Here is a 57671-nt window from a genome sequence, read left to right as displayed (position 1 = left end):
TAACCGGGTTTAAAAAACGTTCTCCCGGCTGGCACAGGCCGAACAATTCAACGGCTTTACCAATATTGCAACGGCCATTGGCAGTCTGGGCGCCAATCACTAAGGCCTGGCTGCCCGCTCGTAGCTGAAACATACTTCTTTGGTACTCTCGCAACAGTAAAGTGAGATTAATCTGAAAGCGAAGTTTACCCTGGGCTACCCGCTACTGTCACGATCCGGATTGCGGATGATCACGACGCCATAACGCCCATTCATTGATCACCTCACCATTCGGCAATTTACACTCGGTGCGCACACCCTGCGGACTCTGAACCGGCACCCGCTGCCCTCCCTTTTGCTGGCAGTACACCGCCGCCGGATTGGCTTTGCCGATCTGCGGCGGCAATGGCGCATCGGGTTTTGGTGCGGAACAAGCGACCACTAAAAACGGCATACCCCATAAAACATAGCGCATCATTTTTTTCCTTAGGCTCAAGCGAAATCGCTATTCAGCATAACCTCAAGCCGGAGCTATCTCCATGATTTCTTCATTCTTACTGCACTTTTGACCATTAGAGTGAGCCTTGTTCTCACCCATGACCAAGAGAACATCATTCCGTAATCAATGAGTTTTTGCCCCGTCTTTATCAACGGGGCTTTTTTTATTTTCTCCTGTAAATTTCAGTTGCTCCCGCGCCGCGATATATCAAATACCCTGCTTTCATGATTTAATGTCGCGCAATACGCGCGGGATGAGGTATCGGGTAAAAAATAAAGAAAAAAACGTTACTCGTCTCGATTAAGCTTATTTACCCCTATGGATAGCTTGAGAAAAATCTGATTTTCCTCTATCTCTTATACAATTCATTTCTGGCGAATATCGCCGGTGAAGGAGTTTTCGTGAGAAAGACAACCATCATTATGCTGATTGTGGCAATTGTCGTCGTGGCCGGAACGCAATTGGGCTGGTGGTAATTCCAGACACATTGCTATTTCAGCGCAGAACTCAACCAAACGAATGATGGCGTCATCTGCACAGATTTCTACAGTCTCATTTATTTGGGCAGGCGCTTGCGAAACGGGCAGAACGTTTACCCTGCACGCAGGCGAAAGTGGCTGGTGATATCGACATCAACCTGACGCTGCATACGGGCTACGTTAAATTTTTCCCGCAGAAAGTGGTGCTGGCCGAGGGGATTGAGGACCTCGAAACCGCACGCATTCTGGAAGAGTATGACTGCGATGTTGCGCAGGGATATCTATTTTCACGTCCGCTGTCACCCGACGAGATCCCGGACTGGCTGCCCGACAGTACACGAAGCGCAGCGCCGATGATCATCAAATTCATTAATCTTCCCACAGAAAAATTTGCGTTAGCTCTGAATCCGGTAACAGGCTATAAAGTGCGCAAGTGACGGATATACGCTTTAACAATCTCAAAAAAACATTCGCTGGCAGTTTTGGTGTCGAAACTGCCGCTTTTTATTGCCCTTCCCCAACTTCAACCAGCACCTGAAAACAGGTACTCTTTTTCTCTGCAATTAATTTGCCGGAACCAAAATATATCGCATAAAAAACAGTAAATTAATTCAGTGCGTACGCAGAAGCATGCTAATGGCATCCTGTTCAGATAATCCATAACCTTTCACACAGACCTCCATCGCTTCATTCTGTGTCTGATTAAGCAGCGTCTCATTACCATTGGTGTGTAGGTTTCCTGAAACGATATCTCCCATCTCAACATCATATTTTCCCAGCAGCTCTGCGATGGCAAACTCGCCTTTATCATCGCGAATCACAAGAAAGCCAATGCGGTGTTCGTGGTGGACGACAGTACCTTTCATAAGAACAATCCTTTCGCAGTAAGAGAGTTTCAGAGTAGCTGAATCCAGCCCGACAGAAAACGATCTGGCGCGTATTTGGCACTTCTCAGTACAGCGTAGCAACAGGTTTATGATCCCGGCCACAACTCTTTTAGGTGGATCTGTAGTTTCAGCGGAAATATTCCCCTGCAATTCCCCTTGCAGCTTCAACAATAATAAAAATATCTATACTATGTGTGGTTATACTGAAATATAAATATACCCGTCATACTTCAAGTTGCGGTGTGTTGGTTATGTTCACTCATCCGAATTACTTAGCTGAGTAAGCTTATCGGGATTTACTCCCGAATTATTTGGGGTATATACAGTTAATTTACTGCCGTGCGCTTTTTAGCTCCGTAAGTGAAATTATCTTTTATCCCTGAAAAAAGATAATGACTAAACCGAAATTATTTTATGCACTATTTTGTCAGTACATAAGCAACAGGAAAAGGGAGTGACCACGTCCCGGTAGACAGTTTCTGTCCTCACGACGGGGTCAGTTCAATGCTGGCGTGACTTTTATTTCTACAATACTTCTTCAGGATTGCAACGTTGCCAGACGGGCAGCGAAACCGACAAAAATTAAACCAATCAGCGAATTTCCCAGACGGGTTAAGCGTTTTTTTGTCTTCACCCATTGCGTCACATACGAGCCTGTCACAATCAGGAAGCTGAAATAGCAGAAGCTGATTATTTCCAGCGTGCTGGCGAGAATAAAAAATGACACACCGGGCCGCGCATAATGGATATCGATAAACTGCACAAAGAACGAAACATAAAACAGAATCGCTTTCGGGTTAGTCAGGCTCAGCACCAACGAGCGTTTTAAAATATCGCCTTTGTGTGCATCGTCATCATTTTGCGGGTGCACAGGCTGCACAAAGGTACTGTAGAGCATTTTGCCGCCAAGCCAGAGCAAATAAATCGCGCCGAGATAACGCACGATATTGAACAATACCGGTGTTGTTTTAATCAGCGTGGCGACACCAGCATATGCGAGAAACATCAGCACAGCATCACCAATAAAAACACCTGCCGCAGCGGTATAACCGTTGCGTAATCCGCCAGCGATACTGGTTTTCAGCACAAAAAAGGTGTTCGGCCCGGGCACCAGAATGATAAAAATCGCGCCGATAAAATAAGTCCAGTAACTGATAACACCAAATTCCGCAAACACACTCACTTCCTTAGAGCTAACGCTACAACCACAATAAAATTCGTGACATATGCTACAAGGGGCGCCGCAGAAACGAAAGCGTTACGATGCTCCTCGTGGGCGATAAGCCCTGGGAAGGTCGTTAAATACCACTCGGGAACATCTTCAGGAAACATCAGTCGGGGAAAATAGTCACCCTGAATCATCTGGCATCCGTTAGTCTTTCACCCACTTCGCGCGCCAAAATAGTACGAAACAACCTATTGTCATCGCACAAAATACCTTCAGCCCATCCCCTTTCATTTTCATTGTTGATTACTGGTGTTTTATACAGTATAAATAGTGCGCTTTTAATTCACACACAGGAATGGTTAATGTTCGTTGAACTGGTCTATGACAAACGCAATGTTGAAGGGCTTCCCGGTGCCAGGGAAATCATCCTGGATGAACTTACCCGGCGTGTTCATCGTCTGTTTCCTGATGCCGATGTCCGGGTAAAACCCATGCAGGCCAACGGGCTGAACAGCGATGCCAGTAAAAACGACAGGGAAAAGCTGAACCGGATGCTCGAGGAAATGTTTGAAGAAGCTGATATGTGGCTGGTGGCGCAGTAAGGCAGCGCCACCGTGGATGACACCCTCTGAAGTTTGCGCCGAAATATGCCGGCTGCCAGAAAGTGCAGCCGGGCTGAAATGTTATGCCTGAAGTACACCAGGAGAAACCGTCAGCAAAGATTCCTTTCACATCCTGGAGTCTCTTCCTGCGTTCCCCTTCTACTCTTTTTCCTCAAAACGCATCGCCAGCCAGTGTGCCTGCTGCTGCATCACCAGCACCTGATGGCCCTGCTCGCGCCACTGAATATCGCCCTGGTTAAGGCAGCGTCTGAGCCGCTCCAGTGACGCCACCTGAAAACAGAGCGCCACCATTTTCGCCGGTGCCTGCGCAGCGACAGGCGGTAGCGCGAACTCCAGGCTTGCCTGTTGATGCGTGATAATACGCAGGCAACAGCTCCCTGAATCAAGCACATAGCCACCGTTGTCCTCCGCACGAGCCTCTATACTGAATAACTGGCGATACAGCGCCAGTGTCTGTTCAGGCTGAGGCGAAGCAATAACGAACGCGGACAGTGCCTGCACGCCATTAGGATGTACTTGCCAGGCGGGCTGCCAAATGGCTTGCGGCGTCTGATGTTCGCAGAAAAAACTGAAACCGTATGCCACGGCGCTGGCGCGGATCCGCGAGATACAGAATCGGGCTTCAGTCTGACTGCCGTCCGGCAGTATCACCGGGCGGAAGAAGTGGGTTGGAGGTTCGCCATCGAGTTGGCATTGCTGGAGATGCCGCCATACCGCATGCGCATCCCCGGTTTTCCAGACCAGCCCGGCAAGGCCTGGCGCAACGTTCCATAAACCTCGCGAGTCTGTCTGCCTGGCAGGCTCATAACCTAAAAGTTCCAGATAGTTATCGGCAAATATGGCCAGATGGTTGCTGGAGCCCATCGAATGGTGTCCCCGCGTGCTGAGCTGAAACCCCATCCGCTGGAACAGGCATTGCGCCTGATCCAGTTCTTCATCGACATTAATTACCGCGTGATCGATAACCGGTGTAATCGGCATGGCGTATTCCTTCTGTTCTTTTTATTGATCCTGTCAGGCGGCACGACCGCCAAAATAGAGCTCGCGCATACGGGGGTCGTCCAGCAGATCCCGCGCGCTGCCCTCCATCGCCACTTTTCCCAGCGCCAGTACATAAGCCCGGTCGGAAATGTGCAGTGCCTCCATGGCATTCTGCTCAACCATCAAAATGGTCACTTTTTCCTGGCGGCGGATGGTTTGTATGGCGCTAAACACTTCCGTCAGCATTTTCGGCGATAGCCCGGCCGACGGTTCATCAAGCAGCAGTACCGCAGGTTCAGGCATCAGAGCCCTGGCCAGCGCGAGAATTTGTCTCTCACCGCCAGAAAGCGCGGACGCGGGTGATTGCCACTTTTTATGTAACACCGGGTAATGTTCCGCCAGTTGCGCCATCCGCTGCTTACGCTGTCCGGGCGGTAAAAACTGTCCCCCGGTTTGCAGATTTTCTGCCACGGTCAGATTGTTGAAGACGTTGTCCAGTTGTGGGACAAAACCGAGTGCACATTCACGGATTTTCCGGTGTACCGGAATTTTTGCCGTTTCCCGTCCATCAATTTCGACCCGCCCTTGACGCGGGGAGACAAAACCGGCAATCGATTTCAGCAAGGTGGACTTGCCGCAGCCATTTGGTCCCAGCAGCGTCACAATTTCCGCCTGTTCAACGTGCAATGAAATACCATGCAGAATATCAATCCCAGGGGTATAACCGGCGACCACGTTTTCAAGGGTAATCATACGGCCTCCTGCAATGTTGCGGTGCTGTGCCCCAGGTAAGCCTCCAGCACCTGTTGGTTCTGCGCCAACTCGTCCGGGCGGCAACTGGCGACAATCTGCCCGCGATCCAGCACAATGCAGCGCTGGCACAAGGTGTTGATAAAGTGCATATCGTGTTCAATGACCAAAAGTGAAATGCCCTGATGGCTCAGGTTGACCAGCGTTTCGACCAGCTCCTGGCGTAATTTTGGGTGCACGCCGGCCATGGGCTCATCCAGCATCAGAAGCGTCGGTTTGCCCATCAGTGCACAGGCAATGCCCAGTAATTTTTTCTGTCCTCCGGAAAGCGCCGCAGCAGGCAAGTCTTTAACTTTGGTTAACAATAATATATCCAGTAATTCGCGGGCGCGGGCTCTGTCTTCCTGTTCGGCTTTACGCCCGGAGGCCAGCCCCAGCAGGCCGTTGAATAACCCGTGCTGACGAGTACCCGCCGTCATCACGACTTCCATAACGCTCATCTTTTCCGGCATGACGGGAAGCTGGAAGGTACGCGCAATGCCTGCCTGGATGATCCGGTGGCTGGGCTGACTAGCAATGGAGCGACCATCAAATGTAATGCTGCCGCCATCCGGTCGGGTAAACCCGGAAATGGTATTGAGCAGCGTGCTTTTACCGGAACCATTCGGCCCAAGCAGGCCAAGGATTTCGCCCTTCTCCAGCGTAAATGACACGGATGTTAGTACCTGGTTGCCGCCAAAGGCTTTGCTGACGTCAGCCACTTCAAGCAAACGGCTCATGATAAAGTCCTTAATTTTTCCGGTAACAGGCCGCCAGGCCGGGTGAGCAGACACAGTAATAAAGCCAGACCAACCAATCCCAGGCGCAAAGCGCCAGCCAGATCGGAACTGATATGGAAATAGTCTTTTGCGAAGGGGATAAAGTTATACAGCCCTTCCACCAGCAATACGCCCAACAGCACACCGCGCACATTGCCAATACCGCCGATCATCACCATGCTCCAGATAAGAAAGGTTTCCGACGAGAGCAAATAATCCGGGCTGACATAGTCGGTGTACCAGGCCAGTAACATGCCAGCCAGACAACACATTACCGCGCTACTCATTAACGCCCGGCATTTCAGCCACGGCAGCGCATAGCCCATGCAGATCGCTAATTGAGGTTGCTCGCGCATCAGCCGCAGCGCCCGGCCAAACCGGCTGGCGCCGATCCGCAGGCTGGCGAGCGTGGCGACGATCACGCTGAGCAGGATAATGACTGCGAAGATACGCGTATCGGTGACGATATCACCGGTTGACCAGGGCGCGGACAGCCCGCCAATTCCCTGCGCGCCGCCCGTCAGACGATCTTCATTGACGACCGCAATACGGATGATTTCAGCCAGCGCCAGCGTGGCAATGCCCCAGTAATCCGCCGTGAGCTGGCGGCCCAGCAACGTCATCAGCGCGCTGATAGCAATGGCACACAGTAACCCGGCCGGGATCACCAGCCACAGCGGTAACCCCAAATTGCTTCCCAGACCTATGGCATAAGCGCCGGTTCCGACAAACACGATATGACCGAAATTCAACAAACCGGCGTAACCTGCCTGTAAATTCAGGGCAAGCGCGACGATGGCATATATCCCGGCAAGGCAAAGAATATGCAGTAAAAACTCAGACACGGCGGATCTCCCGGTTAAACAGGCCATACGGACGCAGTAACAACGCCAGCAGCAGAATTACAAAAGATGAGGCATTTACCCAGGTCACCGGGATAAACAATAAGTCGCCGCCGAACAGCCAGCTCCAGTCGATGTTGGTAACGAGGGTTTCGGTTGCTGCGATAAGGAGTGCGCCAAAAATGGCGCCCATTGGGTTTCCCAGCCCGCCGAGAATGGCGGCAGCGAGTACCGGCAACATCAGATCATTGCCCTGGTTAACCCATGCGCTGGCGTTCATTGCCAGCATGCTGCCGCCCACGGCAGCCAACATTCCGGCAACCAGATTGACGGAGTGGATAATGGCGCTGGCATTTAACCCGGAGGCTGCCGCCAGATCCCGGTTACTGGCCAGCGCACGGATAGCGCGGCCTTGCGGCGTGCGAAATAGCAGCAGGCTGAACATCACCACCAGCGAAATCGTGATGCCAAGACTCCAGAGCTCGTCGGAGGAGATACGCGTGTCACCAGCCTGCAACAGTGCGCTAACTGGCAGGGAATAATTCACCGGGGCCGATCCCTCAACCCCAAGAACCAGTGCAATGAGCACCATCGATACCGCCAGTGAGCCAATCATGGCGTTAGCGGTGCCGCTTTTCAGCAGCGGCTGGTACACCCAGTGATGCAACATCATGGACAGCATGCCGCAGACCATTGCCGAAAACACGATTGCCAGAGACAACGGCATGCCAAGACGAAGCCCGGCTGCGGTAATAAATGAACCGACCATGGCATATTGCATATGGGCGATGTTGGCGAACCGTACCAGCCCGTATACCAGGCTTAATCCCAGCGCGACCTGCGACAAATCCGCAGTGCGAATCAATGTATCAATCAAAAACTGCAGCATGGTTTTTCCCCGATGATGTAGCATGAACTGGCAAGATAAAACGGCTCGTTACCGGGGAACCGGTTCGCCATTAAACGCTTTCACTTTCAGGTATGGCTGAGATTGACGCTGGTTATCGGCATCCAGATTTAATGTGCCGGTAATGCCCGTAAAGCCAGGCGCAACGGTTTTCATTGCCGCGATCATGGCTGCCGGATCGGCACTGTGCGCTTTATCAATCGCTGCCGCCGCCAGCATCACGCTATCCCAGGCATAGCTGCCGTACACGGAGCGAGGCTTCTCATGGAATTTTTTCTGGTACAGCTCAGCATAATTTGCGCCGTTACCGCTCGCCGCTTTCTGGTCAATACCCGCGACTTCCATACCAACCTGCCCGTTCGTGTACTGCGCCGGGGAACCTTCAATGGCCATGGTTAAATACATGCCATACCAGGGTGTTTTATTCAGCCCCAGTTCCCAGGCCTCACGGTTCAGCACAATGGCGTCCTGCCCGTAACTGGTATAAACATAGGCTTGTGGATGAGCGCGGGAGATTTGCTCCAACTCGCGGCGATAAGAAGGCTGACCGCTGGTATAGAGCACTTTGGCGACCACTTTGCCACCCGCTTTTTCAAACGCTTTGGTGAACTGTTCCGCCATTCCCTGACCATAAGCACCATCCGGGGCGATAAAGGCCACTTTGCTGTAACCAAGCTGGCGCACATCTTCTGCTGAGAAGCTCGCGGAAAGGGAATCCAGGCCAATAACACTCCAGGAGGTAGCGCCAATTTTGCGGATATCAGTGCTGGTGCCGGAAATATTGATGTGCAACAGATTGTTCTTCACCAGATATTGCCCAACCGGAATAGTGACGCTGGAGGAAAAACTGCCCACCACTAAAGGTACATGGTTAACCTGAGTTAACTTACGTACGGCGTTCAGGCCTGTTACCGGGCTTTCGGCGGAATCTTCCACGATCACATGTAATGGCTGACCATTAACGCCGCCCTGGGCATTTACCTGTTCAACCGCCAGTTCAATACCACGCCGTTGATCTTCACCAATGCTGGCGCTGGTGCCAGTTAAGGGTAAAATTGCACCAATATTCACATCGGCTTGCGCCGTGTGCGCCAGACCTAACAACGCCATACCTGCCAGTGTTGACAACGTCATGCCCTGCCCAAAACGATTTTTCATGCTGGTTCTCCGGTTTGCTGTGACCGGCTTCTGAGGCCGGTGTTTTGTCGCCTGCGCAAACGTGCACAAGCCTGCCTGGTAATGCCGAATAAGTGCGCACTAAAGTGAATATATAAGTGCATACACTTGTGCATTAAGCAAAGACGATGCCAGGGAACAGGACGTTCCCGACATCAACTGCTTATTTCAGGGACGACAAAGGCAAATTCGTGAATAAATACAATGGAATCGGTAATATTTAAGATCGCACAACGAAACTTTCATTTTCCTTTTTCATCGTGGTTTATAAAATCGTCTGCGTGCAAAAGTGAATACACATTGTGTCATTTTGGTGCAACGTTGCCGTAAAATGGTGCGTAAAAATTTCAAGACAATAAATAATATTAAAACTACTTATAAATCAATTAGTTTAAAATAACATGCAAGTGTATTCACTTTTGTGTTGAGTTGTTTTTTTCGCTGTGCTATCAATAAAAATATTACGTGAAATAACCCACACAGCATTTTTATTTCGTGGCAGGTGTGCGGTAAATTAAGGGGATAATGTGGTTGCCATTAAAAAGAAATCCCGTAGCGCTGACAGCGTGGAAAAGGTCTACGAAAAAGTGAAAGGCCTGGCGATTGATTACCACTTTCGTCCCGGCGAACGGGTGAATGAAGTTGAGCTTGCGGCACAGTTGGGCGTCTCGCGCACCCCGGTGCGGGAAGCGCTGAACCGACTGGCAAAAGACGGCTTTATGAACTTTGTACCCAACCGGGGTTTTTACTCTCGTGACCTGACGCCGGAAGGTGTCCGCGAGCTGTATGAAGTGCGAATGGTGATAGAGCAATCAACCTTTCGTTTCGCCTGCCTGCGGGCAACAGATGAAGAGATCGCTGCGACCACGGCTATCTGGGAGGAAGTGAGCCAGCATCGCCCGGCGCAAACCGAACAGGACTGGGCGAAGATCGCAGAAATCGATGAGCGTTTCCACATGGAAATAGCCCGTATTTCCCATAACAGTCGGCTCTATGAAATGCTCGATAGCCTGAATTCGCTCAGCCGTTTTTTCCGGCGTATCGATCTCGAAACGCCCGTGCGCAGGAACAATGCCTATGACGAACATGTCGAAATTATCGCGGCATTACGTCAGCGGGATATAGAAAAAGGCGTGGTGCTGATTGAGCAGCATATTTCATTGAGTGCCGGGCATGCGGTCGAAGTGACAAAAGAAGGACTTGCCAGGATCTATTTTGGCAAGCCCTGAACCGATCTTTTCGTTAAGGTCAAAACGATCTACCAGAGGGCATTACGCGTTCCGGTAATCCATTCACAGCGTCATGCTACGGCATTGCGCCGGGAAAATGCAGAGGAAATATGCCCCAAATTCCCGAAGAGATTATTCAACAGGCGATTATCTGGCGACGTGAGATCCACGCGCACCCGGAGATTGGCCTACAAGAGTTTCATACTTCCGCAAAAATCAGCAGCCTGCTGCGCGAATATGATCTTGAAGTACATACCGGCATTGCGGGCACTGGCGTGATTGGTGTTCTTCGCAATGGCGAGGGGCCGGCAATAGCCCTTCGCGCGGATATTGATGCATTACCCATCCAGGAAAACAACGTTGTTGCCTGGTACTCAGCATCGCCCGGCACGATGCACGCCTGTGGACATGACGGGCATACCGCCATTCTACTGGGTGCGGCGCGCTATCTCAGCCAGACCAGAGCATTTAACGGTACGGTGTACTTTATCTTTCAACCTGCGGAAGAGAATGCCGGCGGCGGGCGTTTGATGGTGGAAGAAGGGATCTTTACGCGCTTTCCCGTTTCTGCGGTTTATGCGCTGCACAACTGGCCGGGGCTGCCAGTGGGGGAAGTGGCCGTTAGCGCAGGCCCAATGATGGCTTCGCAGGACAATTTTTTTATCACGCTGACTGGCGTGGGATGCCATGCGGCGATGCCGGAAAAAGGTGCCGACCCGGTGCTGGCCGGTGCACACCTGATTACCGCGTTGCAAACAATCACGACGCGCCGCCTCTCTCCGCTGGACAGCGCCGTGATCAGCGTGACGCAACTGCAGGCCGGAGAAGCAATAAATGTCGTCCCGCAGACAATGCTATTGTCCGGTACACTGCGTTGTCTGAGCCAGGCCGCCCGAGCGCGTTGCCAGACCCTGATGGCGGAGTATGTTGAACAGCTCACCGGGCCGTTTGGCGTCAGCGGCAGCATTCGCTGGGAATACGGGTACCCGGTAACTGTTAACCATGAGCAACAGGCGAAAATTCTGGCAGATGCCGCCCACCACGTCCCCGGGATCACGCAGGTCCACACACAGTTATCGCCATCAATGGCGGCAGAAGATTTCGCCTATTTTCTGGAAGCCTGTCCGGGCGCTTATCTGTGGCTGGGGGCCGATGGCCCCACGCCTGGCCCGGCATTACATAACCCATATTACGATTTTAATGACCAGCTTATCGCGCCTGGCATCGGTTTGTGGGTATCGCTGGTGGAGAGTTCATTGAGCCCTGTTTCCGTTATTTCCGAGGATTAACTATGAGCCATATCCATTTTATTGGTGCCGGTCAAATGACCGAAGCAATTCTGCGCGCCGCCTTAAAACGCGGCACATTAAACCCGGATGAGGTCAGCTTATCGGATATTGATCCAGCGCGAATTGAAACGCTGAAAGCGCGCTATCAGTTGAGCAATACACAAGATTTGCCCGACGCGCTGGCTGCCGCGGATCACATCGTGATCGGGGTCCGTCCGCAGGATGATATTGCTGGTGTCGCACAACTGATTAAGCAACATGCAGCGCCACAGGCGTCGGTCATTTCTATTATTGCTGGCGTAACGCTGGCCCAATTGTCTTTGATGTTGGGCGAGTTGCGTCCGATTACACGTATTATCCCGAATACGCTGACGGATACCGGGCTGGGCTACAGCGGCGTGGCATGTAATGCTTATGTCAACCGTGCGTCCGTTATGCCATTCCTCGAAAGTTTCGGCAAGGTGATGGTGCTGGAGGAGCGGCTGATTGACATCTTCACCGGGTTTGCTGTCGCTGGCGTCAACTATGTCTATTACTTTGTCGAAGCACTGGCTGACGCCGGTGTTCTTGCCGGATTAACCCGCACTCAGTCAACACAGGTAGTGTGGGAAAACCTGGTCGGCGCAGTTGAAATGCTTAAGTTATCCGGACGCCATCCACGCCAACTGATGGATATTAATAACTCTCCGGCGGGTGTCGGCATTAACGGTTTATACGAGCTGAATAAAAGTGATTTTGCCGCTGGCCTGCAAAGCAGCGTTCTGGCTGCGGTACGTCGTACAACGGAGCTTTCCGGTCAAAAATAACACTACTTTTTAACAAGGTTGGTCTATGTCAGCAATTTCAACTTCTCAGGCGCCTGACGCTATTGGGCCTTATGTTCAGGGAGTCGATTTGGGCTTCCTGGTGTTCACTTCCGGGCAGATCCCGTTAAACCCTGCAACGGGCGAGATGGCGACGGGCATTGAGCAGCAAACCCGGCAGTCGCTGGAAAATGTGCAGGCCATTATCGAGGCAAGTGGGTTGCGGGTGGCGGATATTGTTAAAACAACAATTTTTGTCAAAGATCTCAATCATTTTTCGCAGGTGAACGCGGTGTATGAAGCCTTTTTCCGCGAACATCATACCACTTTTCCGGCACGTTCCTGCGTGGAAGTGGCACGCCTGCCAAAAAATGCCGGTGTGGAAATTGAGGCAATGGCAATACGCCGCTAATCACATCAGCGCAAGATTTAAGGGCAGCTCACCTTGTGTGGGTATGTCAGTTTTCACTGACGTGGTCTGCCCAAATCGCCATGCAGCCCTCACCTATTCAGATACGATCAAAGCACCTGCTATCATGCTCTTCTGCCTATCAGGAACAACATACTCCGCAGTAAGGCTTCACTATTGTGACTTGCGTAAAATAACAATCAGTGAATAAACAATCACAGAAGTTTACTTCTTCAGGCAACTCAACAAAGCCCTGACCCGGCAAAGCTATCAACTCACACAAACAATAAGTTATATACCAGATAGATCCCCACCGAAGACAGTAATCATCACTGACCCACCAAAATAATATCTCCTGAGATTTTTCTTTGAATGATTTTATTTAACAGCAAAACGCCCCGCAAATGCGAGGCGTTAATTAAAAGGAGACGATGGTTAATCAAAAACACTGTTGATGATAGCTGTAACAATGGCTGTACTCATCGCGACCAGAACCAGATCGTTACCGACAATACGCCATTCATAGCCGGGATAATAAGGCAATTGACTCAACATTGATGCAGGTACGGCTTTTTTAGCAATTCCTGGAGGTAACGGTTTGCCGCGGGCAAGGTTTTTAGCAATGCCAGGAGGCAGTGCCTGGTAACCCGTTAAGCCATAGTTTTTCGCCAGAGAACGGGCACGTGAGACACTAATGTCCGACTCCACGTGATCTGGTTTTCCGTAGTTTTTACGATTCCCCTGATCGGCTGCGGCACTGCTGTTATCGCTGTTGCCTTTGTCGCCGCTATTACCATGATTACCATGATTACCATGATTACCGCTATTACCGCTATTACCGTTGCCGTTGCCATTTCCATTGCCCGGATTAGCAAAAGCAGGAGCCGCGAGTAAAGAGAGTGAAATCACCGCCGCAAGAGCAGTATTAAAAGTGCGACGCTTAAACATGATTTTATACCTTCTGAGTGAGTACACTATATAAGTGTATTAAGCCCTTCCAGACTCAGCAATCTCATCAATTCTTATTTTTAAGCCGCCACCCCGTCATAAAAGGAATATTAATAAAACCTTAAGTTTTATTAATAACGATGAGAAAAGACTAAAACATTATTGCAGATCAATGCAGAACAATATAGAAAATATCCGTGAAGCGCATTTTTCTCAGCCTGCTAATTATTTCCGTGCAATAAAAACGGGAACCATCTGGCTCCCGTTCTTGTTTTAATCCGCGAGGCGAATTACATCGTAGAGGAAGGCACGAACAAGTGACTCCCAGGTGTGTCCAGCGTCCTGCTTTGGCACAGCGAAAATATGGAAGCGACGGGGAATGCGGGCATCCTGGTACGCTGGCCTGGATGCTCTCCAGCTATCGTGGTGTCGCTACGAAACAGTCCGCACAGCCTGTGCTATCGTTTCTGAGCCAGCAGGAATACAGTAAACTCAGGGGTAAAGTCGGTATTTATCCCGCAGTTGCATGTAGCTATCAATACCGGGCTGCCATTTTGACTCCAGCAAGCTTACCGTTTCATCCACGGATAAATTCTGTTTATCCGCCTCCAGAATGATGGCCGCTAGTTGTCTGCTACCGCTTACTTTCGCCAGCCAAAGCGGACGAATTAAGAACGTGTTGTCCTGATAATCAAGGTAGTGAGCCTCCTGCTGCGGAGTAACCATACGATGGTAACCCGCAGCCTTAAATTTAAACCACCAGTCGACAAAATAACGTACCGTTGGCGCCCTCTGACCGGCCTCCACACTGAAACGCTCACCGCAAACCTCTTTACCCGCTTGCGGCCAGCCGATTTTCTGCTGGCTGATATCTACGTGATAGCAGGTATTCACAAAAAACTGCTTACCGGGAAAGCCCAACTGTTCGAACGGATAGTCAGATCCACGCCCAGAGTTAATGCTGGTTGCCTCAAAGAAACCTAAAGAGGGATAGAGCTGAATAGCCAGAGCGCTACGCAGGTTAGGTGAAGGTCGTACCGGCAATGAATAGGAGAGATCGTGACGGTAGTTTACCATACTGATAACTTTCAGATCTTCCGCCGGCAGTTGATAGTCTTTTACGCCAAAAGCTTTCCAACTGGTGTCATCAAAGTGCGTCAGCCACCCTTCCTTGACGATCATACGGGCAAACTCTCCCGACGTCAGGCCATGAACCATCGGCACGGGATGGATACCGATCCCGGAGATGTTCTCCTCCTCAAGAATTGGACCGTAAACGTATTTGCCCAACGGATTTGGCCGGTCAAATACCATCAGCTGCTTATGGTACTTTTGCAGACTTTCCAGCATATGATGCAGCGAAACGGTGTAGGTGTAGAAACGGACGCCCACATCCTGGAGATCGTAAATAACGATATCCACATTTTCCAACTGCTGCGCCGTGGGGTGCGCGCGAGAACGGCCATCCGCATCGCGCCCGTACAAAGATACGATAGGCAGACCGCTCTGCCTGTCAATGTGGTCTTTATCACCCAGCCCCGCATCGGCATTACCTCGCAGCCCGTGCTCCACCGAAAACAGCGTGGTGACGGTAAAATGATACTGCGCCTGCTCCGACAGCAGCTTATCAATGGTATGACGACCGTCCTTATTAATCGAACTCTGGTTTACCATCAGACCGACCCGCTTATTTTTCAACTGTGGTCCATACACCTCGGCCCGATCAACACCCAGCACCAGACTCTGCTCAACGCTGGCATGGCCAGCGCTGATGGAGAAAGTCAAACATAAAAGTAAAGTTTGCAGGAAACGTTTCAACTGTTGATTCTCTCTATTCATAAATGTTCGCTCTGACTAAAAAGGGATCAGAAGTTATGCCGCAGCTCCAGCGCCCAGAACCAGAAGTTATTGCTGGACTTCACGCTGTTGGCCCAGGTTTGTTCCGGACGATAGTAGAGATCCGCAAACACGGACGTCTGTTTCGTAAACGGATAGATGGCCTGGAAACCGTAGCGGCTGCGGTTCTTCTCTCTGTGCACCGTCTCCCGATTCTGAGAGTCGCGGAAGCTCATCTGTCCTTTAGTCAGTGCCAGACGGGTATATGGCATAAAAAGAAAAGCGTTATCAAATTTGTAGCGATAAGTTGCCCAGAGGAAATGCTCTTTGTTATATAGAGTATTCACCAGTTGCTCATCGATATAGAGATAATTCAGCCACAGCGAGTTTTTCGGGTTAAAGACTATGTTTGCCCCAGCAAAGTGTTCATTAATCTGACTCCAGTCGCGCTTATAAACGCCGTAATCCCCTTTAGCTCTCGCGTAATCCAGTTTGCGATCAATCAGACGGAACGACAGGCTGGCGTTAAAGCTGAGAGTATCGGAGTATTTATAATAAGCCTGCGGGCGGATCCAGAACTCATGGCGCTCCTCACCTTTACGGATATCCCCCTTATAGTGCGGATCAGCAAGTGCTGGATTACTGATTGAGGGAAAATGCCAGTTGTCATTACGGTAACCGAGGCGCAGTTTCGTGTTGCCGCTCTTTCCATCCAGGGTGAAGGGAAAAGTACGGGTTACTCCGGCCTGCCAACGCGTTCGGTCATATTCCGGTGTATTGTCCAGATAGGTTTTCAGAAACTGAACGTCGTAAAGCCATAGCGAATCACTCTGGTAAATAAAGGCGCCCAAATAAGGCGAAGTCGCCATACTGCCCTTTATGAATTTCCAGTGATCGTTACTGTCTATTTCCTGCTCGGTGCCAATATAGGTTTCAAAATTCCATGTGTTCTGCCTTTGTTTCAGTTGATGGTCGTGTTTTTCCTTTTCCATCTGCTGGATTCTTTTATTTAATTTTATGATTTCCTGATCGTAATCGATGGATGTTTCATCGGCCAGCAAGGAGGAGGAGAATGCCACAGATGTTAAAATAATTATCCCAGATAATATTTTCATTTTTTCCCTTAGAATAACTACATCAAGTTTAAACCGTAACCACGTGGATAAATCACTTTGCTACCGTCTGGTGATTTAATGTCTACCGGAAGTTTACCTTCAGGTTTTGCTAATATCGTTGACAGACCTTCTTCGCTGGAAAACAAGGTTCTCAGCCCACTACGTATATTAGTTTCCAGGCTGTTACGCACGTTATTGGTTACATCAAACCCGGTAATACCATAAATGGCGATATTGGCTTTCACATCCGACAAATAGGCGATGTCATAGGGATTACGTGTAGAAATTACTACCAGAGGAATATTTTTAGCTTTTGCCACATCGATAATTTTCTGCGCGTTCTGTGGATTATCCTTCAGGTTATAGGTGGCCAGAATGATAAACTGCCGACCCTGAATTTGTTTCTCAATCTCGTCGGGAGTTAACGTATCCTGACCCAGTTTGACTACTTCACTTTTCACGTTCAGCTTAACGCCAAATTCATCGGAAATATTGTTCAGATGTTTGGCAATCAGCTCATTACGTGGACGCTCATCAGAATAAACCATAATGTCATTTTTATTCTGGAGCTTATAAGGCAGAATGCCGTCATTTTTAATTAGCGTAATCGCCTTTTCCGAAATGGCATTTTCAAGGTCTTTGTGATTTTTGGACGCCACAATGCCTTCTGCGGTAGCTGTATCATGCATTGCGGGAGAGAGGCGTTTGTGGAGCTTGGTGTAAACCACCCGTTCTGCCGATTCCTGAATACGCAGCCTCAACAACGGATCTTTTTCCGCTTCGGTTTTTAAATAGCCATAGAGAGCATTGAGTTTTTCAATACTTGCACTGTCTTTAATCATCACCGGCATTAGTACAATATCATTACCCGCCAGAATAGCCTGCTTGATTGCCCAGTGTGGATCGAAGTTGCCGCTAATAGCGCCCATGTCCATCGCATCTGTAAGGATCAGGCCATTGAATTTCAAACCGTTACGCAATATATCGGTAAGGATTGGTTTAGACAGCGTAGCAGGGGTGCCAACCTCATTACCATCGGTACTTTTCAGTATGGTGCTGTCCAGCGCCGGGACGACCACATGCGCCGTCATAATCGCGTCGGTAAAAGGCATTACGTCAACAAAGGGTTTCATCTCGGTCTGCTGCCAGGAGGCTTTATCCGTATTGATGGTCGGCAGAGCAAAATGCGTATCGGAAGCGACATTTCCATGTCCGGGGAAATGCTTCAGCGAAGTCAGTACGGGATATTGATGGATACCTGAAATATAGCTGCGGGCAAGTTGTCCAACAATAATAGGGTCGTCAGAATAGGCCCGCACGCCGATAACAGGATTATTTTGGTTATTATTAACGTCCACCACCGGGCCAAAGTTAAAATTGAATCCCAGGCTGGATAGCTCATCGCCATGAACCGTTCCCGCCTGGCGGGCGAGCTCGGCAGATCCGGTTGCCCCTAACGCCATATTACCCGGCATCTCCGTTCCCACCTGCAAGCGCGTAACATATCCACCTTCCTGGTCGGTACTGATAAACAGCGGCAAGTTATCGCGGGCGCTTTGCAGATCATTGATTAACGCAACGGTCTGCGGTGTATTGATCAGATTATCACGAAACAGGATCACCGACCCCAGGTGGTAATCAGTAATCATTTTACTGACACTTTCGTTCATCTTGGTGAAAGGAGTCTTATTTTCAGCACCATCTTTGTCCCAGGTTCGAATATCAACCATCAGCATCTGACCTAATTTTTCTTCCGTAGTCATATTTGCGACTATTTTTGCCGCAGCCGATTTTGGGGTTTGCCACATTTCTTTCAACTGTGCGTCCGGAATAATATCAGCCATGCTGCTGGCACTGACCAGGAAAAATACGGGGATTATTTTTTTCATTAGAAACTCCAGAGTGTTATTTTCGGGGAATTGTACAATCCAAAAGACGCAATAAAGTGATTATTATCACAGTTGATTGATTCGTGTTTTTGCAGCAAAAGGAATAATAAATATTGTTTAACCAGGCGTTTTTTGTCTGCAATAGCACGCCGCAAGGAGATAATCAGGAATAACTATTCCATCGGGAAGAATAGGTCATAGTATTTAATCCACCACTGTCTGAATCAGCAGCGTAATTTTCTGATTAACAAATTCATCTACCGGACGTACTTTTGGTAAAAATTGGCCATAGTGGTAGCAACCCACCATCCCGACCAACTGCGCGTCCGGTGTTTATTTCATGAAGGTTCCGTCTTGGTGGTGACTCAATCGTCCAGATTATTAATAGTCATACTCGCATTCAATACCAGCGGTTTGGCCACGTCTTGTCTCTGCTGCATCAGTGCCAGAAAAATAAGATCGGTCAGCGTATTCTGCGCTGTTCGGGACGAGATGGAGGAACTGCGCCATTCGTTTTCATCCGAGACACTCTCCAGAACATAGTCGGCAATCCTTGCCAGCGGATTGTTTTTATTACCGGTGATAGCAATGACTGTGGCACCCTGCTCTTTCGCCATCGTCGCGGCGATACGCATGTCCTTTCTTTTACCACTGAAGGAGATCACAATCTGTACATCCTGTGGGGTCAGCGCCTGTGCCGTGGCGATCTGCACATGAAGATCAGCCTCCGCCAGACTCAGAATGCCTATTTTTTGCAGCTTGTAGCTGAGGTCTTTGGCGGTCAAGCCGGATCCCCAGATCCCGACAATCTGCACCCGCTGCGCATGATTAATCAGATTAACCACCTGCTGAAAAACCGTGAAATTGATTCTCTTGGTCGTGTCGATAATGGCGGTAGTTTTCTCGTGCACCAGTTTCTGTGCCATCACCATCAGTGAATCTTCCATCGAGATGGCATTGTGTAACGCCTTATGTGGTGAGGATTTGAACTGGACATTACGCCCCAGCTCTTCACTGATAGCAATTTTCAGCTCGGGGAAACCTTTCATACCAATTTTTTGACTAAATTTGATGATGGCCGATTGGCTGACACCCGCCTCCTCAGCAAAGCGCGAGGAGGTCATACCCAGCACCGTTTCAGGATTCTCAAGAATGTATTTAGCGATTTTTTGCTGGTTTTCGGCCAGTTCCGGGCTCAGCCAGTTGATTTTATTCAGTATCGACATCAAATTCTCTCCAGTAAGCGTAATAAATTATTCCTTTCATGGGCACTACAATTCCTGAACACTTACCTCCTGATTTACTTATAAATAATCTTTCTATTTTGATATTTTTCTCTTATTTATTCTTGGCATTCTCATGAATGAGAATCGCTTTACCGTGATAAACGTCACGCATGATGAATAATTAATTCCATAACATTGCCAAAATTATCAATTAATGGAAGCCCCTCTGATGATTAATTTGAATGAAATGATGACGGAAAGCCGTAATCCTGCCTGCACTGAGATTGATACCCTGCCGACGCTTGAAATGCTCGCGGTGATCAACGCTGAAGATAAAAAAGTACCGATAGCGGTTGAGGCTACGCTGCCGCAAGTGGCTAAGGTTGTCGATCTCGTGGTCGAGGCATTTGCCAACGGCGGTCGCCTGATTTATTGCGGTGCCGGTACCTCCGGGCGACTGGGGATACTCGATGCCAGCGAGTGCCCACCGACCTACGGCTCGCCGCGCGAGCAGGTTGTTGGTCTGATTGCAGGGGGACATACGGCGCTCTTACAGGCGGTGGAAAATGCCGAAGACAACCCGGAAATGGGCCGGGACGATCTGCAGAACATCGGTTTCAACACACGAGATGTGCTGGTCGGCATTGCCGCCAGCGGGCGTACACCCTATGTCCTCGGCGCTATGAACTATGCGCGTAGCGTCGGCGCTGCCGTGGCGGCGATTTCATGCAATCAGAACAGCGAGATGAGCCGGACGGCCGATATTGCGATTGAGCCGCTAGTTGGTCCGGAGGTGGTTACCGGTTCATCGCGAATGAAAGCGGGCACCGCGCAAAAATTGATCCTCAACATGATTACCAGCGGCGCAATGATCCGCAGCGGCAAAGTGTACAGCAATCTGATGGTGGACGTTGAAGCCACCAATGCCAAGCTGGTGCAGCGGCAGGTCAACATCGTCGTTGATGCCACGGAGTGCAGCCCCGATGAAGCTGAGAATGCGCTAAACGCATGCGATCGCCACTGTAAAACGGCGATTGTGATGATACTGGGCGGACTGACAGCGCAGGAATCCAGTTCACTGCTGCGTCAGAACAAAGGCTTTATTCGTAAGGCCCTGCAAGGGATAAAGGCATAACCATGGCGAAGATAACCCTTGACATGATTGAGCAGATTTTACGGCTCAGCGGTGGCAGTAAAAATATTCTGATCTGTGGCAACTGCATGACCCGGCTGCGTCTGACCTTAAAAGATCGCGACCTGATTCAGGTCACGGAGTTAAAGAAAGTACCGGGCGTTATGGGGGTGGTAAACGGTGACGATCAATTACAGATTATCCTTGGCCCCGGCAAGGCGCAGACAGCCAGCGAGCTGATGAACTCGCAACTGACGTTGAACCCTGTGCAGAAGGATGAGCACCAGGAAGCGGTGGATTTAGAGACGCTGGCCAGTCAGAACAAGCAACAGATGAAGGCCCGGCAAAAAAGCCTGGTACATAACTTCCTGACCAAGTTTGCGACCATATTTACCCCGCTTATCCCTGGCTTTATCGCCGCTGGGTTACTGTTAGGTATTGCTACGCTGCTTCAGCAAACGCTGATTATCGAAGGGGTTGTCTCGCCGACCTGGCTGACCGGAATGATTGCGTATATGAAGATATTCAGCGTCGGCCTGTTTACCTTCCTGAGCATTCTTATCGGTTTCAACACCCAAAAAGCCTTCGGCGGTAGTGGGGTAAACGGTGCGATTATCGCCTCACTGTTTGTCCTGCGTTACGTGCCGGAAGGCACTACTGGTTACTACGCCGGTATGAGTGATTTCTTCGGCATGGTTATCGACCCACGAGGCAATATTATTGGCGTTCTGCTGGCCTGTATTCTGGGCGCCTGGATTGAGCGTCAGGTGCGTCGGATCATTCCAGATAATCTGGATATGATCCTGACCTCAGCGGTTACCCTGCTGCTCACCGGCGCAATCACCTTTGTGGTGATTATGCCAATCGGCGTTGAGATGTTTAAGGGCATGTCATGGCTGTTTTTACATCTTAACGGCAACCCGTTAGGTACCGCCGTTCTGGCCGGATTGTTCTTGATTGCCGTCGTTTTCGGTATTCACCAGGGTTTCGTTCCGGTCTATTTTGCGCTGATGGATGCGCAGGGTTTCAACTCACTATTCCCAATTCTGGCAATGGCTGGCGGTGGCCAGGTCGGCGCGGCGCTGGCGCTATTCTTTCGCTCGCCGAAAGGCTCACTGCTGCGTATCCAGATCAAGGGCGCCATTTTCCCCGGCCTGCTGGGGATTGGTGAACCGCTGATTTATGGCGTCACGCTGCCACGCCTGAAACCGTTTATCACCGCCTGTCTCGGCGGTGCGGCTGGAGGCTTCTTTATCGGCCTGGTGGCGTGGATGGGATTACCGGTCGGGCTGAATACGGTTTTTGGTCCCTCGGGCCTGGTGTCTATTCCATTGATGACGTCGAGTCAGGGAATTTTCAGCGGCATGCTGGTCTATATCATTGGTCTGCTGATCGCCTATGTTGCCGGATTTACTCTGACCTGGTTCTTCGGCAGCAAGAATGTGGACCTGAGTTAAGGGGGGCGAAATGCCAAACGTGGCAACACGGCGGAGGGCGCGGCAACTGCTGGGATAATGCGGTGGCCGAATCGTTCTTCAGTTCGCTGAAAAAAGAACGGATCAGAAAACGCATATATAAAACCCGGGATCTGGCCCGGGCGGATATCTTCGATTACATTGAAGTATTCTACAACCGGGCCCGGCGCCACAGTCATCTCGGCGGTGTCAGTCCGGAGGCCTTCGAACAGGCCCCGTCGTGAGGACAGAATTTGTCTACTGTCGTGGGGGCAGTCCAGTTCCGTAGGATGCGAAATCGGCATTTGGGTGTCCAGACCATATGATATTGACAACACCAAAGCACATGAGATGCTTTTGTGAACCTACTCATGGTTAAATCCTTATCAGTTATGGGGATAACGGATTCGGATTTTCCCATGGGTAGCATTACTGGCAGAGCCAACTTTTTGCTGACCACCTCCACAGGAGGTGGCATTCAGATGAGCGTAAAAAACGGGAACCCTCAGGCTCCCGTTCTTGTTTAACCCGCGAGGCGGATTACATGTTCGCGATAATCGCGTCGCCAAACTCTGAGCATTTCAGCAGCTTAGCGCCTTCCATCAGACGTTCGAAATCGTAGGTCACGGTTTTGGCGTTAATCGCGCCGCTCATGCCTTTGACGATCAGGTCAGCCGCTTCAACCCAGCCCATGTGACGCAGCATCATCTCAGCGGACAGGATCACAGAACCCGGGTTCACTTTGTCCTGACCAGCATATTTCGGTGCTGTGCCGTGGGTCGCTTCAAACAGTGCGCATTCGTCACCAATGTTCGCACCAGGTGCAATACCGATACCGCCAACCTGAGCAGCCAGGGCATCGGAGATGTAGTCACCGTTCAGGTTCATACAGGCGATAACATCATATTCAGCCGGACGCAGCAGGATCTGTTGCAGGAATGCATCAGCGATCACATCCTTAACGATGATCTCTTTGCCGGTTTTCGGGTTTTTGATTTTCTGCCACGGGCCACCGTCGATCAGTTCGCCGCCGAACTCTTCGCGAGCCAACTGGTAACCCCAGTCTTTGAACGCGCCTTCGGTGAACTTCATGATGTTGCCTTTGTGAACCAGCGTCACGGAATCGCGGTCGTTGTCGATCGCGTATTCAATCGCGGCGCGCACCAGACGTTTGGTGCCTTCTTCGGAGCACGGCTTGATGCCAATACCGCAATGTTCCGGGAAGCGAATTTTTTTCACGCCCATCTCTTCGCGCAGGAATTTGATCACTTTTTCTGCCTCAGCAGAGTCCGCTTTCCATTCAATGCCGGCGTAAATGTCTTCAGCGTTTTCACGGAAGATGACCATGTCAGTCAGTTCCGGGTGTTTAACCGGGCTTGGAGTGCCCTGGTAGTAACGAACCGGGCGCAGGCAGATATAAAGATCCAGTTCCTGACGCAGCGCAACGTTCAGGGAACGGATGCCGCCGCCAACTGGTGTGGTCAGAGGGCCTTTAATCGCAACGCGGTATTCACGAATCAGGTCAAGTGTTTCAGGTGGCAGCCAGACATCCTGGCCATATACGTGGGTCGATTTCTCGCCGGTGTAAATTTCCATCCAGGAAATTTTACGCTCGCCTTTGTAGGCTTTCTTCACGGCAGCATCCACCACTTTCAGCATGGCCGGGGTCACGTCAACACCGATACCGTCACCTTCAATGAACGGGATAATCGGGTTATTCGGAACGTTGAGCTTGCCATTTTGCAGGGTGATCTTTTTACCTTCCGCCGGAACAACTACTTTGCTTTCCATTCACCTCTCCTTCGAGCGCTTCTGGTTGTTTGCTCGCTGACTTCATGCCGGGGCGCTCAGACTTCGTCCGTTCACCTGTTATCTGAATCACACAGAGCAAACCGTTTTTTGTTAATGAATTGTAATGAGCCCGTCAATACTAACCGATACTCAGGCTCCATGAAAGGCAATCGTTATTCCGCTATAATGCGGGAATTGATAACTACTGAAAATACCATGAAGAAAACTTCTTTTAGAAATCACCGGGTTGAGCGATTCAGCTCGCGACAAGCGTCTAAACCTTCCGGGCAAAGCCAACCAAAACGCGTCATTTTGTTCAATAAACCCTACGATGTTTTGCCACAATTTACCGACGAAGCCGGACGCAGCACGCTGAAAGATTTTATTCCGGTCCAGGGCGTGTATGCCGCCGGTCGTCTTGACCGCGACAGCGAAGGGCTGCTGGTACTGACTAACGATGGCGCGCTACAGGCAAGCCTTACCCAGCCCGGCAAACGTACCGGCAAAATTTATTACGTGCAGGTGGAAGGTGAACCGACTGACGAGGCCATCGCCGCACTGCGCAACGGCGTCACCCTCAATGACGGCCCAACCCTGCCCGCAGGTATTGAGCGGGTCAATGAGCCAGACTGGTTATGGCCGCGCAATCCGCCGATCCGCGAGCGCAAATCGATCCCCACCGCATGGCTGAAAATTACGCTGTACGAAGGGCGAAACCGCCAGGTACGCCGCATGACCGCCCATGTTGGGTTTCCCACCCTGCGTCTCATCCGCTACGCTATGGGGAATTACACGCTGGATAACCTCGCTAACGGCGAGTGGCGTGACGCTTACCAGGGAGCCAGCCATGTTTAAACCGCATGTTACCGTCGCCTGCGTGGTTCACGCCACCGACAAATTCCTCGTTGTAGAAGAGACAATCAACGGCAAAGCGCTATGGAACCAGCCTGCCGGCCACCTTGAAGCTGACGAAACCCTCGTTCAGGCGGCAAAACGCGAACTGTGGGAAGAGACCGGGATCCACGCCGAGCCGCAGCAGTTTATCCGCATGCACCACTGGATCGCCCCGGACAAAACCCCGTTCCTGCGTTTTCTGTTTGCCATAGAGCTTGATGAAATGTGCGCCACTGAGCCGCACGACAGCGATATCGATCGCTGCCTGTGGGTGACGGCCGAAGAGATTTTACAGGCGCCAAATTTGCGCTCGCCGCTGGTCGCGGAGAGCATTCGCAGCTGGCAGCGCGGGGAGCGTTATCCGCTGGCGTTAGTCGGCGAATTTAACTGGCCTTTCACCGTATAAACGCCCGCTGTGTGCCTTATTGCAACACATCCACAACATGAATGGGCACAAAGGGATGCCTGCGCTGTCAGCCCGTGATAGAATACGCCGCCCTGAAGTTCTTAGTCGTGAGTATTCTATGTCTGATAGCCCAAAAAAAGTGATCGTCGGCATGTCCGGCGGTGTCGACTCTTCCGTTTCCGCTTACCTGTTGCAGCAACAAGGTTATAAGGTGGAAGGCCTGTTCATGAAGAACTGGGAAGAGGATGACGGCGAGGAATACTGCACCGCGGCGACGGATCTGGCCGACGCGCAGGCCGTTTGCGACAAGCTCGGCATTGAGCTTCACACCGTTAACTTTGCCGCAGAATACTGGGACAACGTGTTCGAACATTTCCTGGCTGAATATAAAGCCGGACGTACACCGAACCCGGATATTCTCTGCAACAAAGAGATCAAATTTAAAGCCTTCCTTGAGTTTGCCGCCGAAGATCTGGGCGCAGATTACATTGCCACCGGCCACTATGTGCGCCGCGCCGACGTTGACGGCAAAAGCCGCTTGCTGCGCGGCCTTGATGGCAACAAGGATCAGAGCTACTTCCTGTATACGCTGGGCCATGAGCAAATCGCCCAGAGTCTGTTCCCGGTCGGCGAACTGGAAAAACCACAGGTGCGTAAAATCGCCGAAGAGCTCGGCCTGGCGACCGCGAAGAAAAAAGACTCTACTGGTATCTGCTTTATCGGCGAGCGTAAATTCCGCGAATTCCTCGGTCGTTACCTGCCAGCACAACCGGGCAAAATCCTCACCGTCGATGGTGAAGAGATTGGTGAGCACCAGGGGCTGATGTACCACACCCTTGGTCAACGCAAAGGTCTGGGGATCGGCGGCACCAAAGAAGGTAGCGAAGAGCCGTGGTATGTGGTTGATAAAGATGTGGAAAACAATATTCTCATCGTCGCGCAGGGTCACGAACATCCGCGTTTGATGTCTGTCGGGCTGATTGCCCAACAGTTGTACTGGGTCAACCGCGAACCACTGCAAGGAACGCTGCGCTGCACGGTGAAAACCCGTTACCGTCAGGAAGATATTCCCTGCACCGTCACCGTGCTGGATGACGAGCGCATTGAGGTACGTTTTGATGCGCCGGTTGCGGCCGTCACGCCGGGGCAATCCGCTGTCTTTTATCTCGGCGAAGTCTGCCTCGGTGGCGGCATTATTGAGCAGCGCCTGCCGCTGCCCCTTTAACGAATTAGCGTAAATACTGGACTGGCAAAAGCCCGCACAGCAGTTGACGATGCGGGCAGTGAAAGGAGTGAGTGTGGCGAAGAACTATTACGATATTACCCTCGCGCTGGCAGGCATTTGCCAGTCCGCACAGCTGGTGCAGCAACTGGCGCACCAGGGACATTGTGACTCCGACGCGCTGCACGTTTCGCTTAATAGCGTTATCGATCTCAACCCGGACTCCACGCTCAGCGTGTTCGGCGGCAGTGAAACCAACCTGCATATTGGGCTGGAAACACTGCTTGGCGTGCTGAATGCCAGCAGTCGCCAGGGTCTGAATGGTGAATTAACCCGCTACACTCTTTCTATGATGGTGCTGGAGCGTAAACTTGCCGACAATAAAGGAGCAATGGAGACGCTCGGTAACCGCATTGCCGGATTACAGCGCCAGCTTGAGCACTTCGATCTGCAATCGGAGACGTTGCTCAGCGCGATGGCTGCTATTTATATTGACGTTATCAGCCCGCTGGGGCCGCGCATTCAGGTCACCGGCTCGCCCGCCGTACTGCAAAGCCCGCAGGTGCAGGCAAAAGTACGCGCCACGCTGCTCGCCGGGATCCGCGCCGCCGTGCTGTGGCATCAGGTCGGCGGGGGCCGCCTGCAATTGATGTTTTCCCGAAATCGCCTGTTGACACAGGCCAAACAAATTCTCGCTCATTGTTAACCTTCCGGAGTTGTGACTTATGGAATTATCCTCACTGACCGCCGTTTCCCCTGTCGATGGACGCTACGGCGATAAAGTCAGCGCACTGCGCGGGATCTTCAGCGAATTCGGTTTGCTGAAATTTCGTGTTCAGGTTGAAGTACGCTGGCTGCAAAAACTGGCGGCGCACGCGGCGATCAAGGAAGTTCCTGCTTTTGCTGCCCACGCAAACGGTTACCTCGATAAAATCGTCGAAGACTTCAGTGAAGAAGATGCCGCCCGCATTAAAACTATCGAGCGCACCACTAACCACGATGTCAAAGCGGTCGAATATTTTCTGAAAGAGAAAGTGGCCGATATTGCCGAACTGCATGCGGTATCTGAATTTATCCACTTTGCCTGCACCTCGGAAGATATCAACAACCTCTCCCACGCTCTGATGCTGAAAACCGCCCGTGACGAAGTGATCCTGCCTTACTGGCGCAAGATCATTGACGCGGTAAAAGATCTGGCGGTGCAGTACCGTGATATTCCGCTGCTCTCGCGCACCCACGGCCAACCGGCAACGCCATCCACCATGGGTAAAGAGATGGCCAACGTCGCTTACCGTATGGAACGTCAATTCCGCCAACTGAACCAGGTGGAAATTCTCGGTAAAATCAACGGTGCGGTAGGTAACTACAACGCGCACATCGCCGCCTATCCGGAAGTGGACTGGCATCAGTTCAGCGAAGAGTTCGTAACCTCGCTCGGGATCCAGTGGAACCCGTACACCACGCAGATTGAGCCGCATGATTATATCGCTGAGCTGTTTGACTGTATGGCGCGCTTCAACACCATCCTGATCGACTTCGACCGTGATATCTGGGGCTACGTTGCGCTGAACCACTTCAAGCAAAAAACTATTGCCGGTGAAATTGGTTCTTCCACCATGCCGCACAAAGTTAACCCGATCGACTTTGAGAACTCCGAGGGTAACCTCGGTCTGTCAAACGCCGTGTTGCAGCATCTGGCGAGCAAACTGCCGGTTTCCCGCTGGCAGCGCGATCTGACCGACTCGACGGTACTGCGTAATCTCGGTGTTGGCGTTGGCTACGCGCTAATCGCTTACCAGTCAACGCTGAAAGGCATGAGCAAACTGGAAGTGAACCGCGATCGTCTGCTCGACGAACTCGATCACAACTGGGAAGTGCTGGCCGAACCGATCCAGACCGTGATGCGCCGTTATGGCATCGAAAAACCGTACGAGAAGTTAAAAGAACTGACCCGTGGCAAACGCGTTGACGCCGAAGGGATGAAGCAGTTTATCGATAGCCTGGCGCTGCCGGATGACGAAAAAGCGCGTCTGAAAGCAATGACTCCGGCTAACTATATTGGTCGCGCCATCACCATGGTTGATGAATTAAAATAATCCATTATTCTGCCTGCCCTCTTTTCCCTGAAAAGAGGGTTTCTTCCTTCCTGGTTTAGTAAATGTTTATCCCCATCGCCTGACAATCAGCGTTAAACTATTTCATCAAAAATATACGGAGAGTTCTGACGATGCGCGTTCTCGTTGTGGAAGATAATGCTCTGCTGCGCCACCACTTAAAGGTTCAATTACAGGAACTGGGGCACCAGGTTGACGCAGCGGAAGATGCCAGGGAAGCGGATTACTTTCTGAACGAACATCTGCCAGACATCGCCATTGTCGATCTCGGTCTGCCGGATGAAGATGGGCTGTCGCTGATCCGCCGCTGGCGCAGCCATGACGTTTCACTGCCGGTATTGGTTCTGACCGCTCGCGAAGGCTGGCAGGATAAAGTCGAAGTGTTGAGCGCGGGCGCCGACGACTACGTTACCAAACCCTTCCATATTGAAGAGGTGGTCGCGCGTATTCAGGCGCTGATGCGTCGTAATAGCGGCCTGGCCTCGCAACTGATCTCGATGCCGCCTTTCCAGCTCGATCTTTCACGCCGGGAATTATCCGTTAATGATGAAGTGGTGAAACTCACCGCCTTTGAATACACCATTATGGAAACGCTGATCCGCAACTGTGGCAAAGTGGTAAGCAAAGATTCCTTGATGTTGCAACTTTATCCCGATGCAGAATTGCGCGAAAGCCATACCATCGACGTGTTGATGGGCCGGTTGCGTAAAAAAATCCAGTCGCTGTATCCCAATGACGTCATCACCACGGTGCGCGGTCAGGGATATTTATTTGAATTGCCGAAATGAGGCGTCTGTTGCGACACATCATGCCGCTGTCACTGCGGGTTCGCTTTTTACTCGCCACAGCAGCCGTAGTGATGGTGCTCTCGCTGGCGTATGGCGTGGTGGCGCTGGTGGGTTACAGCGTCAGTTTTGATAAAACCACCTTCCGTCTGCTACGCGGCGAAAGTAACCTCTTTTACACCCTGGCGAAGTGGGAAAATAACCAGCTCCGTGTTGAGTTACCGGAAAATCTTAGCCTGCAAAGCCCGACGGTGGCGCTTATCTATGATAAGAACAACAAACTGATCTGGGCGCAGAAAGATGTGCCGTGGTTGCAGCAGATGATCGAACCGGACTGGCTGACAACCAACGGTTTCCACGAAATCCAGGCCGATGTCGATGCCAGCAGCACGCTGGTGGATGACAACCATTCCATTGCGGAAGAGCTGAAAGAGATCCGCAACGACGACAGCAACTCGGAAATGACACACTCCGTGGCAGTGAATATTTATCCCGCTACGGCACGCATGCCGCAACTGACCATCGTGGTTGTCGATACCATTCCTGTCGAGCTTAACCGCTCCAATATGGTCTGGAACTGGTTTATCTATGTACTGGCCGCTAACCTGTTGCTGGTGGTGCCATTGCTGTGGCTGGCGGCATGGTGGAGCCTGCGACCGATTGAAGATCTGGCGCGGGAAGTGCGCGAACTGGAAGAGCATCACCGTGAGCAACTCAACCCGGAAACCACCCGCGAGCTGACCAGCCTGGTGAGCAACCTGAACCGTCTATTGAAAAGTGAGCGCGATCGCTACGACAAATATCGCACGACGCTGACCGACCTCACCCACAGCCTGAAAACACCGCTGGCGGTATTGCAGAGCACATTACGATCGCTGCGCAGCGAGAAGATGAGTCTTGGCGAAGCTGAACCCTTAATGCTGGAGCAGATCAGCCGTATTTCGCAGCAAATTGGTTACTACCTGCATCGGGCGACGATGCGCGGCAGCAGCGGGCTGTTGAGCCGCGAATTGCATCCCATTGCGCCATTGCTCGATAGCCTCACATCGGCGCTGAACAAGGTTTACCAACGCAAAGGTGTGAATATTACACTTGATATCTCGCCGGAAATCAGCTTTGTTGGCGAGCAGAATGACTTTATGGAAGTGATGGGCAATCTGCTGGATAATGCCTGCAAATACTGCCTTGAATTTGTCGAAGTTTCCGCCCACCAAACCGAAGATACGTTACATATTGTGGTTGAAGACGATGGCCCGGGTATCCCGATGACTAAACGTGAAATGGTTTTTGATCGCGGGCAGCGCGCCGATACACTGCGTCCCGGTCAGGGCGTCGGGCTTTCCGTAGCGCGGGAGATCGTTGACCAGTATGAAGGGCAAATTCTAACTGGCGAGAGCATGCTTGGCGGAGCCAGAATGGAAGTGATTTTTGGCCGGCAGCATACCAGCGCTACCAGTGACTGACCGCCGTCACTTAGAGTTATAGATTGTGCAAAAGGGGCGAATTCGCCCCTTTTTCTTGTTATTCCACCCTGTTGCGCAGACAAAATAGCGCATCAGCATTACTATAATCTTTTATTCAGCCACTGATTATTTGCCGGGAACGCATATGGAATATCATGTAGAAATAAACTGGCCGGATTTTATTCAACGCTACTGGCAAAAACGCCCGGTAGTGCTGAAACGCGGAATTAAAAATTTCGTCGATCCCATCAGCCCTGACGAACTGGCCGGGCTGGCAATGGAAAATGAAGTGGACAGCCGACTGGTTAGCCATCTTGATGGCAAATGGCAGGTCGAACACGGGCCGTTCCAGAGCTATGACCATCTGGGCGAAAACAACTGGTCGCTGCTGGTGCAGGCGGTAAACCACTGGCATCAGCCTGCCGCCGCGCTGATGCGTCCGTTCCACGCTCTGCCCGACTGGCGTACCGACGATCTGATGATCTCATTCTCGGTGCCAGGTGGCGGCGTAGGCCCACACCTCGACCAGTACGATGTGTTTATTATTCAGGGCACTGGGCGTCGTCGCTGGCGCGTAGGTGAAAAAACGCCGCTCAAACAACACTGCCCACACCCGGATTTGCTCCAGGTTGATCCATTCGAGGCGATTATCGATGAAGAGCTGGAGCCGGGCGATATTCTCTATATTCCACCAGGATTCCCGCATGAAGGCTATTCGCTGGAAAATTCGCTGAACTATTCGGTAGGTTTTCGCGCGCCAAGCGCCCGCGAATTGATCAGTGGTTTTGCCGATTACGTTTTACAGCATGAATTAGGCAGCCAGCGTTACAGCGATCCGGATGTGCCGCAGCGTATGCATCCAGCAGATATTCTGCCGGAAGAGGTGGATAAACTGCGAGAGATGATGCTGAACTTGATCAACCAGCCCGCACAGTTCAACGACTGGCTGGGCGAGTTTATCTCTCAGTCGCGCCATGAGCTGGATGTCGCACCGCCGGAACCGCCGTATCAGCCGGATGAAATCTATGATGCGCTGCAACAGGGCGACAAGCTGGTGCGTCTGGGTGGCCTGCGCGTATTACGTATTGGCGAAGACGTCTTCGTTAACGGTGAGAAAGTAGATACGCCGCACCGCCCGGCGCTGAACGCGCTGGCAAGTGACGTCGTGTTAACCGGAGAGAACTTTGGCGATGCGCTGGAAGACCCATCATTCCTCGCTATGCTCGCCGCGCTGGTTAACAGCGGTTACTGGTTCTTCGAGGATTAATAAACGCCGGAGGCGGTTGCGTCTTATCCGGCATTGAAAACCCGTCAAAGTTCCGCTATTTCACTGACCCGGGGGCATAGCGCCACCGGGTATTTGCTGGGGGTTTACAGCCCTTTGGCGGTCAACCCGGCGATACGGACAATCACCCGCACCGCCTTTTCCATTCCTTCCAGCGTCACAAATTCATGCTTGCCGTGGTAGTTATAGCCGCCGGTAAACAGGTTCGGGCACGGCAATCCCATAAAGGAGAGCTGCGCGCCGTCGGTGCCGCCGCGAATCGGTTTCAAGTCCGGTTCGATATCGCAGTCGCGCATCGCCTGTTGGGCGACTTCCAGGATATGCGGGAATTCTACGACCTTATCGCGCATGTTGTAGTAGCTGTCTTCAATCGTCAGTTCGATATAGCAATCAGGATGCAGCCCTTTTCCCACTTTTTTGGCGATTTCCATCATTTTACGTTTACGTGCTTCGAAGGCCTTACGATCAAAATCACGGATGATGTAATGCATATCGGCGCGTTCAACCGTGCCTTTGATGCTGGTCAGATGATAGAAACCCTCATAGCCTTCTGTCTGTTCCGGGCTCTCTTCTTCCGGCACCAGCGCATGGATCTTACTGGCGAGCGTCAGAGCGTTGACCATCACCCCTTTCGCCGTGCCCGGATGCACGTTGTTGCCGACAATTTTGATATCTACCGATGCGGCGTTGAAGTTCTCATACTCCAGCTCGCCTACGCCGCCGCCATCGACGGTATATGCCCATTTCGCGCCAAAAGCTTCAACGTCAAAATGTTTCGCCCCTTTACCGACTTCCTCGTCCGGGGTGAACGCCACGCAGATATCGCCGTGCGGAATATTTTTCTTTTTCAGCACTGCCAGCGCAGTCATGATTTCCGCGATGCCCGCTTTATCATCCGCGCCGAGCAACGTTTTCCCGTCAGTGGTAATCAGCGTCTGCCCCAACAACTGATGCAGCACCGGGAACATCACCGGTGAAAGAATTTCATCGCCAACGCCGAGCGCAATATCGCCGCCGCGATAGTTTTCAAGGATTTGTGGATTAACGTTTTTCCCGCTGCAATCCGGAGAAGTATCCACATGGGAAATAAAACCGATCGCCGGAACCGGCGTTTGCACGTTTGCAGGCAGCTTCGCCATTACCGTGCCTTTGTCGCTTAACGTCACATTTTCCAGCCCCATCTCTTCCAGTTGGGCCTGAAGTAAACGCAGGAGCTTCCACTGACCGTCCGTACTTGGCACCTGGCGGACGCCGGGCTTAGATTGAGTATCCAGAGAAACGTACTGTAAAAAACGCTCTAATAATTTATCCATGAAGCCCCCCAACAAAATGTCACAACATTATCAGTAAGCATGAAAAGATAAATATTGCGTCAAGTCACCTTTACCCCGTAAACGAGTGTATTTTCAAAATTGCTCTCACACCGGAAATGCCGTTGCCATAGAATGCCAGCCCTTAAATCGTGCGCAACCCTTAAGGTGGTTAACCACAAATTCCGCCTCCAATATGCCATTCGATGCACAAACACGGGACAGCGTAAATAGAGAAAAATCATCACGCAACCTGCTCGCAGCGGGCGCGTACTTCCTCGGCATGGTATGAAATGGCTCGGTGTATGTTGTTACCCGTCAGGCCGTTACATCGCTGGAAATGGCTCGCTTTACCCGGATGCGGAAACCCTTAGCAAGGGGGGAATGGCAAAATGATGTCGGCAGCGCCAGCGCTATTTATGAAGGGTATTACCAGAAGTTAAAAGCTGGACGCTAAGCCGCAAACCGCGGCCCGGAATGTGGGCCGCGTCGCGTTACCTGGGGAGCCGAACCGATAGGATCTGGCTCCTCGCGCAGTTAAAACTCGGCATCAATATCGACAACCGAAATCAACTTATGGTTGACGAACTCTTTAATCCCCAGCCCAGTTAATTCGCGACCATAACCGGAACGGCGAACCCCGCCAAACGGGAGATCGGCTTTAACACGCGTTGGGTGATTGATATACACCATGCCAGTAGAGATGCGACTGGCCAGTGCTTCACCGTGCGCGGTATCGCGGGTGAAGACAGAACCACCAAGGCCAAACGGCGAGTCATTGGCAATCCGCACCGCGTCGTCTTCGTTTTTGGCTCTGAAGATCATCGACACGGGGCCGAAGAACTCCATATGGTAAGCCGGATTGTCTGGCGTCACATTGGTCAGGATCGTCGGCTGTACAAATGCCCCGTGATTCGGGACTTTCGGTCCAACTTCCAGCGCCTGTGCGCCATGCGCAATGGCCAGGCTGATTTTCTCTTTAACTTCATCAGCGGCCTGTTGCGATGAGAGCGGTGCCAGCGTTGTGTTTTCATCCAGCGGATCGCCCGCCTGCAATGCGGCAACACCATTGATGTAATGGTCAACAAACTGGTCATACACCTCATCAACAACGATCATGCGTTTCGATGAGACGCAAACTTGCCCGCCATTCCAGTGGCGACCAAATACGCCCCACTTCGCCGCTTTTTCGATATCGGCATCGGCAAGCACGATAAACGCATCTGCCCCACCAAGTTCCAGCGTGGATTTTTTCAGCGCCTTCGCCGCTTGCTGAGCAACGGTTGCGCCCGCGCCCTCAGATCCGGTTAACGCCACGCCCTGTACCCGTGGGTCATTAAGTATCAGTTCGATATGGTGACGGGTTGCATAGAGATTAATAAATCCGCCATCCACCAGACCGGCCTCTTTCATCAAACGCTCAAACCGCGCGGCACTTTGCGGAACATTCGACGCATGTTTTAACAGGATGGTATTACCGGCGGAGAGTTGAGGAGCAATGATGCGGGCGATTTGATAGTACGGGAAATTCCACGGCTCGATCGCGAGCAGTACACCCAGCGGTTCATGCACTATTTTCGCTGTGGCTTCTTCCGGGTTTTCCACAGGAAGGACTTCCGGCACCAGAAGTTTTTCGGCATTATGTACGTAGTATTCAAAAATTTGCGCCGACAGCTCGACTTCCGCTCGCGCTTCTGAAATCAGCTTTCCCATTTCAAGCGTAAGCAACTGCGCAAGATCATCTTTTTGCTGGCGTAACAGGTTGGCTGCATTCTGCAAAATCGCGCCGCGCTGCGCAAATGAAACATTTTTCCACTCACTAAAAGCACGATGAGAGCGTTCTATCGCGTCGTTAACTTCAGCATCGGTGGCATCCGGGAACGTCTTAACGACTTCGCCGGTATACGGGTTTGTTGTTACATATGCCATGCTAAATCTCCTTTATGGGCCGGGGAGTCGCATGCGGCTTCCCGGTTTTAGCTCGGCCCTTTCTTATCTGGTGGTACTGCGCAGATCGAAATCCGGGCCGATCCGGTTGTTCGCCATGACAGGTGTATCACGGGTATCAACAGAGAGATATTAAGTTTGTAATACCAGCAGAGAAAGTCAGGAGATTTGTTGGCAATACTCAGAATATCTGAACATCATGCACGCCGGATGCGAGATGCAAAAAGTGACACTCGCTCCCCCATCACACATAACCTCAGCCGAAGACCTGGCCGGGCATTTTCGGCCGTCAGCGTCCAGCCATGGGCCACGGCAATTTCCTGGCAGATCGCCAGCCCCAGCCCGGCGCCGCTATCGCGTCGGTGTGCGCCGCGCCAGAAACGCGTAAACAATAAAGGCAGTTCGTCTCTGGCCACGCCCGGCCCTCGATCGCGAAGCGTGATGGTCTGCGTATTAATTTCTACCTGCACATCACTCCCCGTTGGCGCATGCTGGATCGCGTTTTCCATCAGGTTTTTCAATAGGGTAAACAATGCACCGCGATCGGCATTCCACACCACGGTGGCATTCCTGAAGGTAAGCGTCAGATTGACGCGCGTCTCCTCGGCAATGCGTTGCAAGAATCGCGCGCTATCGCGGGCGACATCCGCCACATCAACGGGCGCGAATTGGTAGCTGAGCGGCTCGCTGGCCTCCGCGAGAATCAGCAGTTGCTGAACCTGGCGGGAAAGATGTTCTACGCGTGCCAGCAGCAGTTCGCGAACCTCGGCACAGTCACTCATCAACTCCACTTCAGCGCGAATCAGCGTTAGCGGTGTCTTCAGTTCATGAGCGGCCTTCGCCAGAAAATCCTGCTGATTGCGAAACCCCGTCTCCAGCCGGGCCAGTGCCTGGTTAAAACTGTCGATCAGCGGAAAAATCTCCATAGGAACGCCCGCTGTTGGCAAACGGGCATGCAGCGAGCGTGGCGAGATAGTGGCGGCTCCGGCAGACGCCTGTCGCAGCGGTCGTAGCGACCAGGCCAGCGTCACCCAGGCGCACAAACCGAACACCACAAACAGCACCAGGCTAAACAACTCAATACCAAAACGAATAAACGGCAGAGCAAACCCATGGTGCAAAAAATCGACAATACGCGAACTGGCGCTGACCTGGATAAACCAGCGCTTCCCCTCTATTAAATAAAGATTGCTGATGCCGCGATAATCCATGCCCTGCAACTGAAACTTGAAGTTGCCCGCAACCGGCGCATTCAGTTGTGGTATCAGCGGCCAGCGCTGTGCACCCGGCGACATCAATGCCACTTTGCCGTCGGTATCCACAACCCGGTAAGCCAGTTCCTCTTTGAAACTGCTGTAGATCCACAGAGGATAATCAGTTCCTTCGCGAAAACCGATCGGCTGACCATGCGTATCAAATTGCAACTGGCGGGCTAAAGCCCTGGTGTAATCGGTCAGATGCATTCCCGGCAAACGCTCATTCACCACCATACCGAACAGGATCAACAGCGCTATGCTGAGCAGCACACCGGTGATAAAAGCCAGTAAAATCTTGAGCGACAGGCTGTTAAAGCGACTTATTTTCCCGAATGGCATAGCCCAGCCCCCTGATATTTACAATCTGCAAACGGGAGCCAATTGCCAGCAGTTTGCGGCGCAGGCGATACAAAACCACATCCAGAGCGTTCGGCGTGACGGCATCGCTCAGCCCCCACCCGGCCGCTTCCATACGGTTGCGGCGCACAATGCTGCCCTGCTTACGGATCAACGTCAGCATGATCTGCAGTTCCGCCGGGGCCAGCGGGATATTCTGCTGACCGCAGCACATCACCGCCGATTCCGGCAATAAAGTGATATCACCCCACATCGGCTTCATGGTCTGGCTTTCGGCGGGACGACGTAATAATGCCCGCACGCGGGCCACCAGTTCCTCCATGGCAAAGGGTTTGGCCAGATAATCATCGGCTCCGGCCTCCAGCCCTTCAACACGATCGTGCAACGCATCACGGGCGGTAAGGATTAGGCACGGCGTGACAACCTGCACCTGGCGCAGGCGTTGCAATAACTGCAAACCGTCACCATCCGGCAATCCCCGATCAAGCACCATCCCCTGGTAAGTCACCTGCTGTATGGCGTGCCAGGCGGCATCACCACGACCGACAATATCCGTGGCAATTCCGGCGGTGGCCAGCCCTTTGCTAATCAGGTGCGCCAGATGATCATGATCTTCTATTAACAGTATTCGACTCATCAGAAATAGTAGAGATAACTCGCAAAAAATCGGTTTTCGTTGCTCCTGTCCACCAGCGGGCTATCCTTAATCTCCGATGCCAACAGCGTCGTCTGCACATCCACCATCAACACCTGGTGGGTGCTGAACTGCCAGCGGCCATTAAGGCCAATTTCCGTGTTCAGCGCAGCATCACCCTGCCAGGCAGGTCGCCAGTCGCGGGCTTCATCGCTGCGAACACCATAGTAATAATTCACATAATTGCTGTCGTAACGGTTCGCCACGATACGCGGCGTCAGTGTCACATCGCCCCACTTCCAGCGATGCTCCGCGCCAAGACGCACGCGTTGTCCGTTGCTGTTACCGGAGATATCGTGCGACCAGTCGGTGAAAATATTCACCAGTGGGTTCTGCCACTCCACTTTGGCTCCAGCCCACATGCCGCTTTTGCGCTTGTCCATCCCTTGCAGAATGTCGGCATCGTCAGAGGTGTAGCCTGAGCCATCATAGCGGGCTATTAGACCAATATTTAGCTGTTGGGTTTCACTCCACTTCCATGCGGGTAATTTCACTTCGGCGGTAGTGCCTAAAAAACGAAAATAGCGGTTTTCGATATGCAGTACCGGCAACGGCGTATATTCACGGTCAATTCCGGTATAGGGTTTTTGCGTGCTGATAACACCAACGCCCAGTCCCCAGGTGGTGGCGTCATCGGCAAGGGCGGAAAATGAAAGGGACAGCAAACTGGCCGCAATAATGCGGTACGGCACAACAACCATAATGGTGCTCCTGTTGGCAATAGAAGCACTATCATCAGCGGTGATAACTTACGGGGAACTTACCGGAAAGCGCGTTGTAACTTATTTGACAGGGAGAGACAAAAGGCCCGGCAGGCAAAGCGCCTCCGGGCGACAGGGAAACGGCTTACTCCCGCTTGCGCGAGAGCGTGTCGCTAAAGCCCTTTCAGCAATTTTTCCACGAACTCTGGCACCACTTCGCTTGCCAGCCCGTAGTGCTTCTCTTCGAACTCGCTGCCTACCTGGCTCGGTTCAAGGTTCAGCTCTACGGTGTGCGCGCCCTGTAGTTTCGCTTCGTGGACAAAACCGGCAGCCGGGTAAACATGCCCGGACGTACCAATGGCGATAAATACATCGGCCATCGCCAACGCGCTGTAGATCTCATCCATACCTAGCGGCATCTCGCCGAACCACACGACATGCGGGCGTAGCGGCTCGGGGAACTGGCAGCAGTGGCATTTGTCTTCACGTGTGACATCGCCAACCCACTCCAGCACCTGCCCGCTCTGCGAGCAGCGCACTTTCAGTAGCTCGCCGTGCATATGGATAATGTTGTTGTTGCCGGCGCGTTCATGCAGGTTATCGATATTTTGTGTGATCAGCAGGAAACGATCACCCAGCGCCTGCTCCAGCTTCGCCAGCGCCAGGTGCGCGGCGTTCGGCACAATTTCCGGCAACTGCAACTGGCGACGACGATCGTTATAAAAAGTCTGCACTAACTGCGGGTTGCGGACAAAACCTTCCGGCGTTGCCACATCTTCCACATGATGCTCTTCCCACAGCCCATCGGCAGCGCGAAAAGTACGAATGCCGGATTCGGCAGAAATGCCTGCCCCAGTCAGGACGACGACTCTTGGTTTTTCCATCAGCTCCGGTACCACTCTGTCTCTGAAAAAAATTCGCTGGCGTAACCGTTCGCGCTGGTGGCGTTTGTTACGGCGAAAACGGCTGAGACGATGTAAACGACGCGATTGCATGGCATCCTCTCAGGATTTAATCAGTTAAGTGAAGGAAGGCCGCACCGCGCATGCCGCCCGCATCGCCGTGGCGAGCACGTTCAATACGCGGGACATCGCCTGCCGGCAACAGATGGGGTGCAATACGCTCCGGCAATAGCCGGGTCAGTGCGCTGAAGTTTGACAGACCACCACCGATCACCAGCAGATCGGGATCGACAATGGTCAGAATATTGCCCAGACACACCGCCAGCAAATCCACATAGCGCTCAACATGGGCCAGCGCTTTCGCCTCCCCCTGTTCCCAGTTCGAAATGATTTCCGGCGCTGACAACGAGTGATGATAGAAGTACTGGTACAGCCACGCAAAACCGCGCCCCGAGAGATAGTTCTCAATACAGCCGATTTTGCCGCAGCCGCAACGGGTTAACGGAAAGTCAAACCCCATCAACCCCAGCGCATCTACTGGCAGGCGGATATGGCCAAATTCGCCGGTAATAAAACGACGCCCGGTCACCGATTTCCCGTTCACCACCAGCCCGCCACCCACACCGGTGCCGAGGATCAACCCCATCACCAGCGGATAGCTGCGGAATTCATCATCCCAGGCTTCAGACAGGGTAAAGCAGTTGGCATCGTTATTGATACGCACATCCCGCGCAAGCAGAGCGCTGAGATCGGCGCGCAGCGACTGACCGCTGGCGGCAGGAAGGTTGGCAGCATACAGCGTGCCGTCGGCGGTCTCTGGCATGCCAGGAATACCGACGCCGACGCTGCCTTTGCTACCGAAGCGTTCATCCGCTTCGGCAACCAGCCCGGTGATGGCGCGCAAAAACGCGTCGTAACTGTCGTGGGGTGTGGCGACGCGCTTTTCCCACTGTAAGCGCCGCTCAGCGTCGAAGACGCCTAACGCGATTTTACTGCCGCCGATATCAAATCCGTAATTCATCGCCACTCCTTCGTTGTGGCCCTGTAAAAACGGCGGGATTACTGCCCGCTCAGCACTCTTGCCGGATCAATATTGCTCGCCCGACGCGCCGGATACCAGCTCGCCAGCAAACTCAGGACTAACGCAGTCAACAGCACGTACACCACATCCAGCGGGTGTAACTCTGACGGCAGGAAATCGATAAAGTAGATATCCCCCGACAGGAACTGATGACCAATTATCTTCTCAATCATGCTGATAATGGGTGTCAGTTGCAGCGCCACGATAACACCAATCACCACGCCGCAAAGGCTGCCCAACAGCCCGGCCAGCAACCCGTACCAGATAAATACGGCGCGGATCAGGCCATCTTTCGCCCCCAGCGTACGTAGCACGGCAATGTCGCCGCTTTTGTCTTTTACCGCCATCACCAGCGTTGAGACAATATTAAAACAGGCCACGCCAATCACCAGCACCATCGCCAGATACATAATGGCGCGGATCATCTGGATGTCACGGTACATATAACCGTACTTGCCGATCCAGCTTTTGATATAGACATAGTTATTCGTGACACTGCCCGCATCGCGCACCAGTTTATTGGCGTTAAACACGTCATTTACTTTGATATCGATACCGGTAATGCTGCTGCCCATCTCCAGATACTGCTGCGCATCTGCCATCGGGATCATCGCATAGCTGTGATCGAGCTGGCCGCTAAGCTGTAAAATTCCGGTCACATGCAAACGCACGCGTTTCGGTTGCAGCAGTTTGTGTGCGTCGTCCGAGTTGGGGATCATGATCGATACCCAGTCACCCTGCTTCACTTTTAGCGCATCGGCAACGCCTTTGCCGAGAATGATTTGCTGCTCACCGGCGCGGAAATTCTGCCAGGCATCGCCCTGCACAAATTTCGGTAGCGCGCTCAGTTGGCTCTCTTGAGCCGGATCGACACCTTTCACCTGAATGGCGCGCAAATTCGCGCCACTTTCTACCAGTCCGGTAAAATTAATATAGGGCGCAGCGGCAGCAATGCCGGGAACTTTTTTCACTTTTTCCAACGCCGTGTCCCAGTTGTTCCACGGCTGATTCACTGGCTCGATCTCGCCGTGCGGCACCACCGCCAGAATACGGTTGTTCAACTCGCGCTCGAAACCGTTCATCGCACTTAAACCGACGATCAACACCGCTACACCCAGTGCAATACCGACGGTGGAGATCACCGAAATCAGCGACACCATTCCGCCGCGACGGCGACCACGGCTAAAGCGCAGACCAATCAATAACGACAGAGGCAGCGCCATTAATCTGCCCCCATCAGCGTCACATCGGCGCTCAGGTGGCCGTCCCGCATCTCCAGTTGGCGATTCATACGCTTCGCCAGTTGCAGATCGTGCGTCACCACCAGAAAGGCGGTGCCCTGCGACTGATTCAGTTCCCCTAGCAGCGCAAAGATACTGTCGGCGTTGCGGGCATCAAGGTTACCGGTCGGTTCATCTGCCAGCACCAGACGCGGGTTGTTTACCAGCGCGCGGGCGATAGCGACACGCTGGCGTTCACCGCCGGAAAGCTCAGAAGGACGGTGACTGGCGCGGTGCTCCAGCCCAACAGCGCGCAGCATTTCCCGCGCACGGGTATCGATTTCCGCCGGTTTCTTTTTCCCAATCAGAAGCGGCATAGCGACGTTTTCCAGCGCGGTAAAATCGGGCAGCAGGTGGTGAAACTGGTAGATAAAGCCGAGTTCGCGATTGCGCAACTCAGCTTTCGCCGCCGACGAGAGTTTGCTCATCGGCCGTTCGCGGAAAATCACATCGCCGGAGGTCGGCGTATCCAGCCCGCCCAGCAGGTGCAGCAGCGTGCTCTTCCCGGAACCGGAACTACCCACGATCGCCATCAACTCCCCTTCGCCCATGCTAAAGCTGACATTGTGCAGCACGTCGGTTTGCACACTGCCTTCCTGATAGCGTTTGCACAGGTTGTCGCATTGCAACAGGATCTTATTCATAACGTAAAGCCTCAGCGGGTTGAGTGGCGGCGGCGCGCCAGGAAGGATAAAGCGTTGAAAGCAGCGCGATGGCCATCGCCACCAGCGCAATACCCACCACCTGTAGCGGTTCAATCGCCACTGGCAGCGCCGCGCCATTGAGCAGCACGCCGATAATCGGCATCAGGTTATTAAGCTGGCTGGCGAGCAGAGCGCCAAGCACAGCACCAAGCAGCGCGCCGATGATCCCGGCGCTGGCTCCCTGCACCATAAAGACCGTCATAATCTGGCGCGGGGTCAGCCCCTGAGTTTGCAGAATTGCCACCTCGCCCTGTTTCTCCATCACCATCAGACCCAGAGAGGTGATGATATTAAACGCCGCAACAGCGACGATCAGACTCAGTAGCAGCCCCATCATGTTCTTTTCCATACGTACGGCCTGGAACAATTCACCTTTGCGATCGCGCCAGTCCTGCCATTTTGTGCCTTCCGGCAGCGTTTGTTGGCTCAGGACATCTACTTTCAGCGGCTCGTTAAGCCACAAGCGCCAGCCGGTAATGTTGCCCATCGGGTAACGCATTAACCGCGACGCATCGTCGATATTCACCAGCATTTGATATTCATCTACTTCACTGTTGGCAGCGAAAGTACCGATCACCGTGAACAGGCGTTGGCTTGGCAGACGCCCCATCGGGGTGAACTGACTGGCAGAGGGCACCATTACGCGGATCTGATCGCCGCGATTAACGCCTAATTGCCCGGCCAGTTGCTCGCCGAGAATGATGTTGTATTTGCCCGCTTGCAGGTCGCTCTGTTTAACGTTTACCAGATACGGCGTCAACGGATCCTGCTGCGCCGGATCGATCCCCAGTATCACGCCGACCGCCACACTACGCGCGCTTTGCAGTACGACATCGCCGGTAGTCAGCGGCGCAATACGCGTTACGCCCTGCAATTTCACGGCGCTAGCGGGAAGTTGTTGCGGATTGAGGGAGCCGTTTTGCGTAGTGAGCGTAGCCTGCGGCATTAACCCCAGGATGTTGTTTTGCAGTTCTCGTTCAAAACCATTCATCACTGATAACACGGTCACCAGCGCCATGACGCCGAGCGTGATGCCAATCGTTGATAGCCAAGAGACAAAGCGGCCAAAGCGGTCCGCTGCGCGTCCGCGCATATAGCGCAGACCTATGAAAAGAGTGACAGGCTGGTACATGAAATCCGTCTGATTGCTGATAGCAGAGTCAGGAGTATATAAGCGAAAGCACATAGCGTAAATGAGAGGAACAGTAAGAATTCGTCAGCGTGATATGAAAAAAAGCCGGGAAATCAACTTAATAATTCCATTCTACCAACGCTGAACTGCTGCATGTTTGCACAGAGGTCAACCAGAAACGATCCTGCTCCTAATCCTAAAATGACAAAATACAGACACCTTAACGTCACATTCACTTCCTCAGTGGTCAGGATTAAAGACTTAAGTTTTTGTAATACAGGGAACTAAGGACGTAAAACAAAAAGCTTTGTGGCTAAACCAAATTAAAGGGCTATGTATTTGTCTGGTAGTTATTTACCACTCCGTGATCACCTTCTATCCGCAGCTTAATCTGTTCCAGCATCCATGGTCGCAGACACTCTCGAAGTGCTGGGTCTACTTCAATCTTTACCTCGCACCTTTTCGTATGCCGGTGTTCTTTTTTATCTCCGGTTATTTGATACGACGCTATATCGATGAAGTGACATGGAAAGAGAGCATCGATAAACGCGTCTGGAACATTGTATATGTGCTGGCACTGTGGAGTGTGTTGCAATGGACAGGGTTAAGACAGCTCAATGCGTGGATGGCACCGGAGCGTGATCTGACCGACGCCGCGAATGCCGCTTACGCGAGTAGCTGGGTTGAGTTTTTACAGGGGATGCTCACCGCCGCCGCGCGCTGATCCATGCGTTGGCCTTGGCTAAAATGACGCAATCGCGGATAATCAAGGGATTGCGTATCAGTGATATGCCCCCATGTCGGGGGATATCCACAAGAGACTCCGACACCTTCTATGCCTGAACAATATCGTTATTCACTGCCGACCAAAGCGGGTGACCAGCGCCAGTTTGGCGAACTCACCGGTGCCGCTTGCGCCACCGAAGTGGCGGAAATTATTGAGCGCCATGCTGGTCCCGTGGTGCTGATCGCACCCGATATGCAAAACGCCCTGCGCTTACAGGACGAGATAAGCCAATTTACCGATAAGCTGGTGATGAATCTGGCAGACTGGGAAACGCTACCCTACGATAGTTTTTCGCCACACCAGGAGATTATCTCCTCCCGTCTTTCCACCCTTTATCAACTGCCCGCCATGCAGCACGGCGTGCTGATTGTGCCGGTCAATACCCTGATGCAGCGCGTCTGCCCGCACAATTATCTGCACGGCCATGCGCTGGTGATGAAAAAAGGGCAGCGGTTGTCTCGCGATCAGCTCCGCGCACAAATGGACAGCGCCGGTTACCGCCATGTTGATCAGGTAATGGAGCACGGCGAGTATGCCACGCGCGGTGCGCTGCTGGATCTCTTCCCGATGGGCAGCGAGCAGCCGTTCCGTCTCGACTTTTTCGATGATGAAATCGACAGCTTGCGGCTGTTCGACGTCGATACCCAGCGCACGCTGGAAGAGGTTGAAGCGATTAATTTACTGCCCGCGCATGAATTCCCGACCGATAAAAATGCCATTGAGCTGTTCCGCAGCCAGTGGCGCGATCGGTTTGAGGTGAAGCGCGATGCAGAACACATTTATCAGCAGGTGAGCAAAGGCACCTTGCCTGCCGGGATCGAATACTGGCAGCCGCTGTTCTTTAGCGAACCGCTGTCGCCGCTATTTAGCTATTTCCCGGCGAATACACTGCTGGTTAGTACTGGCGATCTGGAAGCCAGCGCAGAACGTTTTCAACAGGAGACGCAGGCACGCTTCGAGAGCCGCGGAGTGGATCCGATGCGCCCGCTGTTGCCGCCGGAAAGCTTATGGCTACGTAGCGACGCTCTGTTCAGTGAACTGAAAAAATGGCCGCGAATCCAGCTTAAAACTGAACGGCTCAGTGAAAAAGCTGCGCACGTTAATCTCGGTTATCGCACATTGCCCGAGCTGGCGGTACAGGCGCAGCAAAAATCTCCGCTGGATAATCTGCGTAAATTCCTTGAGTCCTTTAGCGGCCCAGTAATTTTCTCGGTCGAGAGCGAAGGCCGCCGCGAAGCACTGATTGAACTGCTGGCGCGCATTAATGTGACGCCTAAACGCATTTTGCGTCTCGAGGAAGCTTCAGCGCCGGGTGCCTGGATGATGATCGGCGCGGCAGAGCACGGTTTTATCGACACCCTGCGCAACCGGGCGCTGATATGCGAAAGCGATCTGCTGGGCGAGCGCGTTGCTCGCCGCCGCCAGGATACCCGGCGGACGATTAACCCTGACACGCTGATCCGTAACCTTGCCGAGCTGCATGACGGCCAGCCGGTAGTACATCTGGAACATGGTGTCGGGCGTTATGCCGGTATGACGACATTGGAAGCAGGCGGTATTAAAGGCGAATACTTGATGCTGACGTACGCTGGTGACGCCAAACTTTATGTCCCGGTCTCTTCGCTGCATCTGATCAGCCGCTATGCGGGCGGTGCAGAAGAGAATGCCCCGCTGCATAAACTAGGCAGCGATGTCTGGATGCGGGCACGGCAGAAAGCGGCGGAAAAAGTGCGTGATGTGGCGGCTGAGTTGCTGGATATCTACGCGCAGCGCGCGGCAAAAGCGGGTTTTGCCTTCAAGCACGATCGTGAACAATATCAACTGTTCTGCGATGCTTTCCCCTTCGAAACCACGCCGGATCAGGCACAGGCGATCAACGCCGTACTCAGTGATATGTGCCAGCCGCTGGCAATGGATCGCCTGGTGTGCGGCGACGTGGGTTTCGGTAAAACCGAAGTGGCGATGCGCGCAGCATTCCTTGCGGTCGAAAACAACAAGCAGGTGGCGGTGCTGGTGCCGACTACTCTGCTGGCGCAGCAGCACTTTGATAACTTCCGCGACCGTTTTGCCAACTGGCCGGTGCGTATTGAAATGCTTTCACGCTTTCGCAGCGCCAAAGAGCAGTCGCAAATTCTTGAACAGGCCGCTGAGGGCAAAATCGATATTCTGATCGGCACGCACAAACTGCTGCAAAGCGATGTGAAGCTGAAAGATCTCGGACTGCTGATTGTCGACGAAGAGCACCGCTTCGGCGTGCGCCATAAAGAGCGCATAAAAGCGATGCGTGCCGATGTCGATATTCTGACGCTGACGGCAACGCCGATCCCGCGCACTCTGAATATGGCAATGAGCGGAATGCGCGACCTGTCAATTATTGCCACGCCACCAGCGCGCCGCCTGGCGGTGAAAACGTTTGTTCGGGAGTACGATAGCCTGGTGGTGCGTGAGGCCATTCTGCGTGAAGTGCTGCGCGGCGGGCAGGTCTATTACTTGTATAACGATGTGGAAAATATCCAGAAAGCCGCCGACAGGCTAGCGGAACTGGTGCCGGAGGCGCGTATCGCTATCGGCCATGGACAGATGCGCGAGCGTGAACTGGAACGGGTGATGAACGATTTCCATCATCAGCGTTTTAACGTGCTGGTCTGCACCACCATCATTGAAACCGGGATCGATATTCCGACCGCCAATACCATTATCATCGAACGCGCCGACCACTTTGGCCTCGCCCAGTTACACCAGCTACGCGGACGCGTCGGCCGCTCACACCACCAGGCCTACGCCTGGTTGCTGACACCGCACCCGAAAGCGATGACTACCGATGCGCAAAAACGGCTGGAAGCTATCGCGTCGCTGGAGGATTTGGGCGCAGGCTTTGCGCTGGCAACGCACGATCTGGAGATCCGTGGGGCGGGCGAACTGCTCGGTGAAGATCAGAGCGGCCAGATGGAAACTATCGGCTTCTCGCTGTATATGGAACTGCTGGAAAATGCAGTTGATGCGCTGAAAGCTGGTCGAGAGCCGTCGCTGGAGGATTTAACCAGCCAGCAGACCGAGGTCGAACTGCGCATGCCTTCACTGTTGCCGGACGATTTTATTCCTGATGTTAATACGCGTCTGTCGTTCTATAAACGCATCGCCAGTGCGAAAGATACGAACGCGCTGGAAGAGATTAAAGTCGAACTGATTGATCGCTTCGGTCTGCTACCGGATGCAGCGCGTAACCTGCTGGATATCGCCCTGCTGCGCCAGCAAGCGCAGAAGCTGGGGATCCGCAAACTGGAAGGCAATGAAAAAGGCGGCATCATCGAGTTCAACGAGAAAAACAAGGTCAACCCGGTGTGGCTGATTGGTCTGCTACAGAAGCAGCCGCAGCATTTCCGTTTGGATGGTCCGACGCGTCTGAAGTTTATGCAGGATCTGAGCGAACGGAAAACCCGCATGGGCTGGGTACGTAATTTCATGCAGCAATTGGCCGAAAATGCCATCGCCTGACGGTCTTATTGCCGGGCAGTCTGGCCCGGCCTGTTATCTTTCGCAATATTTACAAATATTTTGCAATAGCCAGGGTTTCCCGACACCCTGACCAACCATAATCCCATAACAAAGTTGCATACAAATAACCTTAATATTTACATGGATTATGGTAATGAGAAGAATTGCGCGTTTTACCTGCTGGCTCACCCTCCTCACTGTTGCGATCATCACCGCCCTCACCCTTCCCGCACGGGCAAACACCTGGCCATTACCCGCAGAGGGCAGTCGTCTTGTAGGCGAAAACCGCTATCACGTAGTGCAAAATGATGGCGGTTCACTGGAAGCGATCGCTAAAAAATATAATGTTGGTTTTCTCGCTCTGTTGCAGGCAAACCCGGGCGTCGACCCTTATGTACCACGAGCAGGCAGCGTGCTGACGATCCCGCTACAAACCCTGCTGCCGGATGCTCCACGCAAAGGTATTGTGATCAATCTCGCGGAATTGCGCCTCTATTACTATCCGCCGGGAAAAAATGAAGTGACGGTTTATCCGATCGGAATTGGTCAGTTAGGTGGTGACACCCTGACGCCAACGATGGTCACCACAGTTTCCGATAAACGCGCAAACCCCACCTGGACGCCAACCGCTAATATCCGCGCGCGTTACAAGGCTCAAGGGATTGATCTGCCCGCGGTGATGCCCGCCGGGCCGGATAACCCGATGGGGCATCATGCGATCCGTCTTGCCGCGTTTGGCGGGGTTTATCTTCTGCACGGCACCAATGCTGATTTCGGTATTGGCATGCGCGTCAGCTCCGGCTGCATTCGCCTGCGCGATGCCGATATTTCCAGTCTGTTTGCCAACGTGACACCAGGAACGGCGGTGAACATCATTAATACGCCGATAAAAGCGTCGGTTGAGCCGGACGGTAAAAGGCTGGTTGAAGTACACCAACCGCTGTCAAAATCGATTGATGACGATCCAAAAACGCTGCCCCTTGTGTTGACTGCCGCGATGCAGGCCTTCAAAGACGATGCCCGTAGCGATGCCAGTATCATGAACCGCGCAATGGAAATTCGCTCTGGTATGCCGGTTGATGTTACGCGTCATAATGAGAGAGCTTTGCAGGCTATGTAAAACGGAGCGAAATAGAAATGGCCCAGTGATGTACGCCGGGCCTTTTCTATTGCAGTGGCACAGGGAAGAGATTGGGGTTATTTGTACAGCACTGCGGTACCGTGTAGGTTGTCAGAACCGGTCACTGAAGTGATGCGGAAAGATTTCGCGCCCATTTCGTCGGCTTTTTGCGCCAGTTTAGCTTCAACGGAAGAGAGATCCGAACCTGCGCTGACGCCAATAGCCGCAACTTCCTGCTGGCCTGTCGGCGCAGACTGAACTTCAACGGCAGCAAAGCTGGCAAAAGGGAGCATGCTGAGTGCAGCAGCGGCAAAAAGTGCAGTGATGTTTTTCATGATTTTTTCCTGAATAAAGATAAAAGATGTCGCCAGCCATTAAGTTAACGATCGATAGATAAATCATAAATGTGATCTTCATCACTGGTCAATATGATTTTATAATGATCGTTAATTAAAATATTAATTGCTTAAATTTCATAAGCATATGTTTTATGAATATGTGCTATTTTGCTGCTGGTCATTGGCGAAGATTATTTTTATAATGGTTGCTCAACAAACCAACAAAGGTTAGGCGGCAATATGACCAGTGAAGTCACCAGTTGCACCAAAAAATGCCGTGGCCGACCGAAAGTGTTCGACAGGGAAGCGGCGCTCGACAAAGCCATGACGCTGTTCTGGCAGCATGGCTACGAAGCCACATCATTATCCGATCTCGTGGAAGCCACCGGGGCGAAAGCGCCGACGCTGTACGCTGAGTTCACCAATAAAGAAGGGTTGTTCCGTGCGGTGCTCGATCGCTATATTTCGCGGTTCGCCAGACAGCACGAAGCCCAGCTGCTCTGCGAGGACAAACCAGTAGAAACCGCGCTGCTGGATTATTTCACTGCAGTGGCAAAGTGCTTCACCAGCACAGAGACACCAGCCGGTTGTTTTATGATCAACACCTCAGCTACGCTGGCAGCTTCTTCGCAGGCCATCGCGCAAACGATAAAGTCACGACATGCGCAGCAGGAAGACACCCTGTTCCAGTTCCTCACTCAGCGCCAGCAGCGCGGTGAGATCCCGATGGATGCGGATCCGCAGGCACTGGCTGCATTCCTTGGCTGCGTTTTGCAGGGAATGTCGATCACCGCACGCGAAGGTGCCAGCGTTGAGAAGCTGCTACAGATCACGCGCACCACCCTGCGACTATGGCCAAATTTGATCAAGGCGTAAAAAAAATGAGACGGGCAACCGTCTCATTTTTTATCTATGTGATAGAGATTCCATATTTCAACAATAGGAGAAAACTATCAGCTAAACTCCCTGCTTTGCTATTATTAATTGTGATTATTGCTCCACTAATTATTCAGCAGAGTGATACAAATAATAAACGTCATGATGACATGTTCAACTGGCTTTCCTTTGCTCTCATTTTGACGCGCTGTAATGCATGACTTGTCGAGGATAAAGGGGGCTTCACTGACTGATCACAAGCAGAAGGAAAATGGAGATGATTTTGCTATTACCATTCATTAAAGTGCTAATAGTAATTACATTGTTATTTGGTCTGTGGGTTATGTTAGGCGGTTCCGTACTATTTGCTTTTATATCCGTTCTCATCACCGGGCTACTGCTGGTCAGGCAACACGATTTCATTTGATCTGATTAAGCCTTGCTGAAAAGCAAGGCTTTTTAGTGAAAAAAGGCTCCCCAGCCTGAGCGATGGGGAGCCAACATGCAGAGTACTACTGTTTTACGCGTTGTTATTCAGTATCAACTGACCATTTTTATCCAGCGGAATCTGCGTCCCCGGATCTTTATCCATGCGGATTTTTCCCTGTTGGTCGCCGATTTTGTAAGTTACGTCGTAGCCGAGCATTTTTTCCGATTTGTCATATACCGTGCTACAACGCTGCTGGGTAGTGGTGTAGGTGTCACGCTCCTGCATACCGCCCTGGAGCTGGTTACCAGCATACCCGCCGCCTAACGCGCCAACTACTGTTGCGACATCCCTTCCTCTGCCGCCGCCGAACTGATGACCAAGTACACCGCCAGCCACTGCACCAAGCACCGACCCGGTAATACGGTTCTCATCCTGCACCGGGCGGCGATGCGTCATGGTGACATTACGGCACTCCTGACGCGGCGTTTTTACTGTTTCCTTGATTGGCGTGGATGAAACAACCTGCGCATATTGAGGACCGCGATCGAACACATTCAGGCTGGCCACGGCGGCAACGCCCAGTGCAGCGGCCACACCAATACCAATACCCGCTAACATTGATTTATTCACAGGATTATCTCCCTGGTTGGCTATTGGTAACAATTTTGCAACTTGAGCAATAGTAAAGCCAATCGGAAAGCGCGCAAAAATAGAGATACTGGTGGGGTAAAAGATGATATTCAGAGTTTTCCTACCGGTATCTGCGTATCCGGCAGATGGATATGCTACTCCCCGACTGACAGCCGGGAGAGCAGCAAAACAGGATTAGTGCAATTTCAGACGCGGGCGGATCACACGGTTAATACTGCCGACCAGCATCATCAGACCGGTTTTGAAATAGCCGTGCAGCGCAATCTGGTGCATACGGTACAGCGAGATGTACACAAAACGGGCAATACGACCCTCAATCATCATTGAACCACGCATCAGGTTACCCATCAGGCTACCCACGGTGGAGTAGTTCGACAAGGAAACCAGTGAACCGTGATCCTTATAAACATAAGATTTCAGCGGGTTGCCTTTGATCTGCGCCAGGATGTTATGCAACGCGAGTGTGGCCATCTGGTGAGCAGCCTGCGCGCGCGGCGGAACAAATCCGCCTTCCGGACGGGCGCAAGAAGCACAGTCGCCAATGGCGTAAATATCCGCATCGCGCGTCGTTTGCAGCGTCGGTTCAACCACCAGCTGATTGATGCGGTTGGTTTCCAGCCCGCCGATCTCTTTCATAAAGTCCGGAGCCTTTATTCCTGCCGCCCATACCATCAGATCGGCCCTGATGTATTCGCCTTCTTTGGTATGCAGACCGCCTTCGTCGGCGCTGGTGACCATTGTCCGGGTCATAACGCGTACGCCCATTTTAGTCAGTTCATTATGTGCAGCACCGGAGATACGCGGCGGCAGTGCTGGCAGAATTCGCTCCCCCGCTTCCACCAGCGTGACATTCAGCGCTTCATTCGTCAGCCCTTTGTAACCGTAGCTATGAAGCTGTTTCACCGCATTGTGCAACTCGGCGGAGAGTTCAACGCCGGTCGCGCCGCCACCGACAATCGTAATATTGACTTTGCCGTTAGCACCGAGATTAGCGGAATATTTCAGGAACAGGTTGAGCATTTCCTGATGGAAGCGACGCGCCTGGTGCGGGTTATCGAGGAAGATGCAGTGCTCTTTCACACCGGGCGTGTTGAAATCGTTCGAGGTACTGCCCAGCGCCATCACCAGCGTGTCATAGGCCAGTTTACGTTCCGGTACCAGCAGATCGCCCTTCTCATCACGCAATTCCGCCAGGGTGATGGTTTTGCTTTCGCGGTTAATATCCATCACCGAACCCAACTGGAACTGGAAATGATGATTACGTGCGTGAGCCAGGTAGCTCAGTGCATCAACACCTTCATCCAGCGAACCGGTTGCCACTTCGTGCAGCAGGGGTTTCCATAAATGGCTGTGGTTACGATCGACCAGCGTGATTTTGGCTTTTTTACCGCGTCCCAGCTTTTTACCTAACTGTGTTGCCAGTTCCAGACCGCCAGCGCCACCACCTACAATCACAATCTTTCTCAACGGTGTTGTCAAAATGATCCCCTAAAATATTAACCAATTGTTAATTAAAAGTTATAATAATAGCTCTTAATTAACAATTGGTTACGCACGCGCAACCTCACTTTGACGTCGAGAATATCACGAACGGTTCAATGGTCATACCAAAATTGATATGAATCAAGTTTTCATGCCTAAAAGTTGAGCAAGTGTAGTCGCGCAGCGAAAAACTGCCCGTCAGGAAAGGAAAAAAAGAGAAGCCCGGCAGACGAAAACCTGCCGGGGAGAGGCTTAACCGAGGGTTTTAAAGGCCTTAATGCGCTGTAAATGTGGCGAGATGTTTTTAAACTTATGCGACTGTTCTTCGTCCCAGACAATCTCATAGTAATGATGCAACTCATCGGAAGAACGCTGGTTGTCCAGTGCTTCATCTTTTCGCGACAGGATCACCAGGCAGCGATCGCGGTTTTTCTCGCGGAAGTTAGCGACACACTTAGTAGCAATGTCTTTATACTCTTCCGGTCGGTCAATTTTCCCTTCCATATTCTCATAGGGAAATAGATTCGGATTGAATATTACCTGGCGGATGTCGCACAGAAAACCAATGCGCTCGGCCCAGTAACCACCAAGGCCGACGCCGCAAATCAGTGGTCGTTCATCCACGTTGAGCTGCAACATCTTGTCGACTTCTTTCAGCAGATGCTGCATATCATGTCTCGGATGCCGCGTGCTGTAGCTTACCAGGCGAACATCCGGATCAATAAACTGTAGCTGCAACACTTTTTCATGGTTGCCGGGACTGTTTGAGTCAAAACCGTGTAAATAAATAATCATTGTATCCTCACCACTTCGACATCGCGTCCTCAGGGGTTAATGGGCGGCTTTCTGCTCCTGCCAACGCTCATGCAACTGCTCCAGTGCTTTATTGACAGCCCTCCAGCGCGCCGAGCTCATTAACTCCTGACGAGAATATGAACCTTTATGATACAATTGCGTAACACGCTCTGCATTGATCGGCGACAGGTTATCTAACACACTCACCGCGCCTTTACGATTATTACAGACGAGGATCATATCGCAACCGGCATCCAGCGATGACTGCCCGCGTTCAGCATAACTACCCATGATTGCCGCACCCTCCATTGACAAATCGTCAGAAAAAATCACGCCATTAAAACCCAGCTCGCCGCGCAGAATGGTTTTCAACCACCACGGTGAACCGCTGGCCGGATGCGGATCGGCATCGGTATAAATCACATGTGCGGGCATAATGGCATCAAGTTTGTTTTGCGCAATAAGCGTGCAGAACACCGACATATCTTGCGCGCGGATCTCCGCCAGCGGGCGCGGATCGCGCGGCGTCTCCTTGTGTGAATCCGCGGTCACCGCGCCGTGCCCCGGAAAATGCTTGCCGGTCGTTTTCATTCCCGCGCTGTGCATACCATCGATAAAGTGGCTTGCCATTACCAGCGCTTTAGCCGGATCAGCATGGTAAGAGCGTTCGCCAATAGCGGCGCTGATATGCCCAACATCCAGCACCGGAGCAAAACTGATATCAATATCCATGGCGATCATTTCACTGGCCATCAGCCAGCCGGCATCTTGCGCCAGCCGTCCGCCCTCTTCTAACCCGTGCAGAGCGGCAAATGCCTGGGCCGCAGGCAGACGCGTAAATCCTTCGCGAAAACGCTGCACTCGTCCACCTTCCTGATCGACAGCCACCACCAGACGGTGGTGCGAAGCCTGGCGGATCTGGCGCACCAGTTCACGCAACTGCTCAGGATCATGATAATTACGGGTAAAGAGGATCAGGCCGCCCACCAGCGGATGCGCCAGAATCTCGCGCTCTTCCGCATCCAGTTCATACCCTTCCACATCCAACATTACCGGCCCCACACTAACCTCTCTTATTCTTTGTTCTGTAACCGCCGCCAGATCGCATCTGCCAGCGTAATAAATTGTTGTTCGCCCGTTTGTTGCCAGCGGAATTCGAACCAACCCGCCATCAACATCCATACCCAGGGCCACCAGCGTCGAACCTGGCGCTGTAATGTTACCGGATCGACCGCTGCCTGCTGAGCATACTGCGCAACCAACTGCTGACGCTGCGCCTCATCCTCCGCCCATACTGCGGCGAGCTCGAGAGCAACATCACCATCGCCAGCATATTCCCAGTCGATAAGCCGCAAACCCGCGGCGCTGTGCACCAGGTTTCCCGCATGGACATCCATATGCAGCGGCGCGAGCCGTAACGGCTGCGGTTCGCCCTGTTTTCTTAACTGCTTCAACTGCCGCAACCAGAAGGGAGTGCGCCGCGTCGGCGCGCTCTGCTGCCAATATCGATCCAGCAGCGGCAACAACGTGATACGCCAGCCAAAAAGTGGCTGACGGTGCAAATCACGGAGTAATGCTGCCAGTGCATCAGGCTGCGGTAAGGCTGTTTTGATCTCGCCGGGTATAAAGTCCACCGCCATCCAGGCTCCAGTATAGAGCCGCGGACGCGGCGCAAGGGTTGCAGGCAAGCGGCGGAGCAAACGGTACTGGCGCAGAAATGGCGATGAGACGGCCAGGTGATGCTGGCGTAGCACCAGCGTGTGTCGGCCATCATGAATAAGACAACTCCCGCCGCTTAGCCCGCTATTCTGGCTGGCGACGGGAGTATACGTCGGAAAATAGCGTGACAACACAGTGTCACGCGTCTGTTTATTGTTGCTGAACCGCACCTTTACCCGACCAGATAATTTCGCCTGTCTGCACCATCATCAGTTGCATTTGTAACGCGGGTGCGCTGGCGTTGCCGGTCGCGTTGGAATAAAGCACATACTGTGCCCCAACGTTGCGGGCAATACCGATGGCTTTACTGCGGGTACCCAGGCTGTCCTGCGGGGAGAGACCCAGTTGCTGTTTCGCCAGCGAGAGCTGCTGCGCGGTAATCAACGTAAATTTACCGTTATTGGCCAGCGCATTGCGCAGCGTTTCGGTGGCTTCGGCGGTGTTAATCGAGCCGTTGGTCCGATTATTTACGCTATCGACCAGCAAAACGCTGCCAGAGTTGACACCGCTGGCCTGCAACATTTTACCGACCATCGGCTGCATTGCGATGTTCCAGTCATAATGGCGTTCACGCGGTGCGGGCTGCCCGGTTTGATCCTGGTGTTCAATTGGGCCAGGCTGCTGCGGCAACGTCGGAACCGACGGTACTGTCGGAACTGGTTGCGTCGGTTGCGGCTGCGGCTGAGTGGGCTGCTGAGCGCCGCCTGCCTGTTCAACCGGCGCCGGTTGTTGACTACTGATACACCCCGACAGCAACACCGCCAGCGTTGTCAGTAGCGCGAAGCGTCCAAATGTTTTAATCAAGGGTCACTCCTTAAAGATAGAGATAAAGTCTGACGCTGTGTGCACCCAGATAGTTAGCGCTGCCATACAGCGTCACGCCGGAACGCGCCGGGATCGTGATGCTGCGCGGCGCTTCCAGCGGGTGCATTTCCAGGCCTCTGGTGTCATACCAGAAAAAACGATAGTGCACTGTCACAGGCTGCTGCCGCTCATTAAACAATCGGGAGGAGGCGGAAGGTTGAAGCTCATGCGTGCCCATTTCCGGTGATTCCGCAATAATGCCCATCGCCAGAATACCAGACTCCATCACTAGCGTTTGATCGCTGGCGACCGGAATAGCCGGGCGCGAACTGCATCCCACCAGCCCCAGCGCCGCCAGCAACAGCGCGACACGCCCGTTTATCATCTTACAGACCTTTATGAGCCAGCATTGGCCCCATTGCGCGCCCGCCCAACAGATGCATATGGATATGGTAAACCTCCTGACCACCATGACGATTACAGTTCATGATCAGACGGTATCCGTCTTCGGCGATGCCTTCGTCGCGGACGATTTTGGCCGCAACGGTCAGCATACGGCCCAGCGCCTGTTCGTGCGCTTCGGTGGCGTCATTCAGCGTGGGAATGAGGATATTCGGCACAATAAGCACATGCGTCGGCGCTTGTGGAGAGATATCGCGAAAAGCGGTGACCAGTTCATCCTGGTAGACAATATCCGAGGGAATTTCCCGGCGGATGATTTTACTGAAAATGGTTTCTTCGGCCATGACGTTTTCCTTTTTCAGGCACGGAGTGAATCCGCAGCCATCGTCAATTAAGTGCCCTAGAGTATGATCGAGATTCTCTTGTTGTTTCAACCATAACGCTCTTTTTCTTTCACCTTTACGCCCTTCTCTGCCACAGGAACCTTTTTCCTTGCAACGCAGCGTGAATGAAATAGCATTTCAATTATTAATATTATATCTGAGGATAGCTATCCCCGGAAAAGAGACTTTCCCGTTACGGCTGTGTACGGACGGTTTTAGCCCCTGACGGGGGAAAAATCGGGGCTTTCCCCCAGGCTGTAGTGCATAACCTACACGATCGGGATAGGGGCTGATCTCACGATCAGCCTCCTCCCACACCACCGTACATACGGGTCCGTATACGGCGGTTCGGTTATGTTTATCGTCGCCTGCCTATAAATCCGGTAGGCCCAGTCTGATGAACAGGCGATTGGGAAGTGCTATGCTCAGTGCCGGACTACAGCTTATCCGCCATTGCTTATGGCAACTCCCTACCGTTTGCGCTGCAAGGTCTTTGCTTACTCCCCGTCTGCGCAACTCTTTGAAGCGCTTGCTGCCCGTTTTCCACTGTTTCCACAGGACACTTCGCAACCTGCGCCTTATCCACCTGTTCAGATCTCTCATCAGCGTTTGCCACTGGTTCAGTC

Annotated in this window: 54 protein-coding genes and 4 pseudogenes (1 of these 58 running past the window's edge); 22 read left to right on the top strand and 36 right to left on the bottom strand. The window is 52.4% G+C overall.

The features are described 5' to 3' along the window. Both GA0061070_RS14990 and GA0061070_RS14985 read right to left on the bottom strand, forming a co-directional pair. A protein-coding gene (locus tag GA0061070_RS14990) for a hypothetical protein (protein WP_090136872.1) crosses the window boundary here: on the bottom strand, positions 1-133 show its 5' end (the start). It extends 173 nt beyond the left edge of the window; only the first 133 of its 306 coding nucleotides appear in the window; the start codon lies at positions 131-133; the stop codon falls past the left edge of the window. A gap of 75 nt (positions 134-208) precedes the next feature. Continuing rightward, complete coding sequence (locus GA0061070_RS14985; RefSeq protein WP_090136871.1) at positions 209-454, bottom strand: putative hemolysin; 246 nt, start codon at positions 452-454, stop codon at positions 209-211. Positions 455-1091: 637 nt separating this feature from the next. On the opposite strand from GA0061070_RS14985, the gene GA0061070_RS14980 reads away from it, so the two are divergent. Beyond that, positions 1092-1394, top strand: coding sequence for a hypothetical protein (locus GA0061070_RS14980; protein ID WP_425256059.1), 303 nt, complete (start codon positions 1092-1094; stop codon positions 1392-1394). A gap of 174 nt (positions 1395-1568) precedes the next feature. Here GA0061070_RS14980 and GA0061070_RS14975 read toward each other — a convergent pair whose 3' ends face one another. Beyond that, entirely contained in the window at positions 1569-1823 is a 255-nt protein-coding gene (locus GA0061070_RS14975) for a hypothetical protein (RefSeq protein ID WP_090136870.1), read from the bottom strand. A 559-nt stretch (positions 1824-2382) separates the two neighbouring features. Beyond that, a complete protein-coding gene (gene leuE / locus GA0061070_RS14970) occupies positions 2383-3021 on the bottom strand; it encodes a leucine efflux protein LeuE (protein WP_090136869.1) in 639 nt (212 codons plus the stop codon). A 353-nt stretch (positions 3022-3374) separates the two neighbouring features. Here leuE and GA0061070_RS14960 point away from each other — a divergent pair, with 353 nt between their 5' ends. Beyond that, positions 3375-3614: a DinI family protein gene (locus GA0061070_RS14960; protein WP_090136867.1), complete on the top strand. Its 240-nt coding sequence runs from the start codon at positions 3375-3377 to the stop codon at positions 3612-3614. Positions 3615-3773: 159 nt separating this feature from the next. On the opposite strand, the gene GA0061070_RS14955 is transcribed toward GA0061070_RS14960, so the two are convergent. The 6 genes from GA0061070_RS14955 to GA0061070_RS14930 are packed head-to-tail and all read right to left on the bottom strand — an operon-like array spanning position 3774 to position 9091. Next, positions 3774-4616 (bottom strand): VOC family protein, encoded by an 843-nt coding sequence (locus GA0061070_RS14955; protein WP_090136866.1) that lies wholly within the window; start codon positions 4614-4616, stop codon positions 3774-3776. A gap of 33 nt (positions 4617-4649) precedes the next feature. Beyond that, positions 4650-5369 carry an ABC transporter ATP-binding protein gene (locus tag GA0061070_RS14950; RefSeq protein WP_090136865.1) on the bottom strand — a complete coding sequence of 240 codons (720 nt, stop codon included), beginning with the start codon at positions 5367-5369 and terminating at the stop codon, positions 4650-4652. Further along, complete coding sequence (locus tag GA0061070_RS14945; protein ID WP_090136864.1) at positions 5366-6145, bottom strand: ABC transporter ATP-binding protein; 780 nt, start codon at positions 6143-6145, stop codon at positions 5366-5368. The genes GA0061070_RS14950 and GA0061070_RS14945 overlap by 4 nt, the downstream gene beginning before the upstream one ends. Then, positions 6142-7029, bottom strand: coding sequence for a branched-chain amino acid ABC transporter permease (locus tag GA0061070_RS14940; protein ID WP_090136863.1), 888 nt, complete (start codon positions 7027-7029; stop codon positions 6142-6144). The genes GA0061070_RS14945 and GA0061070_RS14940 overlap by 4 nt, the downstream gene beginning before the upstream one ends. After that, positions 7022-7915, bottom strand: coding sequence for a branched-chain amino acid ABC transporter permease (locus GA0061070_RS14935; protein WP_090136862.1), 894 nt, complete (start codon positions 7913-7915; stop codon positions 7022-7024). The genes GA0061070_RS14940 and GA0061070_RS14935 overlap by 8 nt, the downstream gene beginning before the upstream one ends. A gap of 48 nt (positions 7916-7963) precedes the next feature. Continuing rightward, the gene (locus tag GA0061070_RS14930; protein ID WP_090136861.1) at positions 7964-9091 is read right to left on the bottom strand and encodes an ABC transporter substrate-binding protein; all 1128 of its coding nucleotides are present in this window, start codon (positions 9089-9091) and stop codon (positions 7964-7966) included. 545 nt (positions 9092-9636) lie between these two features. Between GA0061070_RS14930 and GA0061070_RS14925 the strand changes: the two genes are divergently transcribed. The 4 genes from GA0061070_RS14925 to GA0061070_RS14910 all read left to right on the top strand — a co-directional run bounded on the left by GA0061070_RS14925 (position 9637) and on the right by GA0061070_RS14910 (position 12842). Continuing rightward, complete coding sequence (locus GA0061070_RS14925; RefSeq protein WP_090136860.1) at positions 9637-10338, top strand: GntR family transcriptional regulator; 702 nt, start codon at positions 9637-9639, stop codon at positions 10336-10338. Positions 10339-10448: 110 nt separating this feature from the next. Further along, complete coding sequence (locus tag GA0061070_RS14920) at positions 10449-11627, top strand: M20 aminoacylase family protein (protein WP_090136859.1); 1179 nt, start codon at positions 10449-10451, stop codon at positions 11625-11627. Between the two features lie 2 nt (positions 11628-11629). Then, a complete protein-coding gene (locus GA0061070_RS14915) occupies positions 11630-12433 on the top strand; it encodes a pyrroline-5-carboxylate reductase family protein (RefSeq protein WP_090136858.1) in 804 nt (267 codons plus the stop codon). A 25-nt stretch (positions 12434-12458) separates the two neighbouring features. Beyond that, positions 12459-12842 (top strand): RidA family protein, encoded by a 384-nt coding sequence (locus GA0061070_RS14910; RefSeq protein WP_090136857.1) that lies wholly within the window; start codon positions 12459-12461, stop codon positions 12840-12842. 432 nt (positions 12843-13274) lie between these two features. Here GA0061070_RS14910 and GA0061070_RS14905 read toward each other — a convergent pair whose 3' ends face one another. The 5 genes from GA0061070_RS14905 to GA0061070_RS14885 all read right to left on the bottom strand — a co-directional run bounded on the left by GA0061070_RS14905 (position 13275) and on the right by GA0061070_RS14885 (position 19853). Further along, positions 13275-13787, bottom strand: a complete 513-nt coding sequence (locus GA0061070_RS14905) for an anti-virulence regulator CigR family protein (RefSeq protein ID WP_090136856.1) — start codon at positions 13785-13787, stop codon at positions 13275-13277. Between the two features lie 492 nt (positions 13788-14279). Then, positions 14280-15626, bottom strand: coding sequence for an exo-beta-N-acetylmuramidase NamZ family protein (locus GA0061070_RS14900; protein WP_090136855.1), 1347 nt, complete (start codon positions 15624-15626; stop codon positions 14280-14282). 26 nt (positions 15627-15652) lie between these two features. Further along, the gene (locus tag GA0061070_RS14895) at positions 15653-16738 is read right to left on the bottom strand and encodes a hypothetical protein (RefSeq protein ID WP_090136854.1); all 1086 of its coding nucleotides are present in this window, start codon (positions 16736-16738) and stop codon (positions 15653-15655) included. A gap of 17 nt (positions 16739-16755) precedes the next feature. Continuing rightward, complete coding sequence (locus tag GA0061070_RS14890; protein ID WP_090136853.1) at positions 16756-18627, bottom strand: glycoside hydrolase family 3 protein; 1872 nt, start codon at positions 18625-18627, stop codon at positions 16756-16758. Positions 18628-18992: 365 nt separating this feature from the next. After that, positions 18993-19853 carry an SIS domain-containing protein gene (locus GA0061070_RS14885; RefSeq protein WP_090136852.1) on the bottom strand — a complete coding sequence of 287 codons (861 nt, stop codon included), beginning with the start codon at positions 19851-19853 and terminating at the stop codon, positions 18993-18995. Between the two features lie 226 nt (positions 19854-20079). On the opposite strand from GA0061070_RS14885, the gene murQ reads away from it, so the two are divergent. From murQ to GA0061070_RS14870, 3 genes and pseudogenes are all read left to right on the top strand, one after another. Continuing rightward, positions 20080-20988 carry an N-acetylmuramic acid 6-phosphate etherase gene (murQ, locus tag GA0061070_RS14880; RefSeq protein ID WP_090136881.1) on the top strand — a complete coding sequence of 303 codons (909 nt, stop codon included), beginning with the start codon at positions 20080-20082 and terminating at the stop codon, positions 20986-20988. Between the two features lie 2 nt (positions 20989-20990). Further along, complete coding sequence (gene murP / locus GA0061070_RS14875; protein WP_090136851.1) at positions 20991-22442, top strand: PTS N-acetylmuramic acid transporter subunit IIBC; 1452 nt, start codon at positions 20991-20993, stop codon at positions 22440-22442. A 38-nt stretch (positions 22443-22480) separates the two neighbouring features. Further along, a pseudogene (locus GA0061070_RS14870) lies at positions 22481-22684 on the top strand (IS3 family transposase); the annotation flags it as partial. Positions 22685-22719: 35 nt separating this feature from the next. Here GA0061070_RS14870 and GA0061070_RS14865 read toward each other — a convergent pair. Together GA0061070_RS14865 and icd are read right to left on the bottom strand one after the other, a co-directional pair. Then, positions 22720-22812, bottom strand: a pseudogene (locus GA0061070_RS14865) (IS200/IS605 family transposase); the annotation flags it as partial. 167 nt (positions 22813-22979) lie between these two features. Beyond that, positions 22980-24230, bottom strand: coding sequence for an NADP-dependent isocitrate dehydrogenase (icd, locus tag GA0061070_RS14860; protein ID WP_090136850.1), 1251 nt, complete (start codon positions 24228-24230; stop codon positions 22980-22982). Positions 24231-24416: 186 nt separating this feature from the next. Between icd and rluE the strand changes: the two genes are divergently transcribed. The 8 genes from rluE (at position 24417) to GA0061070_RS14815 (ending at position 32381) form a co-directional block, all read left to right on the top strand. Next, positions 24417-25085, top strand: coding sequence for a 23S rRNA pseudouridine(2457) synthase RluE (gene rluE / locus GA0061070_RS14850; protein WP_090136880.1), 669 nt, complete (start codon positions 24417-24419; stop codon positions 25083-25085). Further along, positions 25078-25530, top strand: coding sequence for an NUDIX hydrolase (locus tag GA0061070_RS14845; RefSeq protein WP_090136849.1), 453 nt, complete (start codon positions 25078-25080; stop codon positions 25528-25530). The genes rluE and GA0061070_RS14845 overlap by 8 nt, the downstream gene beginning before the upstream one ends. Positions 25531-25648: 118 nt before the next feature. Next, positions 25649-26755, top strand: a complete 1107-nt coding sequence (gene mnmA / locus GA0061070_RS14840) for a tRNA 2-thiouridine(34) synthase MnmA (protein WP_090136848.1) — start codon at positions 25649-25651, stop codon at positions 26753-26755. 73 nt (positions 26756-26828) lie between these two features. Further along, positions 26829-27458, top strand: a complete 630-nt coding sequence (gene hflD / locus GA0061070_RS14835) for a high frequency lysogenization protein HflD (RefSeq protein ID WP_090136847.1) — start codon at positions 26829-26831, stop codon at positions 27456-27458. Between the two features lie 19 nt (positions 27459-27477). Then, a complete protein-coding gene (gene purB / locus GA0061070_RS14830; RefSeq protein WP_090136846.1) occupies positions 27478-28848 on the top strand; it encodes an adenylosuccinate lyase in 1371 nt (456 codons plus the stop codon). Positions 28849-28979: 131 nt separating this feature from the next. After that, the gene (gene phoP / locus GA0061070_RS14825) at positions 28980-29654 is read left to right on the top strand and encodes a two-component system response regulator PhoP (protein WP_090136845.1); all 675 of its coding nucleotides are present in this window, start codon (positions 28980-28982) and stop codon (positions 29652-29654) included. After that, positions 29651-31114: a two-component system sensor histidine kinase PhoQ gene (gene phoQ / locus GA0061070_RS14820; RefSeq protein WP_090136844.1), complete on the top strand. Its 1464-nt coding sequence runs from the start codon at positions 29651-29653 to the stop codon at positions 31112-31114. Before phoP ends, phoQ begins: the two co-directional genes overlap by 4 nt. A 145-nt stretch (positions 31115-31259) precedes the next feature. Beyond that, positions 31260-32381, top strand: a complete 1122-nt coding sequence (locus GA0061070_RS14815) for a ribosomal protein uL16 3-hydroxylase (RefSeq protein ID WP_090136843.1) — start codon at positions 31260-31262, stop codon at positions 32379-32381. Between the two features lie 104 nt (positions 32382-32485). On the opposite strand, the gene pepT is transcribed toward GA0061070_RS14815, so the two are convergent. Continuing rightward, the gene (gene pepT / locus GA0061070_RS14810; protein ID WP_090136842.1) at positions 32486-33712 is read right to left on the bottom strand and encodes a peptidase T; all 1227 of its coding nucleotides are present in this window, start codon (positions 33710-33712) and stop codon (positions 32486-32488) included. A gap of 339 nt (positions 33713-34051) precedes the next feature. Here pepT and potD point away from each other — a divergent pair. Next, a pseudogene (potD, locus tag GA0061070_RS24800) lies at positions 34052-34166 on the top strand (spermidine/putrescine ABC transporter substrate-binding protein PotD); the annotation flags it as partial. A gap of 80 nt (positions 34167-34246) precedes the next feature. On the opposite strand, the gene GA0061070_RS14805 reads toward potD, so the two are convergent. From GA0061070_RS14805 to lolC, 9 genes are all read right to left on the bottom strand, one after another. After that, a complete protein-coding gene (locus GA0061070_RS14805) occupies positions 34247-35638 on the bottom strand; it encodes an NAD-dependent succinate-semialdehyde dehydrogenase (protein ID WP_090136841.1) in 1392 nt (463 codons plus the stop codon). A 215-nt stretch (positions 35639-35853) separates the two neighbouring features. Continuing rightward, entirely contained in the window at positions 35854-37251 is a 1398-nt protein-coding gene (locus tag GA0061070_RS14800; RefSeq protein WP_090136840.1) for a sensor histidine kinase, read from the bottom strand. After that, a complete protein-coding gene (locus GA0061070_RS14795; RefSeq protein WP_090136879.1) occupies positions 37223-37906 on the bottom strand; it encodes a response regulator transcription factor in 684 nt (227 codons plus the stop codon). Before GA0061070_RS14795 ends, GA0061070_RS14800 begins: the two co-directional genes overlap by 29 nt. Next, positions 37906-38664 (bottom strand): MipA/OmpV family protein, encoded by a 759-nt coding sequence (locus GA0061070_RS14790; protein ID WP_090136839.1) that lies wholly within the window; start codon positions 38662-38664, stop codon positions 37906-37908. The genes GA0061070_RS14795 and GA0061070_RS14790 overlap by 1 nt, the downstream gene beginning before the upstream one ends. A gap of 173 nt (positions 38665-38837) precedes the next feature. Continuing rightward, the gene (cobB, locus tag GA0061070_RS14785) at positions 38838-39659 is read right to left on the bottom strand and encodes a Sir2 family NAD+-dependent deacetylase (protein ID WP_090136838.1); all 822 of its coding nucleotides are present in this window, start codon (positions 39657-39659) and stop codon (positions 38838-38840) included. A gap of 16 nt (positions 39660-39675) precedes the next feature. After that, positions 39676-40587, bottom strand: a complete 912-nt coding sequence (gene nagK / locus GA0061070_RS14780) for an N-acetylglucosamine kinase (RefSeq protein ID WP_090136837.1) — start codon at positions 40585-40587, stop codon at positions 39676-39678. A gap of 38 nt (positions 40588-40625) precedes the next feature. Next, complete coding sequence (lolE, locus tag GA0061070_RS14775; protein WP_090136836.1) at positions 40626-41870, bottom strand: lipoprotein-releasing ABC transporter permease subunit LolE; 1245 nt, start codon at positions 41868-41870, stop codon at positions 40626-40628. Then, positions 41870-42571 carry a lipoprotein-releasing ABC transporter ATP-binding protein LolD gene (gene lolD, locus GA0061070_RS14770; protein ID WP_090136835.1) on the bottom strand — a complete coding sequence of 234 codons (702 nt, stop codon included), beginning with the start codon at positions 42569-42571 and terminating at the stop codon, positions 41870-41872. Before lolD ends, lolE begins: the two co-directional genes overlap by 1 nt. After that, entirely contained in the window at positions 42564-43763 is a 1200-nt protein-coding gene (lolC, locus tag GA0061070_RS14765) for a lipoprotein-releasing ABC transporter permease subunit LolC (RefSeq protein WP_090136834.1), read from the bottom strand. Before lolC ends, lolD begins: the two co-directional genes overlap by 8 nt. Positions 43764-44037: 274 nt before the next feature. Here lolC and GA0061070_RS14760 point away from each other — a divergent pair. The 3 genes and pseudogenes from GA0061070_RS14760 to ldtC form a co-directional block, all read left to right on the top strand. Beyond that, positions 44038-44478: pseudogene (locus tag GA0061070_RS14760) on the top strand (acyltransferase family protein); the annotation flags it as partial. A gap of 120 nt (positions 44479-44598) precedes the next feature. Then, positions 44599-48045: a transcription-repair coupling factor gene (gene mfd, locus GA0061070_RS14755; RefSeq protein ID WP_090136832.1), complete on the top strand. Its 3447-nt coding sequence runs from the start codon at positions 44599-44601 to the stop codon at positions 48043-48045. A 154-nt stretch (positions 48046-48199) separates the two neighbouring features. Beyond that, positions 48200-49165 (top strand): L,D-transpeptidase LdtC, encoded by a 966-nt coding sequence (gene ldtC, locus GA0061070_RS14750; RefSeq protein ID WP_090136831.1) that lies wholly within the window; start codon positions 48200-48202, stop codon positions 49163-49165. Positions 49166-49242: 77 nt separating this feature from the next. Here the strand turns inward: ldtC and bhsA are convergent, their stop codons facing one another. Continuing rightward, positions 49243-49500 (bottom strand): multiple stress resistance protein BhsA, encoded by a 258-nt coding sequence (gene bhsA, locus GA0061070_RS14745; protein WP_090136830.1) that lies wholly within the window; start codon positions 49498-49500, stop codon positions 49243-49245. 243 nt (positions 49501-49743) lie between these two features. Between bhsA and GA0061070_RS14740 the strand changes: the two genes are divergently transcribed. Then, positions 49744-50379: a TetR/AcrR family transcriptional regulator gene (locus GA0061070_RS14740; RefSeq protein WP_090136829.1), complete on the top strand. Its 636-nt coding sequence runs from the start codon at positions 49744-49746 to the stop codon at positions 50377-50379. A gap of 520 nt (positions 50380-50899) precedes the next feature. On the opposite strand, the gene GA0061070_RS14730 is transcribed toward GA0061070_RS14740, so the two are convergent. The 8 genes from GA0061070_RS14730 to hinT all read right to left on the bottom strand — a co-directional run bounded on the left by GA0061070_RS14730 (position 50900) and on the right by hinT (position 57006). Then, positions 50900-51439, bottom strand: coding sequence for a glycine zipper 2TM domain-containing protein (locus GA0061070_RS14730; protein WP_090119673.1), 540 nt, complete (start codon positions 51437-51439; stop codon positions 50900-50902). Positions 51440-51634: 195 nt separating this feature from the next. Next, complete coding sequence (locus GA0061070_RS14725) at positions 51635-52939, bottom strand: NAD(P)/FAD-dependent oxidoreductase (RefSeq protein WP_090136827.1); 1305 nt, start codon at positions 52937-52939, stop codon at positions 51635-51637. A gap of 255 nt (positions 52940-53194) precedes the next feature. Next, positions 53195-53737, bottom strand: a complete 543-nt coding sequence (ycfP, locus tag GA0061070_RS14720) for an alpha/beta hydrolase YcfP (protein ID WP_090136826.1) — start codon at positions 53735-53737, stop codon at positions 53195-53197. Positions 53738-53773: 36 nt separating this feature from the next. Continuing rightward, the gene (nagZ, locus tag GA0061070_RS14715; protein WP_090136825.1) at positions 53774-54799 is read right to left on the bottom strand and encodes a beta-N-acetylhexosaminidase; all 1026 of its coding nucleotides are present in this window, start codon (positions 54797-54799) and stop codon (positions 53774-53776) included. A gap of 11 nt (positions 54800-54810) precedes the next feature. Next, on the bottom strand, positions 54811-55626 hold the full coding sequence (gene thiK / locus GA0061070_RS14710) for a thiamine kinase (RefSeq protein WP_090136824.1): 816 nt from the start codon (positions 55624-55626) through the stop codon (positions 54811-54813). Then, positions 55607-56260: a penicillin-binding protein activator LpoB gene (gene lpoB / locus GA0061070_RS14705; protein ID WP_090136823.1), complete on the bottom strand. Its 654-nt coding sequence runs from the start codon at positions 56258-56260 to the stop codon at positions 55607-55609. The genes thiK and lpoB overlap by 20 nt, the downstream gene beginning before the upstream one ends. A 10-nt stretch (positions 56261-56270) precedes the next feature. Then, complete coding sequence (locus GA0061070_RS14700; protein ID WP_090136822.1) at positions 56271-56645, bottom strand: YcfL family putative periplasmic lipoprotein; 375 nt, start codon at positions 56643-56645, stop codon at positions 56271-56273. 1 nt (position 56646) lies between these two features. Beyond that, positions 56647-57006: a purine nucleoside phosphoramidase gene (gene hinT, locus GA0061070_RS14695; protein ID WP_090136821.1), complete on the bottom strand. Its 360-nt coding sequence runs from the start codon at positions 57004-57006 to the stop codon at positions 56647-56649. Positions 57007-57671: the final 665 nt, after the last annotated feature.

Source organism: Kosakonia oryziphila (genome assembly GCF_900094795.1).
Classification (GTDB): Bacteria; Pseudomonadota; Gammaproteobacteria; order Enterobacterales; family Enterobacteriaceae; genus Kosakonia; species Kosakonia oryziphila.
This window is presented reverse-complemented; position numbering and strand designations above follow the sequence as displayed.

Excerpts from the sequence above, each read along its gene's own strand:
- GA0061070_RS14985 (WP_090136871.1), bottom strand. The coding sequence starts at position 454 with ATGCGCTATGTTTTATGGGGTATGCCGTTTTTAGTGGTCGCTTGTTCC.
- GA0061070_RS14975 (WP_090136870.1), bottom strand. The coding sequence starts at position 1,823 with ATGAAAGGTACTGTCGTCCACCACGAACACCGCATTGGCTTTCTTGTG.
- GA0061070_RS14960 (WP_090136867.1), top strand. The coding sequence starts at position 3,375 with ATGTTCGTTGAACTGGTCTATGACAAACGCAATGTTGAAGGGCTTCCC.
- GA0061070_RS14955 (WP_090136866.1), bottom strand. The coding sequence starts at position 4,616 with ATGCCGATTACACCGGTTATCGATCACGCGGTAATTAATGTCGATGAA.
- GA0061070_RS14950 (WP_090136865.1), bottom strand. The coding sequence starts at position 5,369 with ATGATTACCCTTGAAAACGTGGTCGCCGGTTATACCCCTGGGATTGAT.
- GA0061070_RS14945 (WP_090136864.1), bottom strand. The coding sequence starts at position 6,145 with ATGAGCCGTTTGCTTGAAGTGGCTGACGTCAGCAAAGCCTTTGGCGGC.
- GA0061070_RS14935 (WP_090136862.1), bottom strand. The coding sequence starts at position 7,915 with ATGCTGCAGTTTTTGATTGATACATTGATTCGCACTGCGGATTTGTCG.
- GA0061070_RS14930 (WP_090136861.1), bottom strand. The coding sequence starts at position 9,091 with ATGAAAAATCGTTTTGGGCAGGGCATGACGTTGTCAACACTGGCAGGT.
- GA0061070_RS14920 (WP_090136859.1), top strand. The coding sequence starts at position 10,449 with ATGCCCCAAATTCCCGAAGAGATTATTCAACAGGCGATTATCTGGCGA.
- GA0061070_RS14915 (WP_090136858.1), top strand. The coding sequence starts at position 11,630 with ATGAGCCATATCCATTTTATTGGTGCCGGTCAAATGACCGAAGCAATT.
- GA0061070_RS14910 (WP_090136857.1), top strand. The coding sequence starts at position 12,459 with ATGTCAGCAATTTCAACTTCTCAGGCGCCTGACGCTATTGGGCCTTAT.
- GA0061070_RS14905 (WP_090136856.1), bottom strand. The coding sequence starts at position 13,787 with ATGTTTAAGCGTCGCACTTTTAATACTGCTCTTGCGGCGGTGATTTCA.
- GA0061070_RS14900 (WP_090136855.1), bottom strand. The coding sequence starts at position 15,626 with ATGAATAGAGAGAATCAACAGTTGAAACGTTTCCTGCAAACTTTACTT.
- GA0061070_RS14895 (WP_090136854.1), bottom strand. The coding sequence starts at position 16,738 with ATGAAAATATTATCTGGGATAATTATTTTAACATCTGTGGCATTCTCC.
- GA0061070_RS14890 (WP_090136853.1), bottom strand. The coding sequence starts at position 18,627 with ATGAAAAAAATAATCCCCGTATTTTTCCTGGTCAGTGCCAGCAGCATG.
- GA0061070_RS14885 (WP_090136852.1), bottom strand. The coding sequence starts at position 19,853 with ATGTCGATACTGAATAAAATCAACTGGCTGAGCCCGGAACTGGCCGAA.
- murP (WP_090136851.1), top strand. The coding sequence starts at position 20,991 with ATGGCGAAGATAACCCTTGACATGATTGAGCAGATTTTACGGCTCAGC.
- icd (WP_090136850.1), bottom strand. The coding sequence starts at position 24,230 with ATGGAAAGCAAAGTAGTTGTTCCGGCGGAAGGTAAAAAGATCACCCTG.
- rluE (WP_090136880.1), top strand. The coding sequence starts at position 24,417 with ATGCGGGAATTGATAACTACTGAAAATACCATGAAGAAAACTTCTTTT.
- GA0061070_RS14845 (WP_090136849.1), top strand. The coding sequence starts at position 25,078 with ATGTTTAAACCGCATGTTACCGTCGCCTGCGTGGTTCACGCCACCGAC.
- mnmA (WP_090136848.1), top strand. The coding sequence starts at position 25,649 with ATGTCTGATAGCCCAAAAAAAGTGATCGTCGGCATGTCCGGCGGTGTC.
- purB (WP_090136846.1), top strand. The coding sequence starts at position 27,478 with ATGGAATTATCCTCACTGACCGCCGTTTCCCCTGTCGATGGACGCTAC.
- phoP (WP_090136845.1), top strand. The coding sequence starts at position 28,980 with ATGCGCGTTCTCGTTGTGGAAGATAATGCTCTGCTGCGCCACCACTTA.
- phoQ (WP_090136844.1), top strand. The coding sequence starts at position 29,651 with ATGAGGCGTCTGTTGCGACACATCATGCCGCTGTCACTGCGGGTTCGC.
- GA0061070_RS14815 (WP_090136843.1), top strand. The coding sequence starts at position 31,260 with ATGGAATATCATGTAGAAATAAACTGGCCGGATTTTATTCAACGCTAC.
- pepT (WP_090136842.1), bottom strand. The coding sequence starts at position 33,712 with ATGGATAAATTATTAGAGCGTTTTTTACAGTACGTTTCTCTGGATACT.
- GA0061070_RS14805 (WP_090136841.1), bottom strand. The coding sequence starts at position 35,638 with ATGGCATATGTAACAACAAACCCGTATACCGGCGAAGTCGTTAAGACG.
- GA0061070_RS14800 (WP_090136840.1), bottom strand. The coding sequence starts at position 37,251 with ATGCCATTCGGGAAAATAAGTCGCTTTAACAGCCTGTCGCTCAAGATT.
- GA0061070_RS14795 (WP_090136879.1), bottom strand. The coding sequence starts at position 37,906 with ATGAGTCGAATACTGTTAATAGAAGATCATGATCATCTGGCGCACCTG.
- GA0061070_RS14790 (WP_090136839.1), bottom strand. The coding sequence starts at position 38,664 with ATGGTTGTTGTGCCGTACCGCATTATTGCGGCCAGTTTGCTGTCCCTT.
- cobB (WP_090136838.1), bottom strand. The coding sequence starts at position 39,659 with ATGCAATCGCGTCGTTTACATCGTCTCAGCCGTTTTCGCCGTAACAAA.
- nagK (WP_090136837.1), bottom strand. The coding sequence starts at position 40,587 with ATGAATTACGGATTTGATATCGGCGGCAGTAAAATCGCGTTAGGCGTC.
- lolE (WP_090136836.1), bottom strand. The coding sequence starts at position 41,870 with ATGGCGCTGCCTCTGTCGTTATTGATTGGTCTGCGCTTTAGCCGTGGT.
- lolD (WP_090136835.1), bottom strand. The coding sequence starts at position 42,571 with ATGAATAAGATCCTGTTGCAATGCGACAACCTGTGCAAACGCTATCAG.
- lolC (WP_090136834.1), bottom strand. The coding sequence starts at position 43,763 with ATGTACCAGCCTGTCACTCTTTTCATAGGTCTGCGCTATATGCGCGGA.
- mfd (WP_090136832.1), top strand. The coding sequence starts at position 44,599 with ATGCCTGAACAATATCGTTATTCACTGCCGACCAAAGCGGGTGACCAG.
- ldtC (WP_090136831.1), top strand. The coding sequence starts at position 48,200 with ATGAGAAGAATTGCGCGTTTTACCTGCTGGCTCACCCTCCTCACTGTT.
- bhsA (WP_090136830.1), bottom strand. The coding sequence starts at position 49,500 with ATGAAAAACATCACTGCACTTTTTGCCGCTGCTGCACTCAGCATGCTC.
- GA0061070_RS14740 (WP_090136829.1), top strand. The coding sequence starts at position 49,744 with ATGACCAGTGAAGTCACCAGTTGCACCAAAAAATGCCGTGGCCGACCG.
- ycfP (WP_090136826.1), bottom strand. The coding sequence starts at position 53,737 with ATGATTATTTATTTACACGGTTTTGACTCAAACAGTCCCGGCAACCAT.
- GA0061070_RS14700 (WP_090136822.1), bottom strand. The coding sequence starts at position 56,645 with ATGATAAACGGGCGTGTCGCGCTGTTGCTGGCGGCGCTGGGGCTGGTG.
- hinT (WP_090136821.1), bottom strand. The coding sequence starts at position 57,006 with ATGGCCGAAGAAACCATTTTCAGTAAAATCATCCGCCGGGAAATTCCC.